Annotated in this window: 53 protein-coding genes and 2 pseudogenes (1 of these 55 cut by a window edge); 14 read left to right on the forward strand and 41 right to left on the reverse strand. The window is 64.6% G+C overall.

Annotated features, from left to right (window positions below; translation table 11 throughout):
- The 4 genes from CZ338_RS10430 to rimP all read right to left on the reverse strand — a co-directional run.
- Positions 1–682 (reverse strand): translation initiation factor IF-2 N-terminal domain-containing protein (locus CZ338_RS10430; RefSeq protein WP_204211921.1); only part of this gene is annotated, 682 nt, incomplete at its 3' end.
- 97 nt (positions 683–779) lie between these two features.
- Positions 780–1,115 carry a YlxR family protein gene (locus CZ338_RS10435; RefSeq protein ID WP_087118125.1) on the reverse strand — a complete coding sequence of 112 codons (336 nt, stop codon included), beginning with the start codon at positions 1,113–1,115 and terminating at the stop codon, positions 780–782.
- A gap of 160 nt (positions 1,116–1,275) precedes the next feature.
- Entirely contained in the window at positions 1,276–2,322 is a 1,047-nt protein-coding gene (nusA, locus tag CZ338_RS10440) for a transcription termination factor NusA (protein ID WP_087118126.1), read from the reverse strand.
- Positions 2,323–2,422: 100 nt separating this feature from the next.
- Complete coding sequence (gene rimP / locus CZ338_RS10445; protein ID WP_087118127.1) at positions 2,423–2,977, reverse strand: ribosome maturation factor RimP; 555 nt, start codon at positions 2,975–2,977, stop codon at positions 2,423–2,425.
- 50 nt (positions 2,978–3,027) lie between these two features.
- Here rimP and CZ338_RS10450 point away from each other — a divergent pair, with 50 nt between their 5' ends.
- Positions 3,028–3,873: a DUF4439 domain-containing protein gene (locus CZ338_RS10450; protein WP_143341305.1), complete on the forward strand. Its 846-nt coding sequence runs from the start codon at positions 3,028–3,030 to the stop codon at positions 3,871–3,873.
- 59 nt (positions 3,874–3,932) lie between these two features.
- On the opposite strand, the gene CZ338_RS10455 is transcribed toward CZ338_RS10450, so the two are convergent.
- On the reverse strand, positions 3,933–5,711 hold the full coding sequence (locus tag CZ338_RS10455; RefSeq protein ID WP_087118264.1) for a proline--tRNA ligase: 1,779 nt from the start codon (positions 5,709–5,711) through the stop codon (positions 3,933–3,935).
- A 31-nt stretch (positions 5,712–5,742) separates the two neighbouring features.
- On the opposite strand from CZ338_RS10455, the gene yaaA reads away from it, so the two are divergent.
- Positions 5,743–6,537: a peroxide stress protein YaaA gene (gene yaaA / locus CZ338_RS10460; protein ID WP_087118129.1), complete on the forward strand. Its 795-nt coding sequence runs from the start codon at positions 5,743–5,745 to the stop codon at positions 6,535–6,537.
- A 192-nt stretch (positions 6,538–6,729) separates the two neighbouring features.
- Here the strand turns inward: yaaA and CZ338_RS10465 are convergent, their stop codons facing one another.
- Positions 6,730–7,137, reverse strand: coding sequence for an endonuclease domain-containing protein (locus CZ338_RS10465; RefSeq protein ID WP_162287331.1), 408 nt, complete (start codon positions 7,135–7,137; stop codon positions 6,730–6,732).
- A gap of 40 nt (positions 7,138–7,177) precedes the next feature.
- Positions 7,178–7,504, reverse strand: coding sequence for a hypothetical protein (locus CZ338_RS10930; RefSeq protein WP_162287332.1), 327 nt, complete (start codon positions 7,502–7,504; stop codon positions 7,178–7,180).
- Between the two features lie 196 nt (positions 7,505–7,700).
- Here CZ338_RS10930 and CZ338_RS10470 point away from each other — a divergent pair, with 196 nt between their 5' ends.
- From CZ338_RS10470 to CZ338_RS10485, 4 genes are all read left to right on the forward strand, one after another.
- On the forward strand, positions 7,701–8,426 hold the full coding sequence (locus CZ338_RS10470) for a DUF1648 domain-containing protein (protein WP_162287333.1): 726 nt from the start codon (positions 7,701–7,703) through the stop codon (positions 8,424–8,426).
- Between the two features lie 25 nt (positions 8,427–8,451).
- Positions 8,452–9,108, forward strand: a complete 657-nt coding sequence (locus tag CZ338_RS10475; RefSeq protein WP_087118132.1) for a thermonuclease family protein — start codon at positions 8,452–8,454, stop codon at positions 9,106–9,108.
- A gap of 122 nt (positions 9,109–9,230) precedes the next feature.
- A complete protein-coding gene (locus CZ338_RS10480) occupies positions 9,231–10,352 on the forward strand; it encodes an ATP-binding protein (RefSeq protein ID WP_087118133.1) in 1,122 nt (373 codons plus the stop codon).
- A gap of 63 nt (positions 10,353–10,415) precedes the next feature.
- A complete protein-coding gene (locus CZ338_RS10485) occupies positions 10,416–11,150 on the forward strand; it encodes an NAD-dependent deacylase (protein ID WP_407919381.1) in 735 nt (244 codons plus the stop codon).
- 6 nt (positions 11,151–11,156) lie between these two features.
- Here the strand turns inward: CZ338_RS10485 and CZ338_RS10490 are convergent, their stop codons facing one another.
- Both CZ338_RS10490 and cobA read right to left on the reverse strand, forming a co-directional pair.
- The gene (locus tag CZ338_RS10490; protein WP_087118135.1) at positions 11,157–12,107 is read right to left on the reverse strand and encodes a class I SAM-dependent methyltransferase; all 951 of its coding nucleotides are present in this window, start codon (positions 12,105–12,107) and stop codon (positions 11,157–11,159) included.
- The gene (gene cobA / locus CZ338_RS10495; RefSeq protein WP_087118265.1) at positions 12,091–12,825 is read right to left on the reverse strand and encodes a uroporphyrinogen-III C-methyltransferase; all 735 of its coding nucleotides are present in this window, start codon (positions 12,823–12,825) and stop codon (positions 12,091–12,093) included. The genes CZ338_RS10490 and cobA overlap by 17 nt, the downstream gene beginning before the upstream one ends.
- A 25-nt stretch (positions 12,826–12,850) precedes the next feature.
- On the opposite strand from cobA, the gene CZ338_RS10500 reads away from it, so the two are divergent.
- On the forward strand, positions 12,851–14,053 hold the full coding sequence (locus CZ338_RS10500; protein WP_087118266.1) for a protein adenylyltransferase SelO family protein: 1,203 nt from the start codon (positions 12,851–12,853) through the stop codon (positions 14,051–14,053).
- A 6-nt stretch (positions 14,054–14,059) separates the two neighbouring features.
- Here CZ338_RS10500 and mqo read toward each other — a convergent pair whose 3' ends face one another.
- The gene (mqo, locus tag CZ338_RS10505; RefSeq protein WP_268875434.1) at positions 14,060–15,571 is read right to left on the reverse strand and encodes a malate dehydrogenase (quinone); all 1,512 of its coding nucleotides are present in this window, start codon (positions 15,569–15,571) and stop codon (positions 14,060–14,062) included.
- A 186-nt stretch (positions 15,572–15,757) separates the two neighbouring features.
- Here mqo and CZ338_RS10510 point away from each other — a divergent pair, with 186 nt between their 5' ends.
- The 3 genes from CZ338_RS10510 to CZ338_RS10520 all read left to right on the forward strand — a co-directional run bounded on the left by CZ338_RS10510 (position 15,758) and on the right by CZ338_RS10520 (position 19,419).
- The gene (locus CZ338_RS10510) at positions 15,758–16,798 is read left to right on the forward strand and encodes a serine aminopeptidase domain-containing protein (RefSeq protein WP_087118137.1); all 1,041 of its coding nucleotides are present in this window, start codon (positions 15,758–15,760) and stop codon (positions 16,796–16,798) included.
- 3 nt (positions 16,799–16,801) lie between these two features.
- Positions 16,802–18,235, forward strand: coding sequence for a mycothione reductase (gene mtr, locus CZ338_RS10515; RefSeq protein ID WP_087118138.1), 1,434 nt, complete (start codon positions 16,802–16,804; stop codon positions 18,233–18,235).
- A gap of 77 nt (positions 18,236–18,312) precedes the next feature.
- Positions 18,313–19,419, forward strand: coding sequence for an HNH endonuclease signature motif containing protein (locus CZ338_RS10520; protein WP_087118139.1), 1,107 nt, complete (start codon positions 18,313–18,315; stop codon positions 19,417–19,419).
- A gap of 97 nt (positions 19,420–19,516) precedes the next feature.
- Here CZ338_RS10520 and map read toward each other — a convergent pair whose 3' ends face one another.
- The 5 genes from map to dxr form a co-directional block, all read right to left on the reverse strand.
- Positions 19,517–20,389 (reverse strand): type I methionyl aminopeptidase, encoded by an 873-nt coding sequence (gene map / locus CZ338_RS10525; RefSeq protein ID WP_087118267.1) that lies wholly within the window; start codon positions 20,387–20,389, stop codon positions 19,517–19,519.
- Positions 20,390–20,453: 64 nt separating this feature from the next.
- Positions 20,454–22,289, reverse strand: coding sequence for a penicillin-binding transpeptidase domain-containing protein (locus CZ338_RS10530; protein WP_087118140.1), 1,836 nt, complete (start codon positions 22,287–22,289; stop codon positions 20,454–20,456).
- Positions 22,290–22,351: 62 nt separating this feature from the next.
- A complete protein-coding gene (gene ispG, locus CZ338_RS10535) occupies positions 22,352–23,515 on the reverse strand; it encodes a flavodoxin-dependent (E)-4-hydroxy-3-methylbut-2-enyl-diphosphate synthase (RefSeq protein ID WP_087118141.1) in 1,164 nt (387 codons plus the stop codon).
- Between the two features lie 59 nt (positions 23,516–23,574).
- Entirely contained in the window at positions 23,575–24,810 is a 1,236-nt protein-coding gene (locus tag CZ338_RS10540; protein ID WP_087118142.1) for a M50 family metallopeptidase, read from the reverse strand.
- Between the two features lie 21 nt (positions 24,811–24,831).
- A complete protein-coding gene (gene dxr, locus CZ338_RS10545) occupies positions 24,832–26,025 on the reverse strand; it encodes a 1-deoxy-D-xylulose-5-phosphate reductoisomerase (RefSeq protein WP_087118268.1) in 1,194 nt (397 codons plus the stop codon).
- A 253-nt stretch (positions 26,026–26,278) separates the two neighbouring features.
- Here dxr and CZ338_RS10550 point away from each other — a divergent pair, with 253 nt between their 5' ends.
- Positions 26,279–26,833: a DUF2631 domain-containing protein gene (locus tag CZ338_RS10550; RefSeq protein WP_235839535.1), complete on the forward strand. Its 555-nt coding sequence runs from the start codon at positions 26,279–26,281 to the stop codon at positions 26,831–26,833.
- 67 nt (positions 26,834–26,900) lie between these two features.
- On the opposite strand, the gene rlmN is transcribed toward CZ338_RS10550, so the two are convergent.
- From rlmN to frr, 3 genes are read right to left on the reverse strand one after another with little or no spacing between them, the layout of a single operon-like run.
- Entirely contained in the window at positions 26,901–28,010 is a 1,110-nt protein-coding gene (gene rlmN, locus CZ338_RS10555; protein WP_087118144.1) for a 23S rRNA (adenine(2503)-C(2))-methyltransferase RlmN, read from the reverse strand.
- Between the two features lie 51 nt (positions 28,011–28,061).
- Entirely contained in the window at positions 28,062–28,907 is an 846-nt protein-coding gene (locus tag CZ338_RS10560; protein WP_087118269.1) for a phosphatidate cytidylyltransferase, read from the reverse strand.
- Positions 28,908–28,961: 54 nt separating this feature from the next.
- On the reverse strand, positions 28,962–29,519 hold the full coding sequence (gene frr, locus CZ338_RS10565) for a ribosome recycling factor (RefSeq protein WP_087118145.1): 558 nt from the start codon (positions 29,517–29,519) through the stop codon (positions 28,962–28,964).
- 96 nt (positions 29,520–29,615) lie between these two features.
- On the opposite strand from frr, the gene CZ338_RS10570 reads away from it, so the two are divergent.
- Positions 29,616–30,728 carry an amidase family protein gene (locus CZ338_RS10570; RefSeq protein ID WP_087118146.1) on the forward strand — a complete coding sequence of 371 codons (1,113 nt, stop codon included), beginning with the start codon at positions 29,616–29,618 and terminating at the stop codon, positions 30,726–30,728.
- Here CZ338_RS10570 and CZ338_RS10575 read toward each other — a convergent pair.
- The 4 genes from CZ338_RS10575 to rpsB all read right to left on the reverse strand — a co-directional run bounded on the left by CZ338_RS10575 (position 30,725) and on the right by rpsB (position 34,488).
- Positions 30,725–31,660 carry a DMT family transporter gene (locus tag CZ338_RS10575; RefSeq protein ID WP_087118147.1) on the reverse strand — a complete coding sequence of 312 codons (936 nt, stop codon included), beginning with the start codon at positions 31,658–31,660 and terminating at the stop codon, positions 30,725–30,727. The genes CZ338_RS10570 and CZ338_RS10575 overlap by 4 nt on opposite strands.
- 3 nt (positions 31,661–31,663) lie before the next feature.
- Positions 31,664–32,347: a UMP kinase gene (pyrH, locus tag CZ338_RS10580; protein ID WP_216628938.1), complete on the reverse strand. Its 684-nt coding sequence runs from the start codon at positions 32,345–32,347 to the stop codon at positions 31,664–31,666.
- A gap of 196 nt (positions 32,348–32,543) precedes the next feature.
- The gene (gene tsf, locus CZ338_RS10585) at positions 32,544–33,362 is read right to left on the reverse strand and encodes a translation elongation factor Ts (protein ID WP_087118149.1); all 819 of its coding nucleotides are present in this window, start codon (positions 33,360–33,362) and stop codon (positions 32,544–32,546) included.
- Between the two features lie 208 nt (positions 33,363–33,570).
- On the reverse strand, positions 33,571–34,488 hold the full coding sequence (gene rpsB, locus CZ338_RS10590) for a 30S ribosomal protein S2 (RefSeq protein WP_087118150.1): 918 nt from the start codon (positions 34,486–34,488) through the stop codon (positions 33,571–33,573).
- Between the two features lie 559 nt (positions 34,489–35,047).
- Here rpsB and CZ338_RS11190 point away from each other — a divergent pair.
- Positions 35,048–35,446, forward strand: a complete 399-nt coding sequence (locus CZ338_RS11190) for a M23 family metallopeptidase (protein ID WP_235839536.1) — start codon at positions 35,048–35,050, stop codon at positions 35,444–35,446.
- Here the strand turns inward: CZ338_RS11190 and CZ338_RS10600 are convergent.
- The 12 genes from CZ338_RS10600 to rpsP all read right to left on the reverse strand — a co-directional run bounded on the left by CZ338_RS10600 (position 35,409) and on the right by rpsP (position 45,002).
- Complete coding sequence (locus CZ338_RS10600) at positions 35,409–36,311, reverse strand: tyrosine recombinase XerC (RefSeq protein ID WP_087118152.1); 903 nt, start codon at positions 36,309–36,311, stop codon at positions 35,409–35,411. The two genes, CZ338_RS11190 and CZ338_RS10600, sit on opposite strands and share 38 nt — an antisense overlap.
- A 133-nt stretch (positions 36,312–36,444) precedes the next feature.
- Positions 36,445–37,611, reverse strand: a complete 1,167-nt coding sequence (gene dprA, locus CZ338_RS10605; RefSeq protein ID WP_087118153.1) for a DNA-processing protein DprA — start codon at positions 37,609–37,611, stop codon at positions 36,445–36,447.
- Positions 37,611–39,149 carry a YifB family Mg chelatase-like AAA ATPase gene (locus CZ338_RS10610; protein ID WP_087118154.1) on the reverse strand — a complete coding sequence of 513 codons (1,539 nt, stop codon included), beginning with the start codon at positions 39,147–39,149 and terminating at the stop codon, positions 37,611–37,613. Before CZ338_RS10610 ends, dprA begins: the two co-directional genes overlap by 1 nt.
- The gene (locus CZ338_RS10615) at positions 39,136–39,519 is read right to left on the reverse strand and encodes a YraN family protein (protein WP_087118155.1); all 384 of its coding nucleotides are present in this window, start codon (positions 39,517–39,519) and stop codon (positions 39,136–39,138) included. The genes CZ338_RS10610 and CZ338_RS10615 overlap by 14 nt, the downstream gene beginning before the upstream one ends.
- Positions 39,520–39,601: 82 nt before the next feature.
- A complete protein-coding gene (locus CZ338_RS10620; RefSeq protein ID WP_087118156.1) occupies positions 39,602–39,907 on the reverse strand; it encodes a DUF2469 domain-containing protein in 306 nt (101 codons plus the stop codon).
- A complete protein-coding gene (locus CZ338_RS10625; protein WP_087118157.1) occupies positions 39,897–40,550 on the reverse strand; it encodes a ribonuclease HII in 654 nt (217 codons plus the stop codon). The genes CZ338_RS10620 and CZ338_RS10625 overlap by 11 nt, the downstream gene beginning before the upstream one ends.
- Positions 40,551–40,560: 10 nt before the next feature.
- Positions 40,561–41,334: a signal peptidase I gene (gene lepB / locus CZ338_RS10630; protein WP_087118158.1), complete on the reverse strand. Its 774-nt coding sequence runs from the start codon at positions 41,332–41,334 to the stop codon at positions 40,561–40,563.
- 88 nt (positions 41,335–41,422) lie between these two features.
- Positions 41,423–41,770 (reverse strand): 50S ribosomal protein L19, encoded by a 348-nt coding sequence (gene rplS / locus CZ338_RS10635; protein WP_087118159.1) that lies wholly within the window; start codon positions 41,768–41,770, stop codon positions 41,423–41,425.
- A 132-nt stretch (positions 41,771–41,902) separates the two neighbouring features.
- Entirely contained in the window at positions 41,903–43,084 is a 1,182-nt protein-coding gene (trmD, locus tag CZ338_RS10640; protein WP_087118160.1) for a tRNA (guanosine(37)-N1)-methyltransferase TrmD, read from the reverse strand.
- A gap of 5 nt (positions 43,085–43,089) precedes the next feature.
- Entirely contained in the window at positions 43,090–43,590 is a 501-nt protein-coding gene (gene rimM, locus CZ338_RS10645; protein WP_087118161.1) for a ribosome maturation factor RimM, read from the reverse strand.
- A 21-nt stretch (positions 43,591–43,611) separates the two neighbouring features.
- Entirely contained in the window at positions 43,612–44,391 is a 780-nt protein-coding gene (locus tag CZ338_RS10650) for an SDR family oxidoreductase (protein ID WP_087118162.1), read from the reverse strand.
- A gap of 92 nt (positions 44,392–44,483) precedes the next feature.
- On the reverse strand, positions 44,484–45,002 hold the full coding sequence (gene rpsP / locus CZ338_RS10655; protein ID WP_087118163.1) for a 30S ribosomal protein S16: 519 nt from the start codon (positions 45,000–45,002) through the stop codon (positions 44,484–44,486).
- Between the two features lie 389 nt (positions 45,003–45,391).
- Here rpsP and CZ338_RS10660 point away from each other — a divergent pair, with 389 nt between their 5' ends.
- Positions 45,392–47,662, forward strand: coding sequence for an acyltransferase family protein (locus CZ338_RS10660; RefSeq protein WP_087118164.1), 2,271 nt, complete (start codon positions 45,392–45,394; stop codon positions 47,660–47,662).
- Between the two features lie 38 nt (positions 47,663–47,700).
- Here the strand turns inward: CZ338_RS10660 and ffh are convergent, their stop codons facing one another.
- The 7 genes and pseudogenes from ffh to CZ338_RS10695 form a co-directional block, all read right to left on the reverse strand.
- On the reverse strand, positions 47,701–49,335 hold the full coding sequence (ffh, locus tag CZ338_RS10665) for a signal recognition particle protein (RefSeq protein WP_087118165.1): 1,635 nt from the start codon (positions 49,333–49,335) through the stop codon (positions 47,701–47,703).
- Between the two features lie 105 nt (positions 49,336–49,440).
- The gene (locus tag CZ338_RS10670) at positions 49,441–49,785 is read right to left on the reverse strand and encodes a P-II family nitrogen regulator (RefSeq protein ID WP_087118166.1); all 345 of its coding nucleotides are present in this window, start codon (positions 49,783–49,785) and stop codon (positions 49,441–49,443) included.
- A gap of 190 nt (positions 49,786–49,975) precedes the next feature.
- Positions 49,976–50,209: pseudogene (locus CZ338_RS11195) on the reverse strand (ammonium transporter); the annotation flags it as partial.
- 102 nt (positions 50,210–50,311) lie between these two features.
- A complete protein-coding gene (gene ftsY / locus CZ338_RS10680; protein ID WP_407919377.1) occupies positions 50,312–52,096 on the reverse strand; it encodes a signal recognition particle-docking protein FtsY in 1,785 nt (594 codons plus the stop codon).
- Positions 52,097–52,126: 30 nt separating this feature from the next.
- A pseudogene (gene smc / locus CZ338_RS10685) lies at positions 52,127–55,677 on the reverse strand (chromosome segregation protein SMC).
- 29 nt (positions 55,678–55,706) lie between these two features.
- Positions 55,707–55,991, reverse strand: coding sequence for an acylphosphatase (locus tag CZ338_RS10690; RefSeq protein ID WP_087118271.1), 285 nt, complete (start codon positions 55,989–55,991; stop codon positions 55,707–55,709).
- Positions 55,992–56,026: 35 nt separating this feature from the next.
- Positions 56,027–56,731, reverse strand: the 3' portion of a protein-coding gene (locus CZ338_RS10695) for an alanine/glycine:cation symporter family protein (RefSeq protein WP_087118168.1). Its footprint extends 846 nt past the window's final position; 705 of the gene's 1,551 nt are visible here — the last part of the coding sequence; its start codon lies beyond the right edge, outside the window — the gene reads right to left on this strand; the stop codon is at positions 56,027–56,029.

Genomic DNA, 56,731 nt, shown 5'->3' on the forward strand with positions numbered 1-56,731 from the left:
CACCACCGCGGCCGCCGGGACGCGGCTGCGGGCGCGGGCCGCCCTGGTTCGAGGAGAACGGGTTGTTGGCCACACGCGGGCGACCGCCCGGCTTGGGCATAGGACGCGGCATAGCGGAGCCACCCTCTGCACCCGGCTTGGGCCCTGGCTTCGCGGCAGGCTTCGGACCTGGCGCGGCGGGCTTCGGCGCGCGTCCGTCGGCCGCGTCCGCACCCGGCTTCGGGGCAGCCTTCGGCGCGGGCTTCGGGCCCGGCTTTGCTGCGGCACCCGGCTTTGGCGCCGGGCTTGCAGTGCCGGCAGCACCCGGTTTCGGCGCATCCTTGGCAGCTGCCGGTTTGGGCGCGGGTTTCGCACTAGGCTGTTTCGCACCAGGCTTCGGTGCGTTTGCCTTGGGGGCCTCGTCCTTCGTAGCGTCCTTTGCCGCTGGTTTCGCGGCAGGTTTCGGGGCCGCCGGTTTCTTCGGCGCAGGCTTCTTGGCCCCTGCAGCGGGCTTGTCGCCCTTTGCGCCGTCGCCGGCACCGCGCTCTTCGTAGAGCGCCTTCATCTTCTTCACCACCGGCGGTTCGATGGTGGAAGAAGCGGTTTTAACGAACTCGCCTTCCTCTTTCAGGGTGGCGAGCAATTCCTTACTTGTTACGCCGAGCTGTTTAGCCAGTTCGTGAACGCGTAGCTTTCCGGGCACTTGTCTCCTCGTGGTTGGGCTAGAGGCAACAGTCCGCGGCTACGCGGATGACCTCTAGACGATGGTCATGACGTTCATCGCTGATGCATTTTCTGCTTCATGGTTGAAGACTCATCAGTTCTTTAGTCCTTTTCACTACTTGCTTTCGGTTCGCCGGCGAGGATTCACTCTCACCGGCGATGTACTCACGTACATTGCTGGCATCCACATTCGCGGACACCCGGAGGGCCCGCCCGAAGGCGCGGCGGGACTCCGCCAGCTCAAACGCTTCGAGGGTGGGGGTGATCCACGCGCCGCGGCCAGGAAGTCCCCTTCCCGGGTCCGCGATGATCCGCGTGGGATCGTCGGGGTCGACGACGACGCGCAGAAGCTGAGTGTCCGGCCGCGCCTCGCGCGTGGCTATGCACGTCCGGGTTCGTGTCGGGTTACTCATTTTCGCTTATCGACGTCTCCCACCCCGCCACCTCGGCAGAATTGAAGCCAAGGATCAACCATACGCCATTGGCGCGCGGATTTGTAACTTGTTGTTCACTTAGGCAGCGCGCGGCGTGGGGCCGAGCTGTCAACGCATATTCAACGCGCGAGTGGACGGTTTATTCCGGACGGTCCGCGTCGGAGTGAATGTCGATCTTCCAGCCGGTCAGTCGCGCCGCCAAGCGGGCGTTCTGCCCTTCGCGGCCGATGGCCAGGGAGAGCTGGTAGTCCGGAACTGTCACACGCGCGGTCTGGTCCTCGAGGCTGAGGATCTCCACCTTGACCACCTTCGACGGCGCCAGGGAGTTACCCACGTAGACGGCGGGGTCGTCGGAGTAGTCGACAATATCGATCTTCTCCCCGTTGAGCCCCTCCATGATGTTGGTCACGCGGGCACCCCTGGGGCCGATGCACGCGCCCTTGGCGTTGATGCCCTTCACGGTTCCCTTCACCGCCACCTTGGAGCGGTGGCCAGCCTCGCGGGCGATGCCGACGATCTCCACGGAACCGTCTTCAACTTCGGGCACCTCGAGGGCGAAAAGGCCGCGGACCAGCTCCGGGTGCGTGCGTGACAGGTTGACAGTGGTGTTCCGGTCCCCCGTGGTCACGCCAACCACGTACGCCTTGATGCGGTCGCCGTGCTCGAGCTTCTCGCCCGGGATCTGCTCCGCCGGAAGCAGGATGCCGTCCTGCGGGTTGGCTTCGGTACCGAGCTGGACCACCACGATGCCGCGGGCGTTCGCGTTCGCGTCGCGCTGTACGATGCCGGAGACGACCTTGCCCTCCAGACCGGAGTACTCGTCGAAAGCGCGGGTCGCTTCCGCGGAGCGCATGCGCTTGATGATGGCTTCGCGCACCGCAAGCGCACCCACACGCGAGAAATTCACCGGGGTGTCGTCATACTCGGAGATGACGTTGCCGTCCTCATCGAATTCGCTCACCAACACTGCGACCTGTCCAGTCTCAGTGTCAATGTCCACACGCGCCTTCGAATCGACCACGTCCGCCGAGTTAGCCTGTGCCCCACCGCGGCCGAGAGGGCCACTTTCTTCGCGTGATTCGCGGTACGCACTCAGCAAAGCGGTGGCGATGGTGGTCAACAGATCGTCGACCGGGATGCCCGCTTCCTTCTCGATCCCTTCAAGCGCAGCAATGTCGATATTCACTTGTCGTCCTTACTTACGTGCTCGGTGATGCTCGGTGTACTGGTTGCTTCGCAGCGATTTTGCAGTGTTTCTCGGTGATTCTCAGTGTTTATCAGGGCGTCTACTCCTCTGCGGAGTCCGCGAGAGCTTCAACGCCGCTGAAGTCTGTCTCCGCCAGCTCGAGCTCTTTTGCTGGCGGAGCGTTGAACTCAATTTCTACCACCGCGCCGGACACGGACGAAATGGGAGCGAGTTCCACTGCGGGCTCGCCGCTCTTCTTCTCGGCCGGAACGATGAGCGCAACGATGTCTTCGGCCTCGCTCAGTGCGCCGACGCGGTACTTCTTTTCCCCTACAGTGACCAGGCGGCCGCGGTTGCGTCGCCAATGGCGGGGTTCCGTCAACGGGAGGTCCACTCCGGGAGTGGTCACCTCGAGGGTGTAGCCGGCGCCGAAGTTGACGTCGCCGCGGTCCTCGGCGGCGTCGAAAAGCTCGGAAAGCTCGTTGGAGACTTCCTCCAACTGGTCGAGTGTGGGCGCTTCATCGCCTGCTACTGCGACGACCACCTGTGATTTCTTGCCCGCCTTGACCGTTTTCACAGCCTCAATGTCCAGCCCCCGTGCGTCGGTGACAGGACGGATCAGGTTCTCGAGTTCTGCGCTTTCCGGAAATGCCATGGCCACCACCATACGGGTTGGGCGTGCGGCGGGCGGTACAGTCTCCCACTGTGACATCCTCCAGCCGTATCTTCGCCGCCTGCCTCACCGCAGCCCTCGCCGCGCCGTTGGCTGCCTGCTCTCCCCTCGACGTCTTCGGGCCGCGCGCCAACGGGGAGATCATGTCGCTGGCGCAGCACGCCTCCGCCGACAGGGTCTTTGGCGACGGCAAGTGGAGCGAGATGCGTGCTTTCCACGCCGAGCAACTCAAGGACGAAGCACGACGACTGTGCGGAACGAACGATGCCGGCGAGGTACCATCCTCGTGCGATGTCACTTATGGCGATACCGACCTGCCCGCAGCGGGCGAGGCGGAAGAGCTGCTGACGCTCACGGTCGAGGCCGCTGACAAGGTGCCGGACGAATCAGTCGACCTCGTTATCGCCCAAGCCATCGACGCGCTCGCTCTCGAGCCTGTGACACTGGATCCCGTCGCCGACCAAGACAATGCCGACTCTGATTCCGCCGTCACCGACGAGGACGACCTCGAGGCTGTCCGCGCAATGCTGGCCGAGGAGAACGCGTTCTCGTACGGGCTCGATATCGCACTCGCCCACGCCGACACCGACCTGCGGGACCGCATCGCCGCACTGAAAAAAGCCTCGGACCAGCGTGTGCGGGCCCTCGGTGCGCTCATCAGCGAGGAACACCCCGACTGGGACTCCCCCGCCCCCGGCTACGAATTCACGCCCGGCAACACCGAGCCTGCGAATCCGGCCGAGGCTGCTGCGTTGGTCAAGCAACTCGAGGCTAGCGTCAACGAGAAGTGGCGTCGAACAGCCGCCAACGCCCAGTCCACTGAGTGGCGCGAAGACGCGATCCGCCTTGCCGCGCACGCGCAGCGCGGACCCGCGTGACGGGCCTAGCCGGCGTGCAAGCCAGTTGAGCCGCGACCGGCGACCAGCCTTTCAGCCAGCTAGCTGTTGACCAGCTCCTGGACCTTCTCCACGATCTGGTCTGCGGGCACCTCGAGGGTCTCGCCGCCGCGGATGCGCAGCTCAATGATGCTGTCGGCGAAGGCGCGGCCCAGGATCACGATGAAGGGCATGCCCAGCAGCTCAGCATCCTTGAACTTGACGCCGGGGGAGACTTTGGGGCGGTCGTCGACAAGCACGTCGATTCCCGCGGCCTCGAACTCGCCGACGAGCTTCTCCCCTGCCTCCATCGCGGCGGCGTCCTTGTTGGCCACGGCGAGGTGCACCTGGTACGGCGCGATCTCCTTCGGCCACACAAGCCCCTTGTCGTCGTGGGTCTGCTCCGCGATCACGGCGAGCATGCGCGTGATGCCGATGCCGTAGGACCCCATCGTGGGCACGGCGCGCTTGCCGTTCTCATCGAGGATCTGCACGTCGAACGCTTCGGTGTACTTGCGGCCCAGCTGGAAGATGTGGCCCAGCTCAATACCGCGCGCGAGCTGCACCGTGCCGTTGCCGGACGGCGACGGGTCGCCCTCCTTGATCTCGGCGGCCTCGATGAACTCGTCCACCTCGAAGTCACGGCCGGCCACGAGCCCGACAACATGCTTCTGCTTCTCATCCGCGCCCGTGATCCACGAGGAGCCAGACACCACACGCGGATCCGCGTACAGCTTCACGCCGTTCGCCGCCAAGCCCCGCGGGCCGACGTAGCCCTTGACCAGGAACGGGTTCTTCGCAAAGTCCTCCTCGCTGGCCAGCTCGAACGTCGCCGGTTCCAGAGATGCCTCAAGGCGCTTCTCGTCCAGCTCACGGTCGCCCGGGATGAGCACGCCAGCCAGCTGCGGCCCGACTGGCTCGCCGTCCTCGCCCACCTGGCGGGGGTCGTTGATCTTCACCACCATGCACTTGAGGGTGTCGGAGGCTTGGGCCGGTCGGCCGTCGATAAGCACGCCCTCACTCTGAGCCCACTCGACGAGTGCCTCGATGGTCTCCGAAGCCGGCGTGTCGTGGACGACTGCCTCCGGCTGGCCCTCAATCGCGCGCTCCGCGGGCGGAACAGTGACCACAGCCTCAACGTTGGCCGCGAAATCGCCCGCAGTGGACACGACGAACGTGTCCTCGCCGTTCTCGCTGTACGCGAGGAATTCCTCCGACGCGGAACCGCCCATCGCGCCTGACGTCGCCTTGCAGATCTCGTATTTCAACCCCACACGGTCGAAGATCGCCTGGTACGCACCGCGGTGCTTGGCGTACGACTCGTCGAGCCCCTCATCCGACATGTCGAACGAGTAGCTGTCCTTCATCACGAACTCGCGGCCGCGCAGCACACCCGCACGCGGACGCGCCTCGTCGCGGTACTTCGTCTGGATCTGGTACAGCGTGACCGGGAAGTCCTTGTACGAGGAGTACAGATCCTTCACCGCCGCAGTGAACATCTCCTCGTGCGTCGGCCCCAGCAGCATGTCGGCGCCCTTGCGGTCCTTCAGACGGAACAGGTCGTCGCCGTATTCCGTCCACCGGTTCGTCGCCTCGTACGGCTCGCGCGGCAGCAGCGCCGGGAACAGCAACTCCTGCGCGCCGATCGCGTTCATCTCTTCGCGCACGATCTCCTCGATGTTGCGCAGCGCGCGCAAGCCCAGCGGCAGCCACGAGTACACGCCCGGCGCTGCGCGGCGGATATACCCGGCGCGCACCAGCAGCTTGTGGCTGGGCACCTCAGCATCGGCGGGATCTTCGCGCAACGTGCGCAGGAACAGCGTGGACAACCGTGTGATCATGCCGGTGAGTTTACCCGGTAGCTTTGACGGCATGCTGATCGTGCTCCCACCCTCCGAAACCAAGGCTCCCGGCGGGGAAATGGACGGCATCGACGTGTCGTTTCCTTCCCTCGACCCGATCCGCGCCGACATCATGGACGACCTCGCCGCGCTCGACGTGGACGAGATGATGGACGCGCTCAAGCTCCCAGCGAGCAAGCGCGAAGAAGCGGCCGAGAACCGTGGGTTGCGCTCGGCCCCCGTCATGCCCGCCATCCACCGCTACACCGGCGTGCTGTACGACGCCCTGAATGCCGCGACCCTTTCAGACGACGCTATCGGCCACCTCGCCATCGGGTCCGCGCTGTTCGGGGTGGTGCTCGGCACCGACACCATCCCCCGGTACCGGCTCTCCGGCGGGTCAAAGCTCCCGGTTCGCGGCGGCGGCACCCCGTCAAAGACGGGGGCGAAGGGCACAGCACCGACCATGAAGGCCCGCTGGGGTTCCGCCATCACCGACGCACTCTTGGCCGCCGCGGCTGACCCCGCCCTCGGCGGCGGACTGATCGTGGACATGCGCTCCGGCGCGTATCAACAGCTCGGACCAGTGCCCGGCGCGGTCACCGTCCGCGTCGAGTCGGTGCAGGACGACGGGTCCCGGAAGGTGGTCAGCCACTTCAACAAGCACTACAAGGGCGAGCTGGCGAGAGTACTGGCCAGCGCACCCGACGCGGACTCGGTGAGAGGCATCGAGGGGGTCGCCGCAATCGCCGAGGCTGCCGGCATGACCGCGGAACTGCCCGGGGAGGACAGCAAGGACCCGAATCAGCTCACCCTGGTAGTGTAGGAGGGGCCGGGGGCGCGGGCGGTGTCGATAAGCGTGCTCGTGCGCGCTGAGGGAGGTTTGCCTTTTGTGGTTTGCTTTTTGCACGTCGAGAGCCGCAAAACCCCAGTTCGCCGAAGCCGGAAATTCGCAAAAGGCAAACCACAAAAGGCAAACCTGCTATTCGATCGCCGTTACACGCCGGATCCTTGATCATTACGAAACAGCAAGTGCGCGCCTGATCCGCTCCACGAATCCCTGCGGATCGCGACGGAGCGCCTGCGGCGACACACGACGCACCAGATAACCACGGTCCTGCAACTGGTTCTCCCGTGCGCGTCCCGAGCGCAATGTCTCATCTACCGGCTTGTAGGTGACCCCGTCGTATTTTTCCTGTCCGTCCACTTCGACGATCACCCGTCCGACGAGCAGGTCAACGCGAAACCTCCCGATCTGCACCTGCGCGCGTACCTCAAGGCCCGCCTCGATAAGAAGCCCCCGGGCATAGCTTTCGTAAGGCGACTCAGAGCAATCGATTGCATGACGGACTACCTCTGGAACCGTCCCGACTCCCTTCCGTCCGTGCATACGCTGAACTTCCAGCTGCAACTGATTCCGTGTCACTACACCGTGTCCCAAAAGCCAGTCCACGGCCACGAGCCCTTCAAGAAAACCGTAACGTGCTGCGATGTCGCAGGGCAGTGCGCACATAGGTCGTCATGTGCATGCCGTAGACTTCCGCGAAGTTGTCGGCGAGGAAGCCGTCGCGGTAATAAACAACCCCTTGCGGCCATTTCGATTTCGGCGGCAAAGCTCCCGAGGGGAGCATGAGTTCGACCTTTTCCCCCTTGCGAGGTACCACCCACATCCCAAGCAGTCGTGCAGCTGACCGACCGCACACTACCGCTCGTGGCGCACCGGCCGCTACTGCGGCGACGGTGATCCACTTCTGTTCATAAGCTTCCAACGCTGAATAGAGATCGCGCGGCAAAGCGCACCTCGAAGACAGCTCGACGAGTTCCCCTCAATGATTTGGCGTCCTTGTTCGCGATTTCCAGAAGCTGCCGCCCGAGTGGACACTAACGCCCCGATAAGCTCTCTTGCTTTGTCTGTGTTCATTTTCTCCCCCGCACCCATTCTTGCACCGTCGCGGTCAGGTGTCTCGTGGTGTCCACTACAGTGGACATGTGAATTCACGTGCCTTGTACAGCGTGGCGCTCGGCGTGGCGCTGCTGACGTTCGCTGTCATCGTGCTGCGCTACGACGCGGTGCCCGAGCAGATCCCCACGCACATCGGCCCGGCCGGCGAGGTCGACAGCTGGGTGCCCAAGTCCCTTCCCGCCGCGACGTTCGGCGCGTGGTACTCGCTGCTGCTTCTGGCGCTCATCTTCGCGGCGCTTCCGCGTCCGGGCATCGCTTATCGACGAATCCCCGTCTCCCCCACCTCCGAAATCCCATTTTCGGACTCCGCCGCCGACAAAGCCGCAGCTCTATTGCGCGTGTCGGACCGTTCACTGGCATGGATTGCGGTGGCGCTCGTCGTGCCGATGTGCCTGCTCGAGCTGACCTTTGTCTTCCCCGAGTATGCGTCGTACCGCACGGCCTCGCTAGTCGTCCTGGGTGTCGGCCTCGTTGCAGCGGTGATCTACACTTTCGTGCTACTTTCCCGCTGGCCGAAGCAGATGGAGGCGATGCCCACCGACGAGGAGGAACGCACCCGCCAGAAGCATTTCGGTGCAGGTTCCGGGATGGGCTTTTACAACGCGCCCGACGACCCGATGGTCACGTGGGTGTCTCCGTTCAACCAGGGCAAAGTGGACCTGAACTGGGCACATGCGCCGGTGAAGCGGTACGTGCTCGTGGTCGTGGTGTTGCTCGTCGCGGTGTGCGTCGTTCCGTTCCTCGCTCTCTAAGCGCGGGCATCTGGAGGCAGTAGCGATGAAGAAGTGGATCGCAGGCATCGCCGCGGTGATTCTCGTGGGTGCTGGTGCTGCGGCAGCCGTGGTCGCGGGGAGCGGCACGACGGTCGAGTGCGTCGTCGACGGCGATACCGTCGACGTGTCCACCTGGTCGGGAACCAAGCGGGTGAGGTTGCTCAATATCAACGCCCCTGAGCTCGCCCACGACGGTGCCCCTGAAGAGTGCCTCGCTCAGGAAGCCAAGGACCGTCTTGAGGAGCTCCTGCCCGAAGGCACAAAAGTGACGCTCGAATACGACGCGGACCGACAGGACCGGTACGGCCGCGAGCTCGCCGGAGTGTTCAAAGGCACCGACTTCGTCAACGAGCGGATGGTCCGCGACGGATTCGCCCACGCCGTCCTGTTCGAACCGAACCGGAAATTTTACGAACGGATCCTCGCTGCCGAGGCCGGCCCGCGGGCGGATCAAAAAGGGGTTTTCGGCGTCGATCCGGGATGTCTCGTCGAGGCCGCGCCCGCCCCTGGCGAAGCCCAGGACCAGCCCGCGCCAGCCGACGCCCCCGACACCTACACCGGCTGCCGCGCCTACGGCGGGAATTATTCGCTGAACAACGTGGACAAAAACGGCCGGCGGTACGCCAAGATCGACTGCGACACCAAAGAACAGATCGGCTAGTTGAAACAGGAAGACGTTCACACGCATTCCGTGAGCGGGCACACTGTGAACCACACGGCAATTTATCGGTTTATCGGTCGAGGCGAATTTATCGGTTTATCGGTTGCGCTACACTGACCAGCATGGACAATCCCTTCCGCCCAACCTTCGGAGCCAGCCCCCTCGTCTGGGCAGGACGCACCACAGTGCTCACCGACTTCGACCGTGCACTATCTGGGACTGCTGGAAACCCTGACCGCTCTCTTTTGATCTCGGGATCGCGTGGCATCGGAAAAACTGTGCTCCTCACGGAACTCGAAGACATTGCGACGCAGCACGGCTGGGTCGTGCTGCGTGCCTCAGCCCGGGAGCAGATTGCTGAATCACTCATGCAATCTGTGATCCCTGAAGCGATCCGCCGTCTGTCTCCTCCACCGCAGCGTCGCATCACTGGGGTTTCTGTGGCTGGCATCGGGTCGGTGAGAACCGATGTGGAGACCACCGACTCAGTTCCCAGGCTCACCACTCAGTTGCGCGAACTCCTTTCACATCTCCGTGCTACAGGCGTGCTCATCACCATCGACGAAGTGCAGGACGCCTCCCCCGAGGATCTGACCCAGGTCGCCGTGACGTACCAGGATCTAGTGCGCGACGATTTGCCTGTCGCCGTCGCTATGGCCGGGCTCACCCACGGAATCAACACTCTCCTTGATCTTCCAGGGGCGACGTTCCTACGGCGCGCCCGTCACTACGAACTCGGACCTCTCACGTTGGAAGACGCCCGCACGGCTCTTTCTGATACAGCCCGCGACGGTGGCAGGCCGTTCGAAGACGCTGAGCGCGCGGCTCAGTTCAGCAAAGGTTACCCCTACCTCGTTCAGCTTCTGGGGTTCCTATCTTGGGAAGCTGCCGACGCTTTCGGCACTGACAGTATCGACGCCCACTCAGTGTCGGACGCAATTCCGCGCACCCTCGAACGGCTGGGGGTTCAGGTACACCAGCCAGCTTTGCGGGATGTGCCTGCCCGACAGATGGAATACCTTCGGGCGATGGCTGCTATCGAGGCCGAAACCGGTTCGAACGAAGTCTCTTCGTCCTCGCTCTCAGAGGAGCTCGGCCGTCCCTCGACGGCGCTTTCCGACATTCGCGCCCGCCTCATCGAACGCGATCTGATTTCTCCCGCCGGGTGGGGCCTCGTTGAATTTTCTCAGCCGTATCTCGGACATTATCTGCTGGACCGCGGACGTCCGCAGCGAATAAGTTGACGTTCCGCAACTCGTTGCTCCCATTTTTCAGCGCCGAAGCACGCACCCAGCCGAACGCATAGCCTGGGAACCATGAGCATCACTCGCGCCCAGGAGATTCTCGCCAACGCCTCGCACATCGAGGTCTTCACCGGTGCCGGCATGAGCGCTGACAGCGGTATCGCCACGTACCGCGATGCGCAGACGGGGCTGTGGGAGAACGTGGACCCGCAAGATATGGCGTCAACAGACGCGTGGCACGACGACCCGGCGACGATGTTCGCGTGGTACCTGTGGCGCGCCCGGCTCGCGCAGCAAGCAGAGCCTAACGCGGGCCACATCGCCATCGCGCGCTCACCGAAGACGACGGTGACCACGCAGAACATCGACGACCTGCACGAGCGGGCGGGCAGCGAGGACGTCGTTCATCTGCACGGTTCGCTTTTCAGCTTCCGCTGCTCGCTTTGCGACGCCCCCTTTACCCACCCCATCCCCTTCCCCCAGGAGCCGGTCGCAGAGATCACTCCTCCCTCCTGCACTGTGTGCGGCGGCCCGGTCCGTCCGGGAGTGGTGTGGTTCGGCGAAGCGCTCCCCACAGACGAGTGGGCGGAGGCCGAGCGCCGCATGAGCACGGCCGACGCGCTATTGATCGTGGGCACCTCAGGCGTGGTCTACCCCGCCGCCGGGCTGCCGCTCATGGCGCACGCGCGCGAGATCCCCATCGTCGAAGTCACCCCCATGCGCACCGATCTGTCTCATTTGGCCGAGGTGGTCGTCGAGGACACCGCGGCCAGCGCCCTCCCGAAACTGCTGGGCTAGAACGGGTCAGCGGGTCGCCCGCACGACCGTGAACGTCCTGTCGCGCGCCACCTGCTCCACTGAACTGAAGCGTCGCTCTACTTCCCCGCGGTAGCGCAGGTGAGAATTGTGCACCAAGTAGAGCGTGCCGCTGGGGGTGAGGAGGCGCACGGCGGCGTCGAGAAGCTGCTGCACGAGCGTGGCGTCCACCGTGGTCCCGTCGTGGAACGGCGGGTTGAGCGCGATGGTGTCGAAGGACGCATCGGCAAATTGCGATCCGGCATCGTCCCACGTCGCCTCCATGCCGATGGCGCGGGCGGAGAGCACCGCGTCCGCGTCGGAATCGGTGGCCACCCCTCCCAGACCGCGGGTGACCGAACCGTTTCCGCAGCCAAGGTCGAGCAACCGCCCTGGTTCCGCCGGCAGGCACGAGCGCAGGAGCTCCCCGCCGCGGTCGGGCTTCGCACCGGAGAACACGCCGCCGATAGCGACGAGACCATCGCCGCGCACCGGCTCGTAGGCCACCCCGCGCGGACCGGACGCCACGAGACAACGGAACTTGCCGCGGCCGAGCGAGGCCGATACGTCATCGAAGGACTCCCCCAGCACTGCATTCATTCCGCGCGACAAGTGCTTATTGTTCGCGCCGAGGACCACCCGCACGTCCGTGTACCCGGCACCTGCGATCGAGCGCGCCAGATAGTCCAGACGGGCCAACGACTTCGGCATCTCCCCGACAGCAACGGCCGCGCCAGAAGATCCGGCTAAGAACGAGTCCAGGCGCACATCGCCAGCCACCACAGCTCCGAGTGCGGCTGCCTCTTGGCTGCGCGCAAAGTCCGAATCCAGGAACACCACCGGCCCGCCGGCGGCAAGGGCGGTACGCGTGAGGTCCAGGGTGGGGTCGTGGCAGATGAGGGTGGTTGCAGAGGCGCGGACAAGCGCCGTGTCCGCGATGAGGCTATCCAGCGTGCGCAAGACCTGCGACCTCCCCAATGATGTAGACGGCGGGGTTGCTCACGTTTTCGCGGTCCATGAGGTCGGCCAGGTCGGCGAGGCTCGTCCGGAAGGACCGCTGCCGCGCGGTCTCCCCGTCCTGGATGATCGACGCCGGTGTCGTGGCCGGCAGGACCCGCTGCAGCGCAGCCGTGATTCCGTGGACCTGGCGCACACCCATGATCACCACGATTGTGCCGCCAACCTTCGCGAGTGCCTCCCAGTCGACGAGCGAGCGCGGATCCTCCGGTGCGAGGTGCCCCGACACGACAGTGAAGGAATGCGTCACGCCGCGCTGCGTCACGGGGATCCCGACAGCCGCGGGAACCGACACCGCACTGGTCACGCCCGGCACGACCTCGCACGGCACGCCCGCCTCCGCGCACGCCGCGAGCTCCTCGAAGCCGCGGCCGAACACGTACGGGTCCCCGCCCTTGAGCCGCACGACGCGCTTGCCGTCGCGGGCGTGGGCGACCAGGAGCTCGTTGATCCGCTCCTGCGCCACCTGCTTCGCGTACGGCAGCTTCGCTACATCGACGATCTCCTTGCCGTCCGTGTCCAAGAATTGATCCAGCTGATCCGTCGGCCCCAGGTGGTCCGTGAGGATCACATCCGCGGCCTCCAGCGCGCGGAGCCCGCGAACGGTGATCAGGTCCCACGCGCCGGGGCCGCCGCCGACAAGAGTCACACTTCCGTTCATGGTCACCAAGTCTAGGGTGGTGGCCATGCCGCATCCGAACCTCGCCCACACCTTCGCCGACACGCTGCCGTCCATGGCGGTCGAAGCGCGCGGCGCCGACTTCCCCGACCCGCAGCTCGTGGTGCTCAACGAGCCGCTCGCCGAATCCCTCGGCCTCGATTGCGGGTGGCTGCGCAGCGATGACGGCCTCCGCTGGCTCACGGGCACACACGGCGGGCACGCAACCGCGTACGCAGGACACCAGTTCGGCCAGTTCGTGCCCTTGCTTGGAGACGGCCGCGCCCTCCTCCTCGGCGACCTCCCCGGCCCGGACGGCCGCGCAGAAATCCAGCTGAAGGGATCGGGCCCCACCCCGTTCTCCAAGCCGGGCTCGGACGGCCGCGGAGCACTTGGCCCGATGCTGCGCGAGTACCTGGTCAGCGAGTTCATGCACGCCGTCGGCGTGCCCACGACCCGGTCGTTGGCCGTGCTCACCACCGGCGAGACTGTACTACGGCAGCAGGGTCCGGTGCCCGGCGGCGTGGTCGTGCGCGTGGCAAGCAGCCACTTGCGCGTCGGGTCGGTGCAGTACGCCGCGACGCAATCGCCGGAACTGGTCTCCGCCGTGATCGGGGCCGCCGGGTTCGACACCCCAGAGGACCTACTGAGCACCGTGATGGAGCGCCAGCTGGACCTCGTGGCGCAATGGATGCGCCTCGGCTTCGTCCACGGCGTGATGAACACCGACAACACCGCACTGTCCGGTCAGACCATCGACTACGGGCCATGCGCTTTCACCGAGTGCTTCCGCGGCGACGCCTGCTACTCGTCCATCGACACCGGACACCGCTACGCGTTCGGCAATCAGCCCGACATCATGGCGTGGAACCTCACCCGCCTCGCGGAAGCTCTGCTGCCCGAGAGCAACGCCGACGCCATGCGCGAAGTCCTGTCGGAGATCGAGCCTGTGTGGAACCGCGCGTGGTCCACCCACATCCCGGACCCCGAAGAGCTCGGGCGGGCAGACGACATCACCACCCACAACCGCGAACACCACAGCGGTCCGGTGTTCGTGCCACGCAACCAGATGCTCGACGCGGCGATCACGACTGCGGAGCAGAGCGGGGATCTGGATGCCTACCGGGAACTTCTCGCCGCTGTGACGGACCCCTACAACGCAAAAGCGGGCCCGGCCTGGATGGCCGAGCCCGAGGGGGATGCCCCCTACGTTACGTTCTGCGGAACGTAGCGCTTTTTACTGCTCCAGCTTGAGCACGCGCTGCGTGTACTCCCACTGCTGGTCGTACAGGTCGCGGTGGCGCTTGAGAGACTTGCCGTACGTCGGAATCATGTCGTAGAGCTTCGGGCCCCACTCGATCATGCGCTCGCCGAAGCAACGCTCCAGAAGCTCCAGCATCGCTGCCGGGGCGATGGATGCGCCAGGCGACGCGCCGAGAATACCCGCGATGGAACCGTCCTGGTCGTTGACCAGCGCGGTGCCGAACTCCAGGGAGCCGAAGTGCGGCGGCGCAGCCGGTTTGATGATCTGGACGCGCTGGCCCGCGATGACGGCTTCCCAGTCCTTGTTCTCTGCGGACGGCATGTAGTCGCGCAGGTCGTCGACACGGCTGTCGAAGGACTTGAACACCTCCTCGACCAGGTACTTCACCAGGTCGAAGTTGGTTGCCGCGACGCCCAGGTAGGACGGAATATTGTCCGGGCGGATCGACTTGAACAGGTCCAGGTAGGAGCCTTCCTTCAGGAACTTCGGAGTCCAGCCGCCGAACGGGCCGAAGAGGAGGGACTGCTTGCCGTCCACGACACGCAGGTCCAGGTGCGGCACGGACATCGGCGGAGCACCGACCTTGGCCTTGCCGTAGACCTTCGCCTGGTGCTTCTCCACCAGCTCCGGGTTGGTGGAGCGCAGCCATGCACCCGAGATGGGGAAGCCTGCGTAACCGCGGACCTCCGGCACGCTCGCGGAACGCAGCAGATCGAGGGCGTAGCCACCGGCGCCGACGAAGACGAAGCGAGCGCGAGTCACCAGGGTGTCGCCGGTGTGCAGGTTCTTCACCTTGACGTGCCAGAACTTGCCCTTCTTCTTCAGGCTCTGCACCTCGTGGCCGTAACGGATCTCGGTGCCGGCCTGCTTGGCGTGGTCGAAGAACTGGTTGGACAGCGCACCGTAGTTGACATCGGTGCCGGCGTCGGTCCAGGAGATAGCCACGTGCTCGCGGTCGAAGTCACGGCCGGCGGCCATGAGCGGGAGCTTCTCAGCGAACTCGTCCCGGTTATCGGTGAACTGCATGTCCGGGAACATGTAGTTGCCGCTCAGAGCCTCGTAACGGCGGCGGAGGTAATCGATCTGCTCGTCGCCCTGCGCGAAGGAGACGTGCGGGACTGGGTTAATGAACTCGGTCGGGTCGGTGAGCACGCCTTCTTCGATCTGGTGGGACCAGAACTGGCGCGAAACCTGGAACTTCTCGTTGATGTTCTGCGCCTTGGAGACATCGATGCGGCCGTTCTTCTCCGGCGTGTAGTTCAGCTCGCACAGAGCGGAGTGACCGGTACCGGCGTTGTTCCACGGGTAGGAGGACTCGAGCGCAGGGCCGTCGAGACGCTCGTACACCAGCTGCGTCCACTCCGGCTCCAGCTGACGGATCATGGCACCCAGGGTGGCGCTCATAATGCCGGCGCCGATCAGGAGGACATCAACCTCGTCTCCGTTCCCTGTGCCTGCTTTTTGCTGCGAATACGGTGTTGACACTTTCAATGACCTCTTCGATCCGATAATCGGGTAATGCTGATGAAGCTTACTCTAATCATTCCACGGCATTTGTCGTTGTCATTAAACGCTAGGAATACCCCCAAAAACCACAATCCTCACTCAGGCGGTACCGCGCATTCCCGTGCGGGCTCCACCCCCTCAAGGCCACCCCTAAGATGGAGGACCATGAAATCCACAAAAGACAACGCCAGCACTCCCCTCCCCATCGACGACCTTGAATGGACCACCGACCAGCTCGGCGAAAGTTACCGGCGAGCCACCATCCCCCTCGGTCCGGATCCGGACGGTGAGGGAGAAAACGTGGCTGTGCTAGTCAAAGCCGGCGACGACGCGCCCACCGGCAAACCCGCGCTGCTCTGGGTACACGGAATGTCGGACTATTTCTTCCAGACGCACGTGGCCGAGCACTTCACCGCGCAGGGCTACCCGTTCTACGCCGTGGACCTGCACAAGTGCGGCCGCGCCCACCGCGACGGCCAGCGCTGGCACCACACCAACGACATGGCCACCTACTACGACGAGCTGACCAAAGTCACCAACCTCATCGCCGCTAAACACGGCGCGGTGATCCCTCTGCCGCACTCCACAGGCGGGCTCATTGTCCCGTTGTGGCTCGACCACATCCGCCGGAACGATCCCGAGACCCACGCGCAGGTCGCCGGGATGATTCTCAACAGCCCGTGGGTGGACATGCAGGTGGCGGAGTGGCAGGTGAAGGTGCTGCGGCCCGTCGTCAAGCTTGCTGCGAAAATCGCGCCCAACCTGAAGTTGCCTATCTCCGGCGAGTCCACGTACGGCGAGTCCATATATAAAGGGCTGCACGGAAGCTGGGATTTCGACACCGAGAAAAAGCGGCTCGGCGGCCACGACAAGTACGTGGGATGGCTCAACGCTATCCTTGAGGGGCAAAGCACGCTTCACGATGCCACCACCGACGCCGCCGTGCCCACCCTCACCCTGTGCTCCACCCACTCATACTTGGGCAAGCCGTACTCCCCCGCCGCCGACACGGCCGACACTGTCCTGGACGTCGAACAGATCCAGCACTGGGCACCGCAGCTCAGCTCCGCCGCCAACGAGACCCGCCCGATCCCCGGCGCTCTGCACGACGTATTCCTGTCCCAGCCGCACGCACGCCACCTCGCCTTCGCCGCAGCTGACGAGTGGCTGGCATCGTTCGCGACCACCCCAACCGCAGAAAGCTAGACCATGCACTTCGACTACATCATCATCGGCTCCGGCTCCGGGAACTCGTTTCCCACCCCGGAATTCGACGACGCCAGCATCGCCATCATCGAGGAAGCCCCCCGCTTCGGCGGCACGTGCCTGAACTCCGGCTGCATCCCCACCAAGATGTACGTGGTCGCGGCTGACACTGCGCACTCCGCCGCGACGTCGGAGCGCCTGGGCATCCACACCACCTTCGAAGGCGCCGACTGGCCCGCCATCGTCGACCGCGTCTTCGGGCACCGCGTGGACATCATCTCGCGTGGCGGCGAAGAGTACCGCCGCGGGGACGAGTGCCCCAACATCACTCTTTTCCGCGGCCACGCGCAGTTCACCGGCCCCAAAACTCTGTCGACGACTCTGGACGGCGAGGACGTGGAGATCACCGGCGACACCATCATCATCGCCGCCGGTTCGCGCCCCTTCATCCCTCCGGTCATCGCCGAATCCGGCGTGCCGTACCTCACCAACGAAGATGTCATGCGCCTGCCGGAGCAGCCCGAATCCATCACGATCCTCGGCGGCGGTTTCATCGCCATGGAATTCGCCCACGTCTTCCAGTCGCTGGGCACCCACGTGCGCATCGTCAACCGCTCCCCGCTCATGCGCCACCTCGACGCCGACATTCACGACCGCTTCAACGCGCTTGTCGCGCCCCGCTACGAAACGCACATCGGGCGCATGGTGTCCAGCGCGTCCCACGACGACAACAGCGTCACGCTCACCCTTGACGACGGCACCTCCCTCACCTCCTCCGCCCTCCTCGTCGCCACCGGGCGTGTCCCCAACGGCGACCGCATGAACCTCGCTGCCGCTGGTGTGGACATGCACGACAACGGGCGTATCGTCGTCGACGATTACGGTCGCACCACCGCCGACGGAATCTGGGCGCTCGGCGACGTCTCCTCCCCCTACATGCTCAAGCATGTCGCCAACGCCGAGCTACGAGCTGTCCGCCACAACGTCCTCCAGGCCGCTGGCGCACGCGATGCCTCCGGTGCCCCCGGTGCCACCAGCACATCCGACATGGTGCCCATGCCGCACGACCACGTCCCGTCCGCCGTGTTCACGTACCCGCAGCTCGCCACCGTGGGTCTGACGGAGGAGCAAGCTCGCGAGGCCGGCTACGACGTCACCACCAAGATCCAGAACTACGGCGATGTCGCATACGGGTGGGCGCTGGAGGACCAAGGGAGCGTCGTCAAGCTGATTGCCGACAAAAAGACCGCGAGGTTGCTCGGCGCGCACTACATGGGACCGCAGGCGTCCACATTGATCCAGCAAATGGTCACTGTGTTGGCGTTCAACCTCGATCTGCGCGACGTCGCCCGCCGTCAGTACTGGACGCACCCTGCGCTTGCTGAGGTCACCGAGAACGCCATCCTCGGCCTCGACCTCGACTTCCCTGACTACTGAAGGACACCCAGGGCGTAGTGTCTACTCCAGTAGACACCCCCTTTCCACCGGGGACGGCGGTGTTTAGGTTGAAAACCATGAACCCTTTCACCGCAGTGCTCGGGTCGCTGAAGAACCCGATTGACTTCCTGGAGTACTTCGACTCCCAGGAAGCCATCGACGCGGGTCTCGACACTGCCACGGTCAAGAAATGGGAAACGGTCCACAACACCTATTTCGGCCCCACGAAGTGGACCCGGAAGCAAAAACAAGCCAGAGAAGCAGCCCAAAGGAGCGGGTTCACCAGCGACCAGCTCTATCTCATCGAATTCCGCATCAAGCACATCACCGTCGAGCGCGAAAAATGGGCCCTGCGTTTCCGCTTACTCAGCATCCGGGGCAATTTCACCACGCTGAAATGCAAAGCCGATGACATCGTGCCTGAAAAGAAGGCTCCCGCTCCGCGAAAAACCATGGCCTTCGGCAGGTCTCGGGGCAGAATGCGCCCAATGCGCGTCATGGCCCCTGAGCGTGACATGGCGGCTCTCGAATTCGCGCTAAACCGACACGTTTCCGCGGATCGGCCCGCGGGTCCGCAGATGGTGGATGCCCTGCTTGAGATTCTCGGCCTCCGAAATGGGGAAAGCAACGAACCTGCTGTCCCTCCCCATTCCACTGTCTCCCCCGCTATTCCACGGCCGATGATTCTCATCCCGTATCCGTCTTACATCGACATACTGAATGGTGACGGGGATGAAACTGTTCTGGGTCTCACCGACGGCACGACGATGACGGGCGCAGAGTTTCTCGCTGAACATTACGGCGAGGAGCTCGAAGTGGCCACGTTCCATCCCCAGCACGGCGCCGTCAATCTCTACCACACCAAACGATTCGCCAACCAGAAACAGCGTGACCTGGCAAGAGCAACGTCAACCACGTGCCCCGTTCCAGACTGTCGCCAAACCTCGGATAATTGCGAAATCCACCACGTCGAAGCGTGGTCGCGGGGCGGCCCCACGAACATGGCGAATTTGGCACCGCTGTGCAGGTATCACAACCGGACTAACGACGACGACCCGGACCGGAACCATCGCGGACGAATCAAGAACATTCGGGGTTCACCGGTGTGGTGCTCCCCGCGGGGATTCCCGGTGGCCAATAAGGTTCACCCGTTCGGTGCTATGACCCTCCTGTTCGGACGCTGACAGCGAGGGCGGTGTTCCGCGCCCGAAAGTTGTTCAAGACTGCGCTCACCCCTCGAGCACCTGTGCTCACTCCTGCCCGCGTTGGAGCCCCAGGGTGTTAACGCTGCGAATCGGGAATAGTGAGAATCTCGTTCCCGTCGTCGGTGATCACGATGGTGTGCTCGAACTGGGCGGTGTATTCGCCGTCGCGGTTCTGCACAGTCCATCCGTCGTCCCAGATGTCGTAGTCGAGAGAGCCAATGTTGATCATCGGTTCAATCGTGAGAGTCATGCCGGGTTCGAGGACGTCGGTGTAAGCGTCGGAATCGTAGTGCAGCACCACGAGCCCGTTGTGGAAGGTCGTGCCCACGCCGTGCCCGGTGAAGTCGGTGACTACGTTGTATCCGAACCGCTTGGCGTAGGACTCGATGACGCGGCCGATGACGTTGATCTGGCGGCCGGGCTTGGCTGCGCGGATACCGCGCATGGTGGCTTCCTTGGTGCGCTCAACGAGCAGACGGTTCTCCTCGGCGACATCGCCGGCGAGGAAGGTCGCGTTGGTGTCGCCGTGGACGCCGTTCTTGTAGGCGGTGACGTCGATGTTGCAGATGTCGCCGTCTGTGATCACGGTGGTGTCGGGGATTCCGTGGCAGACGATCTCGTTGAGCGAGACACAGCAGGACTTGGTGTAACCGCGGTACCCGAGAGTGGACGGGTACGCCCCGTGGTCCAGCATGTACTCGTGGGCGATGCGGTCAATCTCGTCGGTGGTCACACCGGGGGCGACCGCGGCACCGGCGGCTTCGAGAGCGTTGGCGGCGATTCGGGAGGCTTCGCGCATCTTCTCGATGGTCTCCGCCGTCTGGATCAGCGGCTCACCGACGTTCTCCTGGACTTCGTCCTTCCAAGCGTACTCGGGGCGCTCGATAGTCTCGGGAACCGTGCGAATCGGCGTGGGTTTTCCGGGGGTCAGTTTTCCGCGAGTATTCATGCGCACCATGCTAGTCCTCGTCCCCTCGCCGCCGAATCCGGCTCCGGGCACCTGCAGAGTGCGTCTAAGGCTGCTGCGGCTTCGGCGCACCGGCTTCGTCGATGTTGCGCAGCATCGCGTCGGTGACCGCGACGGCGGCTTCGGACCCGCCGCCGAGGACGATGAGGGTGGCAAAGGCGATGTCGTCGTCGCGGTAGCCGGTGAACCAGGAGTGGGACCCGCCGTTGATCTCGGCCTCGCCGGTCTTGCCGCGAATGTCGCCGCCGGCGCTCATGCCGGAGGCTGTTCCACCGGGGCTGGTGACGGCCTTCATCATGCCCTGCAGTTGCTCGATTGCGCGCGGATCAGGCGCCGGCGCTTTCTCGCTCGGGGTGGTGTCGCGTCCAGCGATGAGGTACGGCAGCGGAGTGGATCCATGGGCTGCGGTGGCGGAGACGAGGGCCATGCCGAACGGCGATGCAAGGTCGAGGCCCTGGCCGTAGCCGGCTTCGGTGCGGTCGAGCGGTTCTTCGCCTTCGGGGATGGATCCGGTCAGCGAGTCGAGTCCAGCGATGTCGTAGTCGACGCCGAGGCCGAATTGCTTGCCCACAGCTTTCAGTTCGCCGGGAGCGAGTTTGGTCGAGATGTCGGCGAACGTCGTGTTGCAGGAACGTGCGAACGCCGTCTGCAGCGGGACGCTGCCCAGCCCGAAGCCGGCGTAGTTGGTCACGGTGCGCCCGTAGATGTCCATGGTTCTCGGGCACGGCACGATGGATTCAGAAGAAAGGCCTTGCTTATCGACGCCCGCGAACGACGTCAGAATCTTGAACGTCGAGCCGGGCGGGTACTGCCCCATCATGGCGGTGTTGCCGTCTTCGTCCGCTGCTTTCGTCTGGGCGACGGCGAGAATCTCTCCAGTCGACGGACGGATGGCCACGATCATGGCTTTCTGCCCGTTGATGGGTTCGAGCGCTTTTTCGGCGGCAGTTTGCACCTTGTGGGAAAGGCTCACGGTGATGGAGGGCGAAGGTGCTGCCTCGTGGAGCTCAACATCTTCGAGCTCGTTGCCGTTCTCGTTGACGATCGCGACCTTCCATCCGGCGTCGCCCTCGAGATCTGCGCGGACTTCTTCGCCGATGCGCGCCATGATGTCGGGGGCGAAGCTGGCGTCGTCGGCAACCATCGCTGCTTCCTCGTTGAGTCGCACGCCACTCAGCCCGCCGACCGCCCCTTCGATGGCCTCGCGCGAGGTGAGCGGAACCATCGCGACGGAATACACCCCGGAAGCATTCTTCAGCTGCTTTTCCAAGTCCCCCGCACCGCGCGTGGGTACCGCCGGGTCCTGATCGTGGGCCACGGCCAACGCGTTAGAAATTGCCGCGGCGGTGTCCGCCGTGACCCCCACAGCGCTGGTATCCACCAGTAAGCGGTACGCCACGCCGGGACTGAGCAGCGCCACCCCGTCCGACGACACAACGCTCGCCTGCTCTGCCGGCACCGGCCGAAGTTCCAAGTGCTGATTCGCCCCCAGCCGCGGGTGCAGGATCGACGGTTGCCAGCGCACTGTCCAATCGTCGTTTTGCTGTGTGAGAGTCATGGAGGCGTCGTAACGCACATGCCTCTCGCGCGGCAGCTGCCAGTCGAGCGTGTAGTGCGCTGTGGCGAGATTCTCCCGCTGGTCGACGTTGTTAAGCGTCGCAGTGACCCCCTCCGCCTGCAGTCCGCCGACAGAGGTCTCCAGGGAGTCGGAGGCTTTCGCGGAGTCGTCGACAAGCTCTGCCATTTTGCCGTAGTCGAAGCTTTCCAGCGCTTCCAAGAACGAGCTCGCGACGGGCTCCGCGGGGTTCGGCTTCGGCGTGCACGCGACGGCACCCAGCGCGATAGCCAGGACCGCGAAGAGCGCCGAAAGCCGAGTTTTCATGGGCGTAAAAATAGCAGCACCGGGCGGTTGCCCGACGCTGCCACACGTAGAACCCGCGAGTTCTACTTTGTAACCTTGACCTCCGCGCGTGCTCCCTCGATCTCCTCGAGGCCTTCCTCCTCGGCGATGCGCTCGGCGTGCGCGATGAGGGTCTCCACGATCTTCGACTCCGGCACGGTCTCCACGACCTCGCCCTTGACGAAGATCTGGCCCTTGCCGTTGCCGGACGCAACACCTAGGTCCGCGTCGCGTGCCTCGCCCGGGCCGTTGACGACGCAGCCCATCACCGCGACGCGCAGCGGGTACTCCATGCCCTCGAGGCCGGCGGTGACCTCCTCGGCGAGCTTGTACACGTCGACTTGCGCACGGCCGCACGACGGGCACGAGACGATCTCGAGCTTGCGCGGACGCAGGTTGAGCGACTGGAGGATCTGGTCGCCGACCTTGATCTCCTCCACTGGGTCGGCGGACAGGGACACACGGATGGTGTCACCGATGCCTTCCGAAAGCAGTGCGCCGAAGGCCACCGAGGACTTGATGGTGCCCATGAACTTCGGGCCCGCCTCGGTCACGCCCAGGTGCAGCGGGTAGTCCGTCTTCTCGGCGAGCTGGCGGTAAGCCTCCACCATCAGCACGGGGTCGGAGTGCTTCACGGAGATGGCGATGTCGCCGAATCCGTGCTCCTCGAAGAGACCCGCCTCCCAGATCGCGGATTCGACGAGCGCCTCCGGGGTGGCTTTGCCATATTTCTCCAGCAGGCGCTTGTCCAGCGAGCCACCGTTGACGCCGATGCGGATCGGGATGCCCGCGTCACCAGCCGCCTTCGCCACCTCTTTGACGCGGCCGTCGAATTCCTTGATGTTGCCGGGATTGACGCGGACGGCGGCGCAGCCAGCGTCGATAGCCGCGAAGATGTATTTCGGCTGGAAGTGGATGTCCGCGATGACCGGGATCGGCGACTTCTTCGCGATCGCCGGCAGCGCCTCCGCATCCACCGTCTTCGGGCACGCGACACGCACGATGTCGCAACCCGTCGCCGTCAGCTGCGCGATTTGCTGCAGCGTGGCGTTGATGTCGTGCGTCTTCGTCGTGGTCATCGACTGCACAGAAATCGGGTGGTCGGAGCCGACCCCCACGTCACCGACGAAAAGCTGGCGGGTCTTGCGACGCGGAGCGAGCGTCGGCGGCGGCCCTTCCGGAATGCCCAAACCGATAGGTTGATTCATAGCGCCTAGATTATCACCGCGCTCGCACGCTTATCGACGTCCACCGCGCCCCCCAACCCCTACCCGAACAACCGGACAGGGTTGGTCACATCCGCGATGATCACCAAGACACCGACACCGAGGAGCAGCGCCGCCATGGTGTAGGTCAGCGGCATGAGCTTCTCGTAATTCACCGGCCCGCCCGGCGGCAGACCGCGGAGACGGCGGATCCGGTCGCGGACGGCTTCGTAGAGGACGACGGCGATGTGTCCGCCGTCGAGAGGCGGCAGCGGCACGAGGTTGAACAGCGCGAGGAAGAAGTTCAGCGAGGCCAGCAGAGAGAAGAAGATGCTCCACTGGTTCTGCTCCACCAGCTCGCCGCCAGCGCGTGACGCACCGACCACACTGATCGGGCCCTCCACGTCGCGTTCGCCTCCGAAAATCGCGCTGACCACCCCGGGGATCTTGCCCGGGAACGCGATGAGGCCCTCAACACTCGCCGAGATCATCTCGCCGGACAAGCGCCCCGCCGCGGGAACAGCTTCGACGGGGCCGAAGCGCTTCATCGCGTCAACGACCGGCGCGCTGCCCATGCCCACCGCGCCTGCGGTGTACGGCTGACCGTCCGCACCGAGGCGGGTGACCTCGTCGACGTGCACCGGGATCTCAACGAACTCGGGCTGATTGTTCCCACCACCGGGCCCACCGCGCTCCACACCGAGCACGATGGTCTCCCCCGGACGCTCGAGAACGTAGTCGCGCAGCTCCACGAACGACTGCAGCTCCCCACCGTCGACGGTGAGGACACGGTCACCCGGGCGCACACCGGCGGCGGCTGCGGGACCGTCGCCGGAGCACTCGGCAAGCGATGTCTCGTCGATCTGGTCCGAGGTGCACGACAGCTCCCCGACGGTCGGCGTGCGGTCCGCGTACGGGTTCGGGATCCCCGCCGACACCGCCAGCAGGTAGATCACCATGAAGCCCAGCAGCAGGTTCATCACGATGCCGCCGCACATCACCGCCACCCGCTGCCACCAGGGCTTGCGGTACATCGCGCGCGGTTCTTCCTCCGGTGTCAGCGGGTCCATCGCGGTCATGCCGGCGATATCGCAGAACCCGCCGAACGGTAGCGCGGCAATGCCGTACTCGGTCTCGCCCCTCTTGGCAGACACCAGCGTCGGGCCGAAGCCGAGAAAGAAGCGGCGCACCCGCATCCCGAACGCCTTCGCAGTGAGCATGTGCCCGGCCTCGTGCAGCGCAATCGACAACGCGATGCACAGCGCGAACAGCACGATGCCTAAAACAAAAGCTCCCATGGGGTGTGGAGGTCTTCCTGGCTAGGAGGTGGCGTCGATAAGCGAATTCGCACGCTTTCTTGCCTGCGTCTCCACCTCGACGATTTCGTCGAACGACGACGGTACCACCGCGAAATCCGACGCCGAATCCAGCACCTCACCCACGATGTCCACGATCTGCGGGAACTTGATGCGCCCCGCAAGGAACGCCGCCGCCGCTTCCTCGTTCGCCGCGTTGTACACCGCCGGGAACGTGCCTCGCGCCGCCGCGACCTCGCGCGCGAGCTTCACCGCAGGGAAGGAGTGTTCGTCGAGGGGCTCGAAACGCCAGTCCATCGCGTCGCGGAAATCCAGCGCGGGCTGAGCGCCGCCGACACGCCCCGGCCACGCCAGCGCGTGCGCGATCGGCATCTTCATCGACGGCGGGGACGCCTGCGCGATCGTGGCGCCGTCCACGAACGTCACCATCGAGTGCACGATCGACTGCGGGTGCACCACCACATCGATGATGTCCGGGGAAATGCCGAACAGCAGCGTCGCCTCAATCAGCTCAAGGCCTTTATTCACCATCGTCGCGGAATTCAGCGTGTTCATCTGTCCCATCGACCATGTGGGGTGCGCGGCGGCCTGCTCAGGGGTGACGTCCCACATTTGTTCGCGCGTCCAGCCCCGGAACGGCCCGCCCGAGGCAGTGAGCACGTAACGGTCGACGTCCTCGGCACGCCCCGCACGGAGGCACTGCGCCATCGCGGAGTGCTCGGAGTCGACGGGCACGATCTGGCCGCCGCGCGCGGTGACCAGGTCGCCGCCGGCTACCAGCGACTCCTTGTTCGCCAGGGCCAGCACGGCGCCCTTGTCCAACGCCGCCAACGTCGATGCGAGACCGAGCGAACCGACCAGCGCGTTGAGCACCACATCCGCATCCGTGTCGCGCACCAGCTTTTCCGCAGCATCCGCACCCGCGCGCACAGGTTCGCCGAGAGCTTCCGCAACGACATCAGCGGCATCCCGCTTTGCGACGCCCACCTGCTCCCCCTTCAGCCCCCACCCCCTCGCCTGCTCGATGACAACCTGAGGATCCGACCCGCCAGCAGCGATACCGACAACCGTGAACTGATCCGGTGCCCCAGCGATCACCTCCAACGCCTGCGTGCCGATCGACCCAGTGGAACCCAAAATGAGAACTTTTCGCACGAGCCCATTCTCCCACACCCAGCTCGTCTCCCACCGCCGCATCATCGTGGCAACCCCGCATCCCTCACCGTGTCCGCCACGAACAGCCCGGCTCCCCCGCCCCCGTCAAACGAGGATGCGGGGTCAAACAAACGTTGTCCCCGGGGGTACCCCGCCGAGCACACAGCGGCCCCGTAGAGGACTCATCGAGGACTCGTGGAAACTCAGTGCCGAATTTCGGGGGGATGAATCGCGGGCGGCGGCGCAGGTGTGCCAATATAATGGGCAAGAACTGATTTCACGCAAGGAGTGTGCTGTGAGCGCTAAGGACGATGCACCCCAGGTGTACAACGGTGTTTCCGAAGCCGATGTCCCCTCGGCCAAGCTCGGTTGGAGCGAGCTGAGCCCGAAGACCATTCAGATCGCGGGCTGGATTTCCGTGCTGTTCCTGATCGGGTACAACTTCGGTAACCACCGTGGCCACGTCGAGACCATTTGGCTGATCTCCCTCGCGGTGCTGATCGCCCTCGGCCTGATCCTGTTCGCGCTGCGTCCGGAGCTGTCCCAGGTGCGCACCGTCACCGCCCACAACAAGCCGCAGGGTCACGTGGAGCCGAACTGGACGCACGAGCAGCACACCCTCACCGGCCGCTACGCTGAGCTGTCCGACAGCCAGCTGCGCGCCCTCAACATCGACCCGGCCACCGTGCGCACCACCCACGCAGCCGGTGCACACCAGGAGCACGGCGCCCACGAGCTGCAGGGTGCTCACACCGACACCCGCACCCGCGCCCACGGCGAGGACATCGCGGCACCGGAGATCCCGAACCGCCACGAGACTCTCCGGGTGACGGAGACGGATCCGCGGTAGCGGGGGCGTCGATAAGCGAAACGCTCCGGGGACCAACTGGTCTCCCGGAGCGTTTTTTATTGCCGTCTTAGGCGCCCGCCTGCTTTTCGTCTGCGGCGAGCTGGCCACACGCCGCCGCGATTTCCTGGCCCTTCGTGTCGCGCACCGTGCACGTGACGCCCTGAGCGATAACGCGGCGGACGAACTCGTCTTGGCGCTCCCGCGGCGACGCATCCCACTTTGACCCGGGCGTCGGGTTCAACGGGATGAGGTTGACGTGGACGAGAGGTCCGAGCGCGTCATGCAACTTGCGCCCCAGCATGTCCGCGCGGAAATCGTGGTCGTTGATATCGCGGATAAGAGCGTACTCGATCGACACGCGGCGGCCAGTCTGGTCGGCGTAGTAGCGGGCGGCGCTAAGAACGTCCTCGACGCTGAACCGGTTGTTCATCGGGACGAGGGTGTCGCGCAGCTCGTCGTCCGGGGTGTGCAGAGAAACCGCGAGGGTGACGTTGAGACCCTCGTCGGCGAGCTTGCGGATCGCTGGTGCGAGCCCCACCGTCGACACCGTCACGTTCCGCTGCGAAATGCCGAAGCCCTGGGGTGCCGGCGAAACGATCTGGCGCACCGCGGAGACGACGCGGTTGTAATTGGCCAGCGGCTCGCCCATGCCCATGAACACGACGTTGGTCAGACGGCCGCCCTCGGCCTCCATCATCGCGGCGGCCTCGCGGACCTGATCGACGATCTCCGCTGTGGAGAGGTTTCGGTCCAAACCGCCCTGGCCGGTCGCGCAGAACGGGCACGCCATGCCGCAGCCAGCCTGCGACGAAATGCACAGCGTCGCGCGGCCCGGGTAGCGCATGAGCACGGACTCGAGCAGGATGCCGTCGTGAAGACGCCACAGAGTCTTGGTGGTGTCGCCTTCGTCGGTCTCGACGGTGCGCACCGGGGTGAGCAGGCGCGGGAACAGCGCGTCCTTGACCAGCTCGCGTTGCGCGGCGGGCAGGTCGGTCATCGTCGACGGGTCCGCCTCGAAACGGCCGTAGTAGTGGCGGGCGATCTGGTCGGCACGGAATTTGGGCAGGCCGAGCTCTGCCAGGGCGTCAATACGCTCCTGCGCACTCAGGTCGGCGAAGTGCTTCGGGGGCATCCCGCGCTTGGGCGAGAGCAGCTGGATCTTCGGAAAATCACTCATGGCGTGCCCCATTCTGGCACGCCGCCACGCCGTTTTCTAATCCGGCGCAGGTTAGAGCACTACAACGTTCATCAGAAGCCAGGTGGCTGCAGCGGCGGGAAGGATGCCGTCGATACGGTCCATCATTCCACCGTGGCCCGGCAGCAACCCAGACATGTCCTTGAGGCCGAGCTCGCGCTTGAACTGGCTTTCCACCAGATCGCCGAGCGTTGCGCACACCACGATCCCGAGCCCAAAGACGAGGCCCGCCCACCACGGGCTGCCGAGCAGATAAATGCCGCTGAGCACACCAGCGACGGCACCGAACGTCACTGAGCCGGCGAAGCCTTCCCACGATTTCTTGGGGCTCACCGCCGGTGCCATCGGGTGGGAGCCGAAAAGCACGCCACTGACGTACCCGCCGACATCGGACGCGACGACGCACAAGATGAACGTGACAATGAAGTGGCTGCCGGTGACATTTCCTGTCTCCAGGCGGGAGATCATCGCGGCGAACGATCCGAATAGGCCGATCCACACGAGAATGAAGATGCTCACCGCTGTATCGCGCAGATAATTGCGCGGCGGCGTGTGGCGCCCATTGAAGAACAACCGGGCGAACATGATCGTCAGCGCGCTGATCGTGAACGTGGCCAACAGCCCCGGGTAACCGAACTGCCACGTGGAGATGATCATGCACAGCCCGAGCACGATGACCACGAAACGGTAGACTCCGTAGCCGTTCTCGCGCAGCCGAGTAAGTACCTCCCACATGCCGAGTGCGGCAGCGACGCATACCACCGGGTACCACATCGCGGGGCCAACGTAGGTGGCCACCAGAACGAGCGCGGCGAGCCCGACTCCGACCGCGATCGCTGCAGGCAGGTTACGCCCGGCGGAGTTCTTCGGGCGCGGCATGTGCACGCGCCGAGAGTGCACCGCGTCTAACGGTTCGCGGGAGTCGGCCACGACTTAAACCTCGAGAAGCTCGGCTTCTTTGCGGGAAACCAACTCGTCAATTTCGGCGACGTACTTGGAGGTGGTCTTGTCCAGCTCCTTCTCGGCTGCGGTGACCTCGTCCTCGCCGGCGTCGCCGTCTTTCTGGATCTTCTTCAGGGCGTCCATGCCGGAACGGCGAACGTTGCGGACAGCGATCTTGCCGTCCTCGCCCTTGGACTTTGCCTGCTTGACCAGGTCGCGGCGACGCTCCTCGGTGAGCTGCGGGATGGTGACGCGGATGACGTGACCGTCGTCGGTGGGGTTGACGCCGAGGTCGGAGTTGCGGATCGCGTTCTCGATCTCGCCCATGGTGGACGGGTCGAACGGCTTGATCAGCAGCATGCGCGGCTCGGGCACGGAGACGGTGGCCATCTGGTTGATGGGGGTCGGCGCGCCGTAGAAGTCGGCCATGACACCGTTGAACATGGCCGGGTTGGCGCGTCCGGTGCGGATGGTGACCAGTTCGGAACGGGTGTGCTCCACGGAGCTGGTCATGCGCTCCTCAGCGTCGAGAAGTACGTCGTCGATCATGTTGTCATCCTTTCGCGTTGTCTCCATCCAATCTAGCAGCGCACCGCTTATCGACGAACGCCCCCATCTCCCCCACCTCCTACACTATGAGTCACCATGCACCCGGCTTATTCGTATCTCGCTTCTGCCCCGCTCCCACGTGAGCGCGGAGGCCGCCTCGACGGGTGGGTCATTCCCGTCAAAGACACTGCGGACGTTGCGGGGTGGCCGACATCGTGGGGCAATCCTTCGCGCGCTCGGGTTGCCGGGGTGACTAGCCCGTTCGTTGCGGGTCTCCTGCGTCGTGGCGCTGTGGTCGACCGGAAGACGGTGAGCTCGGAATTGGGTGCGACGGTGTACGCGGAACGCCCGGGTGTCTCAGTGCTGGAATCCCCGGCGTATCCGGGGTGCACGCCGGGCGGGTCGTCGACAGGTGCCGCTGTCGTCGTGGCGGAGCGGCTGCACCGAGCGGCGCACGGAAGCGACGCGGGCGGCTCCTTGCGTGTTCCCGCCGCCGCCTGCGAGGTCGTGGGGTTCAAGCCGTCGGGCGCGCCAGAGTCGGGTTCGGTGGAAGGGTTCATCACGGCGACTGTCGACGATCAGGTGGCGCTCTGGGGTGCTGCTCCGCGCAGGCTGGAGAACCTGACTGTCGGAGTGCTCACGGAGCCGCTGTTCACTCCGGGTACGCGTGTGGCTGCGGACCGCATCGCCGCCGTGGAGCGTGCGGCCGCGGCTTTGTCGTCTGCCTGCACGGTCCGCGAACTCCTTCCCTATCCGGGTGCAGCGGGCACGTACCGGCATTTTTCAGCGAGGATCGCGCATTCCTTTGCCCACGTGGATCCGCTCGACAACGAGTACATCGCCTGGCTCCGCGAGGTCGGCCGCAGCGTCTCAAACGCTGCCTTAGCCGAGGCCCGCCGGCACATCGCGGCGCTGCCGTCTCTGCTCCGGGCGGCATGGGATGTGGACGCTGTTCTCACCCCCATGCTGGCGACCGATCCCCCGCCTCTGGGCTTCTTCCCCTCCTTGTCGCCCGCCGACAGTTTCGAGGCCCAGACTGAGTGGACGCCGTGGGGGTCCTTGTTCAACCTGACCGGCGCACCTGCAATCGCGGTGGGACCGTTGCAGATCGGCGGCGTCACCGTCGACGACGCGACGGTTTTAGAGTTGGCAAGGGTGATTGAGCCCGTCGCAGAGAACTGGCGCAGACAGCGCGGGGCCTCAGCCTAGAGCACCCGCACCATCACCGCGCCGAGGAAGACCAGCACGAGTCCGATAACGCGGGTGGGCCGCAGGACGCTGCGCGGGGTGCCGAAGAGACCGAAGCGCTCGATGAGCTGCCCGGCAAGAATCGTGCCGGCGAGGATGCCCACGACGGTGGCTCCGGTACCGATGACCGGTGACAGTGTCGCCGCCCCAATGACGAAGATGGCGCCGAAAACGCCGCCGAGCCACATCCACCAGGGGCCGGGCTCGATACCGGACAACAGGGCAGTGCGAGAGTCTTTCAGAACCATGCTGAGCAGGAACAAAAGAGTCACGCCAACACCGAGATTGACGGCACCGGCCTGGATGGAGCTGCCGAGGACTTTGCCCAGGTATCCGTTCGCGGCTGTCTGGCTCGCCGAGCACATCCCCATGAACACACCGAACGCGCGCCACCCCCAGGCTGTAGCCGCTTGGGCGTCACCGCCGCCTTCAGCGGCCGCGGGGTTCCGGCCGACGACGTGAACGAGCACGATGCCGGCCAAGACGATGACCGCGCCGAGCACCCGCAGGAAGCTGACGCGTGTCTCCTCCGCACCGAAGAGCCCGAAGTTGTCGATGACCAGCGCCATGATCACCTGCCCCAGGATCGGCAGGACGACTGTCTCGACGCTGCCGATCTTGGGGAACAAGATCACGTTTCCGGTGAGGAAGATGACGCCCATGAGGCCGCCGATCCATACCCACCAGGGCTCGCCGGCGGCTTTGCCGAGGTCAATAGCCGGCCCCGTCGTCACCGCCAGACCCACGGCCAGAATCACGGCGCAGAGCAGCGCCACGAAAAAAGAGATGAACGCTGCGGGAATCGGTGCACCGATACTCGCGCGTAGGCGGCTGTTCACTGCGGTTTGCGCAGGAATAACAGCCCCTGCGCCCATGGCAGCCAGAGTCAGCATTTCCTACTGAACCAGCGTGCCGATCTTCTCGCCGGACACCGCCCGGGCGATATTGCCCTCCTTCAGCAGGTTGAACACCAGAATCGGCATCTTGTTATCCATGCACAGGCTGAACGCGGTGGCGTCAGCGACCTTGAGACCCTTCTCGATGGCCTCGCGCGGGCTGATCTCGCTGTAGAGCTCAGCATCCGGGTTGGTGCGGGGATCGTCGGAGTACACGCCGTCGACGGCCTTGGCCATGAGCAGTACCTCGCAGCCGATCTCCAAGGCGCGCTGCGCCGCGGTGGTGTCGGTGGAGAAGTACGGCATGCCCATGCCGGCACCGAAGATGACCACGCGGCCCTTTTCCAGGTGGCGGGCAGCGCGCAGCGGCAGATACGGCTCAGCGATCTGCGCCATGTTGATCGCCGTCTGCACACGGCAATCCACACCCAACTGCTGCAGGAAGTCCTGGAGCGCCAGGCAGTTCATCACGGTGCCGAGCATGCCCATGTAGTCCGAACGGGCACGGTCCATCCCGCGCTGCGACAGCTGCGCGCCGCGGAAGAAGTTTCCGCCGCCGATGACTACAGCCACCTCGGTTCCTTGACTGGCCACCTCGGCGATCTGCTTCGCCACATTCTCCACCACATCCGGGTCGATGCCGACATTTCCACCGCCGAACATCTCGCCGCCCAACTTCAACATCACGCGCTTGTACCCGCGGCGGTTAGTGGACTCCGTCTCGTTGCTGTTGACAGTCCCGTGATCGGTCACCGAAAACTCCTTAACGTGGGGGCGAAAATTCACCAACCGATTCTAGCGCCAAGCGGGGTGGGCAAAGGAAAAGGATCCCGGCGCACCGTCGATAAGCGGCGGACCGGGATCCTTCGAAGCTGAAAGCTTACTTCTGGCCGACCTCAAAGCGGACGAAGTCAGTGACCTCGATGCCGTTCTCCTCGGCGTACTGGCGGACAGTCTTCTTGGAGTCCGCGAGGGACGGCTGCTCGAGCAGAGCAACGTCCTTGAAGAAGCCGCCCAGACGACCCTCGACGATCTTCTCGATGGCAGCCTCCGGCTTGCCCTCGCCGCGGGTGATCTCTTCCTGGACTGCGCGCTCCTTCTCCACGACCTCAGCCGGGATGTCGTCCTTGGACAGGTAACGAGCCTTCATCGCAGCGATCTGCAGAGCGACTTGGTGAGCAGCCTCGGCGCTGTCACCGGTGTACGCGACGAGCACGCCAACTGCCGGCGGCAGGTCCGCAGCCTTCTGGTGCAGGTAGACCTCGACCTTGTCGCCCTCGATGGTGGCGGCGCGGCGCAGCTCGAGCTTCTCGCCGATCTTGGCGGACAGAGCCTGCAGAGCATCGGAAGCGGTCTGGCCGTTGACGTCTGCGTTCGCCAGCTCCTCCGGGGAGTTCGCCTTCACGGCGGCAGCGCCAGCAGCGATCTCGTCGGCCAGCTGCTTGAACTCGTCGTTCTTGGCCACGAAGTCGGTCTCGGAGTTGATTTCCACGATGGTGCTGCCCGACACTGCGACCAGGCCCTCGAGAGCGTTGCGCTCAGCGCGCTTGCCCACGTCCTTCGCACCCTTGATGCGCAGGATCTCGACAGCCTTCTCGAAATCGCCAGCCGACTCGTCCAGAGCCTTCTTGCAGTCGAGCATGCCGGAACCGGTGGTCTCGCGCAGCTTCTTCACGTCTGCAGCGGTGTAGTTCGCCATAGTTGGGCGACCCTCCTCATTGTGGGACTAAAAGTATGTGTAAAGGTCATCTGACAGCGTAGTGGACATACCGCTGCGCGGCATGCCCAGCTGCCGTATCGCACGCACAACCCCCGCGCCTACAAGCGTCCTGGATGAAATTAGGACGTCGTGCAGGACGCGGGGGTCGGTGCTTCATGTCGGCGCCAGTGCGGCGCGACCCTGGTTCTTAGACCGGGTCGACGTCGTTGTTGGCGGAGTCGACGTTCTCGACAGCCTCGGCGGCAGCGGCATCAGCCGGAGCGGCGTCGGTCTTCTCGGCTGCCTCAGCTGCCGGGGTCTCCGGCTGAGCTGCCTTCTCGGCCGGTGCGTCGGCTGCCGGAGCGTCCGTAGCCTCGGCGGCCTCTGCCACCGGTGCATCGCCTGCTTCCTCGCGGGCCTTGGCCAGCTGACGCTCCTCGCGCTGCTGCTTACCGGCGATGACAGCCTCGCCCACGATGTGGGTGAGCAGCTTGACGGAGCGGATCGCATCGTCATTGCCCGGGATCGGGTAATCGACGACATCCGGGTCGCAGTTGGTGTCCAGAATGGCAACGACCGGGATACGCAGCTTCTGCGCCTCGGCGACGGCGATGTGCTCCTTGTTCGTGTCCACGATCCACAGTGCAGACGGGGTCTTGGACATGTCGGAGATGCCGCCCAGCACGCGCTCGAGCTTGGTGCGCTCGCGGGTGAGCATGAGGACTTCCTTCTTGCCGCGGCCAGCGTAGCCGTCCTCGGCAGCGTCCATGGCCTGCAGCTCCTTCATGCGGGCGAGGCGCTTGGACACGGTCTGGAAGTTGGTCAGCATACCGCCGAGCCAGCGGTGGTTGACGTACGGCATGCCCACGCGGTCGGCCTCTTCCTGGACCGGCTCCTGGGCCTGCTTCTTGGTGCCGACGAACAGGATGGTGCCGCCGTGAGCGACGGTCTCCTTGACGAATTCGTATGCCTCATCGATGTAGGTCAGCGTCTGCTGCAGGTCGATGATGTAGATGCCGTTACGGTCGGTGAAGATGAAGCGGCGCATCTTCGGGTTCCAACGACGTGTCTGGTGGCCGAAGTGCACACCAGCGTCGAGGAGTTCACGCATGGTTACGACTGCCATGGGAATGTCTCCTTGGGAGTGAAAGTTGTTCGGTTTCTTGCAGTTTGTGCGGGTTTTGCCCGCACCCTAGCGGCGAGCCACATCCACGCCTCCGCCACTCGAGCTGGAGGACCGTTGCGGATCGCAGCACCCTGCCACGCTTGTGACCAGGCATTTTCGCCGCGCGTAGTCAGCGCGCCCCAGTGGACACACTGCTAACCGCAAAGTCTACATCGTCGCTGCGTGCGCGCCAATTCGCGGCGCGCCAAACTGTGGACAACCGAATGTTATCCACAGGGCATTTCGCTTATCGACGCGCCGTGGTCCCCCTCCCCCTCACAATGACCCCATGACCACTCCCAATTCTCTCCCTCGACCAGAGTTCGCATGCGCCTCTCCCTCTCCCTCTCCCGCTGCCGCCCCCGTCCCCGTACGCTGTTCGGGTCCACCGTGTGTACCCGTCTCCCCTCCCCGGCGGCTGCTGATTTCCTCGCTCGCGGCGTTGGCCGTAATTATCGCCTCTCCCTTGCCGGCGCACGCCTACGTCGACCCGACGACCGGTTCATCCTCAGCAACGAACGTGACGCGGCGCGCTGACATCCCCGACAAGAACTGGCTGCCAGGCCACCGCGGCGTGGATCTGGCAGCGCGGACGGGGCAGGACATCCTTGCGGCGGAGGACGGCGTTGTCGCGTTCACCGGTGTGGTTGCTGGCGTACCGGTGGTGTCGGTGGACCACCCCGACGGCATCCGCACCACCTATCAACCGGTGCACGCAACGGTGCGGGCAGGAGACACGGTGAAAGAGGGCGAACCGATCGGCCGCATGGCTACTCCATCTAGCGACCACGCCGGACTGCACTGGGGTGCGCGCACGGGCAAGGACACCTATATCAATCCGCTGGCCCTGCTTGAGGCTCCTCAGATACGCCTCAAACCTGTTATGCGCGCGGATGTGCCTGGTCGTAGACGCTCTTGAGGCGCTGGGCGGAGACGTGGGTGTAGATCTGCGTCGTCTGCAGCGACGCGTGCCCCAGAAGTTCCTGTACGACGCGCAGGTCCGCTCCCCCTTCAAGCATGTGGGTCGCTGCGCTGTGCCGCAGCGCGTGCGGGCTCAGGTCGCTGTCGCCCGTGCGCTGAGCGGCCCGTTCGACGACGCGGCGGACTTGGCGCTGGTCGATGCGCCCGCCCCGCGAGCCGAGGAAAAGTGCGGCTGCATCCTCCGTGCCGGGGGCGAGCAGTTCGGCGCGTCGGGTAAGCCAGGCGTCGATAGCTGATGCTGCGTTCTCGCCGAAGGGCACGACGCGCTGCTTGTTGCCTTTGCCGGTGACGCGTGCGAGGCGCCGGGAGGTGTCGACATCTGCTGTGTCGAGTCCTGTCAGCTCAGCCACGCGCATCCCCGTGGCGTAGAGGAGTTCGAGCATGGCGCGGTCGCGGGCGGCCTCCGGAGACGCTGCGTCGGCGTTGATCTCGGCTTCCACGAGCTTCCCGGCGCGGTCAGGAGTAACCACGTCCGGGAGATGCCGGTTCACCTGCGGGGTGGCAAGTCGAGCCGCGACATCGGAGTCGAGGTAGCCGCGGTCGTAGGCCCACGTTGAGAAGGCCCGGACGGCGGCGGTGCGGCGCGCCATGGTGGAGCGGGCGAGGCCCGACCGGAGGGCATCGGCAAGCCATGCCCGCAGCGTGGGAAGCGTGAATTCGGCAAAGGTAGCGGCGAAAGGCACGAGAGTGCGCAGGTCGCTGCGGTAGCCCTTCACAGTTGCAGGCGAGCGGCCTTTGACCAGCAGGGCGTGGTCGGCGAAGTCGTCGATCGCCGCCTCGATTTGAGTGATCTGCTCTGCCATTGCCGCCTGCCTTGTCGTGCCCGCCCCGCCGCTGTGAGATTGCACAGAAAACTGCCACGGAGAAACCGTTGGCGGGGCTTCTCCGCGGCAGTATAGTTCGGCGGCGGTTGAGCGCGGGAGCTACACGCTGCACCTACACCCGGTGCCAGAACTGGCCTTCGCGGACGACAAGTCCTTTGCCGGAAAGGTCGATAAGCAGGTGCACAGTCAGACCGACAGTGAAACCGCACGCCTTAGCGATGTCGTTGGCGTCGAGGCCGCCGGTGTCGGTGAGCGGGAGGGCGTCGTAGACGCGCAGTTCGTTGCGGGAGAGCTGTTGGACAGCGTCGGCGGCGAAGTCGATCTCCCTCTGCCCGTCCACGTCTGATGTTCCCACGGGGCTGAGCTGTTCGTGGGCGTCGTCGGCGCTGAGCACCATCGACGCGCGGCCGTCGCGGATGGCCAAGTTCGTGCCCAGGGAACCCGGCCCGAGGATCGGCCCCGGAACGGCCATTGCCTGCCGGTTGAATACCTCGACCCACTTCAATGTGTTCAACGCTCCGGAACGGAACGCGGCTTCCACGACAATGGTCCCCTGCGTGAGCGCCGCGACAAGTCGGTTACGTGTGAGGAACCGGTGGCGGTCTGGTGTGACGCCCGGCGGGTACTCGGTGACCACAGCGCCGCCTTCGGAGGCGATGCGGGTGAACAGGGGCTCGTTGCGCCGCGGGTAGACCTGCCCCGCACCGCACGCGGCGACGACCATGGTGGCACCGCTGGCATCGAGGGCGGTGGTGTGCGCGACAGTGTCGATGCCGAGTGCACCCCCTGAAACGATGGTGTGCTGGTGCCGCACTAACCCCTTGCACAGGTCAGCTGTGGCGTGATGCCCGTACGACGATGCTGCGCGGGTGCCCACCATGCCGACGGCGCTGGCGGTCAGCTGTGCGAGGTTCGTGTTGCCCCGCACCCACAGGGCATGCGGCGGGTGGGCGTCGGGCGGCAGTTTGTCGTCGTTTTTCCGCGCTCGAGCCAGCGCAGACACGAACGATTCGCTGATAGCATCGCGCGGCCACTCCCGGGATTCGGGTGTGAGCAGCACGTATCCGGCAGCCTCGGCAGCGGCGAGATCCTCCGCCGGCTGGTCCCAGGTGTAGCGGCTCTCGGTGGCGGGACCGAGGTCGCCTAGCCAGCTGGCTCGGGTGCGGATGCCGCGGGCGAGCTCGTCGGCGTCACGCCCGGCGGCGAGCAGAGCTTGGATGTGCCTGTTAGGGCCTTCGACGACGCGGTTGAGATAGGCCCAGGATTCAAGGGAGCTCATCACGCCATCACCCCCGCCTGCTGTGCGGAGCGGAGGTCCATCGCATCCATCACCTCGGCGAGTCTCGGCTGCGCCACGCCGCCCAGGTCCGCCACAGTCCATGCGAGACGCAGCAACCGGTCGACTCCGCGTTGGGTGATTGTCCCGTCAGCCAGAGCTGAACTGATCACGCCCATTCCGTCTTCGGTAGCCGGGAAATCGCGGCGCAGGACCGGCCCGGGAACGCGCCCATTGGTGAGAACGGGAAGGCCGGTGCGCGACCAGCGGTGTGCAGCCCGGTCGCGGGCGGCGAGGACTCGTTGTGCGATGGCCTCCGAGGGTTCGTTGTCGGAGGATGAGATGACGGTGCCCACGGAAGACGTCGATAAGCTGATGTCCACACGGTCCCGCAGCGGCCCCGAGAGATTACGCAGATAGTTAGCCCGCTCACTCGGCGAGCACGAGCATTTCGCGGCGTTCTCCACGCCGCACCGGCACGGATTGGCGGCCATGACGAGCTGGAAGTCCGCCGGATACACCACCTCCCGGCGCGCCCTGGTCAACCGGACCTCGCCCTTTTCCAACGGGACGCGCAAAGCATCGAGGGTGTGGGCGTCGATCTCGCTGACTTCGTCGAGGAACAACACACCGTGGTGGGCGTGGCTCACTGCGCCTGGGCGCGGGATGCCAGACCCGCCGCCGATCAGCGCGGCCCGGCCCAACGACGGGTGTGGTGCGACAAACGGGGCACGCACGATCACCTCGCCGGTCGAGTTCCCGGAGATGGAGTGAATCGCGGTGGCCTCCACCACCTGCTCAGGTGTCAGGTCGGGCAAGATCGACGGGAGGCGCTCCGCCAGCATCGACTTCCCTGAGCCGGGTGAGCCGATCATGAGGACATGGTGGGCGCCGGCAGCGGCGATCTCCATGGCGCGGCGCTCATGCTCCTGCCCGACGATGTCGCGGAAGTCCGGCGTGTGCACTGGTTGAGCAGTGTGGTTGACCGTATCCAACCCGGGCAGTTCGCGCTCCCCGATCACCCACTGCCACGCTTCAGTCAGACTCCGCGCGATCTTCACCGCCGGGTGGCCGATCAACGCAGCTTCCGTTGCATTGCCCTCAGGAATGAGGATCGCGTCGACGCTGTCTCCGCTTTCGGCGCCGCCATCGAGGGCTTCGAGAATGATCTGGAGGATGCCGTCCACCCGCCTGAGTTGGCCGGCGAGACCGAGTTCCCCCACGATCAGGCTGCGGGCGAGGCGACGCTCCGCGCGCGGGTCCATGCTGGCTAGAACTGCCAAAGCGACAGCGAGGTCGAATTGGGAGCCGGCTTTAGGCAGGTTCGCCGGTGAAAGTGACACCATCACTTTCGTGCGCGGCCACCGCAGTGTGGAATTGGCCACGGCTGTGCGGATGCGGTCGCGTGACTCGCCGACGGCTTTGTCGCCCAGCCCCACGATGTGCATTCCGGGCAGACCGGGCCCCACGTTCGCTTCGACGGTGACGCGGTGCGCGCCGATCCCTTCAACGGTCGCGGAATAGGTGCTAGCAAGCGCCATCGTCGACCCCCTGGTACATGCGGCAGGAGACGTTCACGCCGTCGAAAAGCACTTCCACGACGTCGAACCGCACCTCTGTGTAGTTGTCCGCCTGCTCGTTCAACCATTGCGCCGCGGCCGCACGGATCCGCCGCAGCTTCGTTGGGGTCACTGCCTCCGCCGCACCGAAACTTGTGCCACGCCGTGTTTTCACCTCCGCGAACACAATGGTGCCGCCCGGTGCCCGCGCGATCACGTCGATCTCCCCGTCGCGTGCGCGGTATCTCAGCTGCACGATCTCGTACCCGAGTTCCTCGTACCAGGCGGCGGCGCTGGATTCGCCGTACGCGCCCAGCATGTATTGGTCGTAGCGTGCCTGCTTCAGGCTCATGAAAAATCCCCTCTATCTACTAAATGCGTGCACTTAGTTAGACGAGGGGACGGGGCGGAAGGATCCGTCGATAAGCGAAAAATTACTCGGGGATGACCATCTCGGGCTTGTCCAGCTCCTCGATGTTGACGTCTTTGTACGTGATCACCCGGACATAACGCACGAACCGCACCGCGCGGTACATGTCCCACACCCACGCGTCCGACATGCGGACCTCGTAGTAGACATCCTTGCCCTCAGTGTGCGGGATGAGCTCGACGGCGTTGGCGAGGTAGAAGCGGCGGTCCGTCTCCACAACGTAGGAGAACTGGCTGACCACATCGCGGTATTCGCGGTAGAGGGACAGTTCGACCTCGGCCTCGTAATTGTCCAGATCCTCAGCGCTCATCGTTGGTGCTCCTCATGTACGTCTCGTGTGCTGCTGCAACGTTGGCATAAGTGTAGCGATGCTCGGGGCTTGCTCCGTGGCGGCGCACCGCGTCCATGTGGGAGCGCGTGGAATAGCCTTTGTGCTTATCGACGCCGTACCCCGGGTACTCCTCCCCCATTTCCATGACCAGCCGGTCCCTGCTCACTTTGGCCAACACGCTCGCGGCGGCAATGCAACGGGCGGTGTAGTCCCCGCCGATGACCGGGAGCTGGGGTGCGGTGAGGCCGGGGACTCGGAAGGCATCCACAAGCACGTAACCGGGCGTGAGACCGAGCGCTGCGACAGCGCGCCGCGCCCCGTCGAGATTGGCGTTCTGGATCCCGCGTCTATCAATCTCCCCCGCGGGGATGTGAATGACGGAGTGCGCGAGCGCGGTGTCGACGACCGCTTCGTACAACTCTTCCCGGCGTTTCGGGCTGAGCTGCTTCGAATCAGTCAACCCTTCGAGCGCAGCGATGGGCCGACTCGGGAGTACACACGCGGCGATGGTGATGGGGCCGAAGCAGGCGCCGCGACCCGCTTCGTCAATGCCCGCCACGGGCCCGAGCCCGGCTTTGTCCAGCGCGACCTCGTAGGTGCGCAGTTGCTTCAGCCTGCGCATGCGTTGTGCCCTACTGCTGCTGCTGGATCTCGCGGTCTTTGACCGGCCCAATGCGCGTCAGCGGCAGGATGATGAAGGAGACTTTGCCGCGGATGTTGTCCTCCGGGATCGTGCCTTGAAATTCATCGCCCATGTGGTACCGGGAGTCGGCGGAGTTGGTGCGGTTGTCACCCATGACAAAGACGTTGCCGTCCGGAACGGTGATCGGGCCGAAGAACTTGCCGCCGCACTCTGCGGAACCGTCCTCTCCGATGACCGGGTTCGCGGGTGGCTCGAGAATATAAGACTGGTCGATCGGCTGCCCGTCCACCATTACTGCCGGATCGCCAGCCTGGCACGACACCGTTTGGCCGCCCGTGGCTACGACGCGTTTCACCAAATCGTTCTCGTCCGGTGCCACCAAACCCACGTACGACCCCAGCTGCTGCAACCCGGCGACGAAGGAATTGTCGGAACGGTTAGAGACGTAACCGGTGTTCCATGACGGGGTGCCTTCAAACACCACTACGTCACCGGGCTCCGGGTCGGAGAAGTAGTAGCCGACCTTCTGCACGAAGATGCGGTCGCCGTTGCAGCCCTCGCAACCGTGGAGCGTCGGCTCCATTGAGGCCGAAGGAATGAGGTACACACGGCCCACGAACGTCTGCAGCACGAAAATCAGCGCGAGCGTGAGCAGAACCACCAGCGGAATCTCGATGTACCAGGGCGTGGTCTTTTCTTCCTGCTCCTGGCGAGGGCGCGGGCGGCGCACTGGGCGGGGACGGGGCTGTGCGTTATCAGTCACGGCAAATCACCTTATCAGCGTGAAAACGAAACGCCCCCTCCCGTTCGCTTTTAACAAGCTGTCAACGGGAGGGGGCGCGGGGACCGTCTTAACGGCGCTCCTTGATGCGGGCTGCCTTACCGCGCAGATCGCGCATGTAGTACAGCTTCGCGCGGCGGACACGGCCGCGACGCAGGACATCGATGTGGTCGATGTTTGGGGAGTGCACCGGGAAGGTACGTTCCACGCCAATGCCGAAGGAGATCTTGCGGACGGTGAAGGTCTCGCGGATGCCGGAGCCCTGGCGGCGGACAACGAAGCCCTCGAAGAGCTGGGTACGGGTGACGTTGCCCTCGATGACCTTGACGTGCACGCCAAGCGTGTCGCCGGGGCGGAAGTCCGGGATATCGTCGCGCAGCTGGCCTGCGTCGACCTTGTCGATAATGCCGTTGGACATGGCAGTATTCCTTTTCAGATTTGGACAGAGGACCCTAGCGGCGCAGCACCCTACGGTGCGCGCTCAACTGGTTCATGTCGGCTACATGACCCAGACATTCTTGCATAAGGGCCGGTGGGTTCCAAAATCCGCTTATCCGCGTTCCCGTGTAGCCGCCGTAGTCCCGTACCAGTAGTCCACCCCGGGGAGCGCCTTCACGACGGCAGCCGTCGCCTGCTGCGGCGTCAACGTGGTGCGGCCTTCCACGACGACGCGGTACACAGGGTCGAGCAACGGCCGGTCCTCGGCGGCGAGGTACTGGTTGACCACGACGTTGTCAGGCTCGCAACGGGTGTCCATGATCTCCACGTCGACGGTCTGCGCAAAATACCCGGCGCGGCGGAGCTTCTTTGCCACCTTGTTCTGGTTCCTCTCCCACTCCACCGCGTTCATGATCACGGCGATGTCGGTGGACACATCGCGCGAATCGAGGGTGAAGAGGTCGTCTTTGTCGAGGGCCCCCTCCGCACGAGCACGGTCGATGAGCTCTGGTCGCACGCGTTGAGTGCGGACCAGCGACTGGTCGCGCCGCCACCGGGCGATCTTGCCGTGGTCGCCCGAGAGCAACACCTCCGGCGCATCGATCCCGCGCCACTGCCGCGGTTTTGTGTACGAGGGTCCCTCGAGCAAGCCGTCGGAGAAGCTGTCTTCCTCGTGGCTTTCGGTGTTGCCCAACACCCCAGGAATAAGGCGGGTCACTGCTTCCGCGATAACAAGAACAGCCACTTCCCCGCCGATGAGCACGTAGTCGCCGATAGACACTTCCCGCACGCGATAGTTCTTCGCCGCGTCCTCGAAGACACGTTGGTCGATGCCCTCATAGCGCCCGCAGGCGAAAACAATGTGCTCCTCACGCGACCACGCCCGAGCATCCGCCTGCGTGAACGGTGTTCCGGCCGGCGTTGGGACGAGTAGAAGCGGCTTTCCAGCTTCCGCTGAATCGGCCTCGTTTCCGGTGTAGGGGCGCGGCGCGACCTCTGCGACGTCATCGTGGCGGAGCCTGTCGTTGCGGTGGGCGGCGGCGGTGACCAGTTCAGTTCCAGTGCGACCCGCGGCGACATCGTCGAGCGCGGCACCCCACACCTCCGGGAGCATGACCATGCCCGGTCCTCCACCGAGCGGCGGCGCATCCACGGATTTGTGGTTGCCCGTTGCCCAGTCACGCAGGTCGTGCACTCCAACGGAGAGGATGTCTTGCTCTATCGCCTTTCCAAGCAGAGCGTGGCGCAGCGGTTCGAGGTACTCAGGAAAAATGGTGACGATGTCGAGTCTCATTGCGGTCACAGCTCCAACAGACCCTCTGGCGGAGTGGCAACGAGATAGCCTTCTTCCAGATCGATCTCCGGCACGATATCCATGACAAAGGGAATGAGGACCTCTTTGCCGCCGTAGTCCACTTCGAGGATTTTCCGGTTCGGCATGGTCATGACACCGGTGACATCGCCGGCGTGTGCACCGTCGATAAGCACGCGCAAGCCGATGAGTTCGTGGTCGTAGTACTCGTCCGAATCCTCGTCGCGCTCGAGTGGCTCGGCGAAAAACTGCATCCCGCGCAACGAGTCAGCTGCCGTGCGGTCCGGAATCTCCTCGAAGGTGATCAGCAGGCGCCGTTGGTGCGGGCGCACAGACGCGATAGTCAGGTCCTGTTCCTTGCCTGTCTGGCGGCCGCGCAACACTTGGCCTTCGGCAAAGAAGACATCCTCATCGTCCGCGAGAGGCTCTACGACGACCTCACCGCGCACCCCATGAGATTTGACTACCCTGCCAATCCGGATTTCCATGCGGTTCAGGCTACCAACCTGTCACCAGGTCGAGTCGCCGCGGGTGATCGCGTCGTACCCGCCGTCGACGAAGATGACCTGGCCGCACAGGTGGGTGTTTTCCTCGCTGGTGAGCCACGCAAGCATCTTCGCCGCCTGCTCCGGCTCGAGCCAACCGTTGAGCGGCATGGGAACCTGCTCCAACTGGGCCAAGCCTTCCTCGCTGTTACGCAGCTGCTCCGTCATCGGGGACACGACCACAGCCGGGGCGATGGCGTTGAGCGCGATGCCTGCGCCCGCCCACTTGTCCGTCGGCGCGTTGCGGCGCACCCAACGCGCAACCGCCTGCTTGGACGCGGAGTAGTTCGCGTACCCCTCCCGCGGTCCGGCTTCCGCGAGCGCGGTGCCGCGTGCGACTGCTCGCTCCTCATCGTTATCCAGCAACGCGTTGAGCAACTCCACGTCGGTCGGCTGCAGCGACGCCATGGACGCGGTGACCACAGCGCGGGGATTATCAGACGCGGCGAGCAGGTCGTACACGCCTTCCAGCGTGGCCACGGCACCGAAGTAGTTCACCTGCACCGTTTTGGCGATCGGTGCCTGCATACCCGCGTTGGCAATGACCGCGTTGAGCTGGCCGCCAGAGAGCTCGCGCGCCCTCACCGCCAGCTCTTCACGGCCTTCCGGTGTGGTCAGGTCGCAGTTGATGTCGGCGCCTTGAATGTCTGCGGTGATCACCGTCTCGCCGCGTCCGCGCAAAAGCTCGGCTGTGGCCTTGCCAATGCCGCCGGTTCCGCCGGTGATCAGGTAAGTTCGGGACATGAGAAAACCTCCCTAGACGTTGGAAAACAACAGGAATCTGTTGCTTTCAGTTTACGCCTGGGGAGGCCTGAAAACGCGGTTTTGAGGTCCGCTTAGTTCTCCTCGGAAGCCTCTGCGTCTTCCGCCGGAGCCTCAGAGTCCTCGGACTCCGCAGCCTCTGCCTCAGCGGCAGCCTTGGCCTCTGCCTCAGCCTCGGCAGCTGCCTTAGCCTCAGCCTCTTCCTTAGCCTTCTTGCGCTTCTCGGTGATGGCCTCGGCGGTCGGGCCGTTGGATGCTTCCTCGAGCGCCTGGTTGAACAGGTCGAGCTTGGACGGCTTCTCCTCGGCCACCTTGAGGGTGCCCTCGGCGCCGTCGAGGCCCTTGTGCTTCTGCCAGTCGCCGGTCACCTTCAGCAGGGCCAGCACCGGTTCGGTCGGCTGAGCACCGACGCCGAGCCAGTACTGCGCACGCTCAGAGTCGATCTGAATGAGCGACGGCTCTTCCTTCGGGTGGTAGATGCCGATGTTCTCGATGACGCGGCCGTCGCGACGGGTGCGTGCGTCAGCAACGACAACGCGGTACTGGGCGTTGCGGATCTTGCCCAGACGCTGCAGCTTGATCTTTACAGCCATATTGAAAAGTCCTTCTCGGTCACTGGGCAGTTCAGACACCCGCTGCTTATCAGCGGGCCGGTTCAACCCTTCATGTTCATACTGCGTGTGACTGTGGCCGGTCGGTGCGAATCCCACTTTGCGGTAAGGTTTCTGCCGGTTCCGGCGCTAACGCAGGTTGTGTCTCGGCGTGCTCTATCCTCAGGGCGCGCGTTGACCCCGAATACCCTACCCCCGCCGATACCGCCACACCAAAACAACGGGCGGGTTAACAAGAAACGCTTTACTCGGCGGTAAGGTCTGCACAGGAAGACCCAGAAAACTCCCGAATCACGCGGCTACCGGCAACGATTTTTCCACGGGCTGCGCCTACCTTTACTTCTTACCCCGACGCAACGGATTTTCACGCAATGACGACCACGCTCACCCCCCAGCACCACAAGGTCTCAAAACCGGCGCCCAAACAGGCGTACCGGAACGATCTCGACGGATTGCGCGGTGTGGCCATCGGCTTGGTCGTGCTGTTCCACGTCTTTGTGGGCCGGGTGTCGGGCGGCGTGGACGTGTTCCTTTTGCTCTCGGGCTATTTCTTCATGGGCTCGCAACTCAGGTACGCGATGCGCCCTAACCCGTCGCTGAATCCGTGGTGGCCGTTCTGGCGCACCGCCCGGCGTCTCCTCCCCGCCCTGGCTGTGGTTCTGGCGGCTGTGTACGCGGGGATCAAGTGGCTGACCCCGGAAATCATGAGCAACGACCTGGCCAAGCAGTTCACGGCTGCGGTTTTGTACTACCAGAACTACGAACTGGCGTCGCAGAACCTCGATTACGCGGCGGCAGGCGCCGAGACCTCGCCGCTGCAGCACCTGTGGTCCATGAGCGTGCAGGGGCAGTTCTATGTTTTCGCCATCACCTTCGGAGTGATTGTGGCGTTCTTGGCCAGCCGCCGCGGGGTGGCCAATGAGAAGCTGCGTCGGGGCATCATCATCGTCTTGGCTGTTGTGACGGTGGCCTCGTTCGCATACGCATCGCGACACGGTCTCGTGGGTACGCCGAAGAACTACTACGAATTTCCTTCCCGCCTGTGGGAGCTAGGTTTTGGTGCGCTACTGGCCATGCTGCCTATCACCAACCTGATCCCGGAGAGACTACGTGGGTGGGCAGCAGGTCTAGGTGTGACAGCGATTGCTCTGACGGGCGTCATCATTTCCACCTCGCTCGCTTTCCCCGGTCCTGCCGCTCTCATTCCGTTGCTCGGCGCAGCTTTGGTGGTCATGGCGGGCCCCGACCAGCCGGTCGCTCGCGTCCTGTCATCAGGCCCGATCTTGTGGCTTGGTAAGGTCGCGTACTCCCTCTACCTGTGGCACTGGCCGCTGCTCATCCTGTTCACGGTGAAGTCCGGCCGCCCCACTCCGACTGTTGCGCTCGGTGTGCTCGTCATCGCTCTTTCGCTGTGCCTCGCTCACTTGACCTACACCCTGGTGGAGGATCCGCTGCGCCAGCACGGTAAGCGGCCGAAAGCGAACGACGAACCGGTGAAGAACGCCCGAGCGAGCCTTCAGACCTTCGAAGGCCGCGGCCGTGCCGTCGGCGGTGCGATCATCGGTGCTTTACTCATCGGGCTACTCTCCGTCCAGCCGATCTACGCCCGCCAGGTCAACAACGCGGACTTCGAACTCGCCTCGAGCAAATACCCGGGTGCGATGGCGCATTTCGGCGCCGAGGTGCCGGAAGAAGAGCCTCAACCGGACCCCGCATTGATCGCCGACATCTTTCCCCCAACAGTCGCGAAAAACTGCATTATCTTCATGGACCAACCGGCAGACATGATGCCGGGGCCGGAATGCGTGTGGGGCGACACCAAGGCAGAAACCACCGTGGTGATCTTCGGTGGCTCCCACTCGGAACCGTGGCTCATACCGCTTGACCAGTTGGGCCGCGAGCACGGCTTCAAGGTCATTCCTTTGGTGCGTCAGGCATGCCCCCTGATCTTGGACGACTTGGACACCGTCAGTCCAGAGTGCGCCGAGTGGTCGCGTCTGGCATTCGACCGCATCATCGAACTTCAACCGGACCTGACTGTTTCGACTGCCACCCGCCCCGAGGGTCGTGCCGGCGAGGGCAGCCCCGGCCCCGATATGGTCCCGTATTCCTACGCCACCGTGTGGGAGGAACTTCAGGCCAACGACATCCCGTTCCTGGGTCTCCGCGACAATCCGTGGGTGTTCAGCCGCGAGGGTGAGCACATGGACCCGAACGAGTGCCTCATCGCCGGAAACGATGTCGAGTCCTGCTCGACGTTGCGCCACACCGTCTACGGTGACACCGACCCGGCTGCTGAGTTCCTCTTCCCGGAGAACAAACAGTGGGGATTGAACACAGCTGACTGGTACTGCAACGAGGAGACGTGCCCGCCGATCATCGGCAACGTGTACGTCTACCGGGACCAGAACCACATCTCTAACGCCTATGCCGCGACCACTGCCCCGTTGATTTGGGCAAAGCTCCAGGAAATCTTCACTGCGCTCGGTGTCGAAGTCGACGGCCTCAACGAGTCCCCCGAATTGGATCCGGAGCGCGGTGCCTTCGCGGTCGGGCATGTGGAACGGGCGGGCGCGGGAGACGTCGGCAAGCCGAGCGTTGAAGCGAACCCGGACATCCTCCCGGAGCTCGGCGAGCAATAAAAAACCTCCCGCGATCTGCGGGAAGAGCCGGCAGCGTCCTACTTGCCTTTGCCCATGCGCTTCATTGCTTCGCCGAAGTCAAGGTTGTTCAAATCGATGCCGTCCATGCCCGGCGGCAGCTGCTCCTGCATCTTCCGCAGCTGGGCGGGATCGAGCTGATCCATACCCGGCATTCCGCCCATTCCGGGCATTCCACCCATTCCCGGCATTTTCGGGCTTCCGCCCTTCTTCGCCGGCTTGCGCTTGCCGTTCTTGCCCTTGCGGCCCTTCGGCTTCTTCTTCGTGGCGGAACGGCCCATGCCCGGCATGCCGCCCATACCCGGCATGCCGGACAGGCCGAACTGGCTGGCCATCTTGCCCATCATCTTCTTGGCTTCAAAGAAGCGCTCCACAAGCTGGTTCACTTCGGCGACGGTGACACCGGAGCCGTTGGCGATGCGCTTGCGGCGGGAGGCGTTGAGGATCTTCGGGTCCTCGCGCTCTTGCGGCGTCATGCCGCGGATGATGGCCTGGATACGGTCGAGTTGCTTCTCGTCGACCATGTCGGCCATCTCGTTCATCTGCTTGCCGCCCGGCATCATCTTCAGCAGGTTGCCAATAGGCCCCATGCGGCGGATCATGAGCAGCTGGTCGAGGAAGTCCTCGAGCGTGAGCTCCCCGGAGCCCAGCTTCATGGCGGCTTCTTCCGCTTTCTGCTGGTCCATCGTCGCTTCCGCCTGCTCGATGAGGGAGAGCAGGTCGCCCATGCCGAGAATGCGGCTGGACATGCGGTCCGGGTGGAAGATGTCGAAGTCCTCGAGCTTCTCGCCCGTGGACGCGTACAGGATCGGCTTGCCCGTGACCTCACGGATGGACAGGGCGGCACCACCGCGGGCGTCGCCGTCGAGCTTGGTCAGGACAACACCGGTGAAGTCGACACCGTCGGCGAAGGCCTGCGCGGTGGCGACGGCATCCTGGCCGATCATGGCATCGATGACGAAGAGGACTTCGTCGGGGTTGACGGCATCGCGGATGTTGCGCGCCTGCGTCATCAGCGTCTCGTCAATACCCAGGCGGCCTGCGGTATCGATGATGACCACGTCAGCGTGGGTGCGGCGAGCCTCCTCGATCGAGGCTTTGGCCACCTCGACCGGGTCGCCGTGGGATGTGCCCATCTCGTGGTCACTCGAGTCCAGCGAGGTGCCCGGGTCCGGAGCGAACGTGGGCACGCCAGCACGCTTGCCGACGATCTCCAGCTGCTGCACCGCCCCCGGACGCTGCAAATCGCAGGCCACCAGCATCGGGGTGTGACCCTGCTTGGTCAGGTGGAGCGCGAGCTTACCTGCCAGAGTCGTCTTACCTGCACCCTGTAGACCGGCGAGCATGATGACGGTCGGCGGGTTCTTGGCTAGGTTGAGCCGGCGGGTCTCGCCGCCGAGGATGTTGGTGAGCTCCTCGTCGACGATTTTAATGACCTGCTGCGCCGGGTTGAGCGCCTCGGACACATCGGCCCCAAGCGCGCGCTCCTTCACCCGCTTGATAAAGGCGCGGACAACAGGCAAGGAGACATCGGCCTCAAGCAGGGCGATGCGGATCTCACGGGCAGTGGCGTTGATGTCCTCTTCCGTGAGTTTGCCCTTGCCGCGCAGACCTTTGAGCGCTGTTTGCAAGCGGTCGGACAATGACTCGAACACGAGTGGCACGCTCCTTGGAGAACGGTAGAGGGTTAAGACAGAAACTTCCCTATACCCTAGCGCGCCGGAGCGTGCCGTCGATAAGCGAAGTGCTTTTAAGGCACGCTAATTGACGATCGCGTCCTCGTCCGTCTCCCCCGCGCGCACTCGAATGACGCGTTCGACAGGTGTTACCCAGATCTTTCCGTCGCCGATTTCTCCGGTGTACGCCGACCCCAGGATCGCGTCGACTGCCGCCTTCTCCTGGGAGTCCGTGACCACGACTTCGAGTTTGAGTTTGGCCACATAGGGCGAGGAGTACTGGGCCCCACGGTAAAACTCAACTCCGGCTCGTTGGCGTCCTCGGCCCTGGGCTTCCGTAATCGTGATTCCCTGGATGCCTGCCCCTTCAAGGGCGACCACCACATCTTCCAGTGTGAACGGTTTGATGACTGCTGTGATGAGCTTCATCGTTCAATCTCCTTGTCCTTGACGGGAGCCGCCTTTTTCTGGGCAGTGACCGCTGTGCGGGAGTGCGGTTCATGGTGCTCCCGCGATTCGTTCAAACCGAGCTCCGCAGCTGCCCGGTTGCCCATCGGTAGTCCACCGGGGCGCATGCCGGGCCCACCGAAGTCGTAACCGGTCTCGCGGTGCATCGAGCCACCGTTCCCCAAATACCTGCCACCAAGTGGACACCCACGACGTCGAGCGAGTCATCGTAGTTGAAGGTGTACTTCAGCCCCACGCCGAAGCAGGCGAGGATGCCACCAATGAAGCCGAGCGCCAGGGAGGAGACTGGGTTGATGTCTCCCGCGGCGGGTGTAATTGCCACGAGGCCGGCCACTAGACCCGAGGAGGCACCGAGCGGAGTCGCGTACCCGTCGCGCAGACGCTCAAACCCCGAAAAAACCAAAAATGCGACATAGGTCACTCCTATGCCGCATTTTAAATTCAGTTGGTTATGCCTATGAAGCTGCGGTGAAATCAGCCGTTTTCGCTATCCGAGCAGGGCGTCCACGAATCCTTCGACCTCGAACGGTGCGAGATCGTCGGCTCCCTCGCCGAGTCCGACGAGCTTCACCGGCACGCCGAGCTCCTCCTGGACCTGGAAGACGATGCCACCCTTGGCGGTGCCGTCCAGCTTGGTCAGGACCACGCCGGTGATCTCGACGACATCCTTGAACACGCGCGCCTGCATGAGACCGTTCTGGCCGACGGTGGCGTCGAGCACCAGGAGCACCTCGTCCACCTGCGACTTCTTCTCCACTACTCGCTTGACTTTGCCCAGCTGGTCCATGAGGCCGGTGGAGGTGTGTAGACGTCCGGCGGTGTCGATGAGCACCACGTCGGCCTGCTGCTCCACACCGGTCTTCACTGCGTCGAAGGCGACGGACGCGGGATCCGCGCCTTCCTTGCCTCGGACGGTGGAGGCGCCCACCCGGCGGCCCCATGTCTCCAGCTGGTCGGCGGCCGCCGCACGGAAGGTATCGGCCGCACCGAGCACCACGCTGTGCCCCATGGAGATGAGCACACGCGCGAGCTTGCCCGTTGTCGTGGTCTTGCCGGTGCCGTTGACGCCGACGACGAGGATGACCGCCGGCTTGCCGTTGTTCGGCATCGCCTTGATGGAACGGTCCAGCTCCGGCTTGCCCGCCTCAATGAGGGTCTCGCGCAGCATTGCTCGCGCCTCTTCCTCGCTGGACACGCCGCGTTCCGCGATCTTCTCGCGCAGCGATTCGGTGACCTTCATGGTCAACTCCGCGCCGAGGTCCGCCATGATGAGCGTGTCCTCGATCTCCTCCCACGCATCCTCGTCGAGGTCGCCTGCGGAGAGAATGCCAAGCAGGCCCTGACCGATCGCGTTCTGGGAACGGGACAGACGGCCACGCAGCTTCCCGATACGCCCCGCCGCCGGTTCAATATCGTCCAACTGCGACTCAGGCACCGGCTCCGTCTCAATGACGCTCGCCTCGGTCTCCTCCGCTTCCGCGGAGACTCCTGCTCCGGCGGCTGCCGCACCAGCTGCTCCAGCAGCAGCACCCGCGCCCGGCGCCGGCGTCTGCTCGCGTGCTTCTTCAGCAGCATCGGCCGTGGAGCGCGCGGCCTCACCGGCCTCCTGGGCCTCAGCCTCAGCAGCCTCAGCAGCCTTTGCATCCGCGGCACCTGCGTCATCAAGCTCGGACTGTTCGGCCGGCTCAACGGGCTCCTGCTCAACCGCCTCGGCTGGTTCCGCGGATTCCACAGGTTCAGTGTTTTCCACAGGCTCCGCGGGCTGAGCCGACTCAACCGGCTCGACCGACTCAACCGGCTCAATCTCCGCCGGGTCCGGCTCAATGAGTTCAGTCTCGGACTCGGCGACCTTCCCTGGGTCGACCTCGTCGTGCGGCTTGGGGGCGATGCGCTCGTTGTCAGCGGCGGCAGCATCGGCCCTTCCAGCAGCGCCGGTTGCTCCGGCAGCCCCCACGACGCCAACCGCGCCCGCAGCCGGACCAGGGGTGGAGGGGCGGTCGGTGTTCAAGGGCTCGTCGATACGCACGGGCTCTTTCTCAGCCGTCGGAGCGCCGGCGGGCGCGAAATTGAATCCGCCTTTGGCCTGGTAGTTGCCGGATTTCTCCTGTTGGGTGAGCTCCTTTTGCTGTTCCGGCTCCTTCTTTTCAAAGGAGACCGTCTTGGACTTCTTGCGGTTGTTGCCAACGACGACAACGATGCCCACGATGATGAGCAGCGCCACGACGACGGCGATAACGACCCACAGAACAGTTGAATTCATCATGCTCCCCATAGTGCCACCTAATCGCGGCACGGGAAGGAGCTATTCGGCCGGCCCGCGCGGAGCCGGATTCATGCGCTGCGAGATGACGCGTGTGACGCCGTCGCCGCGCATGGTCACGCCGTAGAGCACGTTGGCAACGTCCATCGTGGGTTTCTGGTGCGTGATCACAATGAGCTGCGAGTCTTCGCGGAGTTCCTCGAGGAGGGCGATGAGGCGGCGGAGGTTGACATCGTCCAGCGCGGCCTCGACCTCGTCGAGCACGTAGAACGGGCTGGGTCGCGCGCGGAAGATGGCCACGAGCATGGCGAGAGCGGTGAGCGATTTCTCGCCGCCGGACAGAAGCGACAGACGCTTGACCTTCTTGCCGGGCGGACGCGCCTCAATCTCAATGCCGGTGGTGAGCATGTCCGCAGGATCGGTGAGCATGAGCCGCGCCTCGCCGCCCGGGAACAGCGTCTGGAACACGCGCGGGAATTCGCGTTCAACATCGTGCCACGCGTCGGTGAACAATTGCAGGATCTGCTTATCGACGTCCTCGATCACCCCCGCCAGGTCCTTCCTCGCCTGCACCACGTCGGCGAGTTGGGTGGACAGGAAGCTGTAGCGTTCCTCGAGGGCCTTGTACTCTTCCAGTGCCAGCGGGTTGACCTTGCCCAGGGCCGCGAGGTCCTTCTCCGCCTTCTTGAGGCGCTTCTTTTCTTCCGCCTCATCGAAGTCATCTGCCGGCGTGTAGTCCGCGAGGAGGTCGTCGATGGCGATGCCCAGCTGCTCGACGATCTTCGTTTCCGCCTCATCGATGCGCACCTGGGCCTGCTCGCGGGCGATGTCCGCGGCATGCGAGGTATCGCCGAGGCGGTTGAGCTGTTGCCGCAACGCGCTGACTTTGTCCCGGGCCTGCGACTGGCGCGCGGCGAGCTGCTTCACGTCGGCGGCAAGCGTGTCGCGGCGTTGCGTAGCGCGTTCGAGCGATTCCGCGATGCGGGCCGCCAAGTCGCGCGCGTGTACCGCGACTGCCTGGGCGAGCTCTGCCTGAGCGCGTTTGCGAGCCATGGCCGCGTCGTGCCGTGCCTTCGCCTGACGTTCGTGCTCAGCTTGGCGGCGTAGTGCCGCTCCCTTTCCCGCCACGTTGTCCACTGCCTGCTGGGCCGAACGTGCGGCAAGCGTCGCTTCCATTTCTTCTGAGCGTGCCTGGTTCAACGCCGCGTTCGCTTCGTCGCGCGCGGTGGCGTCGGCTTCCTCATCGGAATCGGGACGTTCCACGCGGGACAAGCGGTCACGGGTCTCCGCCAGCGCTTTTTCGCGTCCGCTAAGGCGGATGTCCGCCTCATTCGCCTGCTTCGCGGCACTGGCGTGTTGCTTGGTGGCTTGCTCCGCTTGCTTGACCAGGCGCTGGTGGTCGCGCTTCCACGATTCCGCCTGCGCATCGTGCTCCTTGAGTGCTGCCTTCGCGGACGCCGCCGCCACGCGTGCCTCCTCCGCAGCGATCTTCGCCCCCTCGAAAGTGCCGGAGAGCTCGTCGAGCTGCCGCTGAGCGTCCTCGAGCTCCAGCGCGGCGGCCTCAATTTGGGCGGCGACCTCCACACTGGACGCACCACCGGAGCCCGCGGCGAGCCAGCCCTCACCCACGACAATTCCGTCGGGCGTCACAGCCCGCAGACGGGGATCGTCGCCTACCGCCCGGCGCGCGGCCGATTCGTTGTCGGCGAGCACAACGTCCACAAGCAGACGGGTGATGGGACCGACCACTGTGTCCTCGAGGGTGACGTGGTCGAGCAACCACGTTGTCCCGGCCGGCGGCGCGCCGTCGAGGCGCCACGCGCGCCCGCCAGCAGACGTATCCACCACGACCGCGCGGGAGGCATCGCGCAGCTCGCCTGCGATCGATTCCGCGTCGATCTCCCCGGCGAGGGCCTCGGCGTGCGCACCGAGAGCCGCCGCCAAGGCTTTCTCCACACCCTTCTCCGGCTTCATGCGGTCCGCAACAGGGGAAAACGTCGGGCCTAAGACATCAGCGGCGGCGGCGACGGGAGCGGTCTCGCTCAGCGTGGCGATGNGCGGTCCGCAACAGGGGAAAACGTCGGGCCTAAGACATCAGCGGCGGCGGCGACGGGAGCGGTCTCGCTCAGCGTGGCGATGCGCGCGGAGAGCGAATACACCGTCTTCTCCCGCGCCTTCTGCTCGGAGCGGAGCTGCTCAAGCCTCTGCTCGGCGGCATCCGCTTCCGCGGCGGCCCGGACATGGGCATTTACGAGTGGCTCGCGCCCGCGGGCGATCTCCGCGACCTTCTCGGCGGCGGTCTGCGCTTCTGCGTCCGCTTCCTGCGAACGCGCGCGGGTCTCCTCGGCGGCGGCGGCAAGCCGCTCGATCTCCTGCTTCGCGGAGTTCACCGCGGCTACCTGGCTCTCCTCCTGCGCGAGCAACCGCACAACACCTTCGCGGCGGTCGGCGATCGCGCGCACTTGCGCCATGTGCTCGGCCTCGGCGGCGCGAGCTTTTTCTGCCAGCTCCTCCACGCGCGCGGCAATGTCTTTCCGGCGCGCTTCAGTCTTGCCAAATTCGGCGTATGCGTCTGCGTGCTGCTGCTCGGCGCGTTCGGCCCTGCGAATCAGTTCATCCGGATCTTGGCCGCGGTACTCGGTGATGTCCCCGACGTGGGACGCGCGCTCAGTGGCGATGCGCAGCGTGGCGGACGTGCGCTCGGCTAGGGAGGACAGCCCGAACCACAGCTGCTGGGCCCGCTCGGAGTGCGCGGCCGCCGTGGTGTGCAGTTCCTCAATCTCAGATTGGTGTGATTCGGCTTCGGCCAGCTGTTCCGTCACAGTTTCCACTTGCTGGGCATGGAGGTGAGCAGCCCGTGCGGCGCTATCAAGCGACACCCTGAGAGTGACCACCTTGTGCCCGGCGAGACGCAGACGTGCATCGCGGACATCCGCCTGCACGGTCGCGGCGCGTTGCGCGGCCTCGGCCTGGCGCGCGAGCGGTTTGAGCTGCTTGCCCAGCTCCTCGGTGAGGTCTGTGAGGCGGTCGAGGTTCGCCTGCATTCCAGTGAGTTTGCGCTGCGCCTTCTCGCGGCGGCGGCGGTGCTTGAGCACACCGGCGGCTTCCTCGATGAACGCGCGGCGGTCCTCCGGGCGGGATTCGAGGATCTCGTTGAGCTTTCCCTGGCCGACAATGATGTGCATTTCGCGGCCGATGCCCGAATCGGACAGCAGCTCCTGAATATCCATCAAGCGCGCCTTGGAGCCGTTGATCTCGTATTCGCTGGCACCGTCGCGGAACATGCGGCGTGTTATGGCCACTTCCGAGTACTCGATCGGAAGCCTGCCGTCCGTGTTGTCGAAGGTCAGCGTCACTTCCGCACGGCCAAGCTGCTTGCGTTCCCCCGCGCCCGCGAAGATGACATCCTCCATCTTCCCGCCGCGCAGGTTCTTCGCGCCCTGCTCCCCCATCACCCAGGCGAGCGCATCCACCACATTCGATTTGCCTGAGCCGTTCGGTCCGACGACCGCGCAGATCCCGGGCTCGAATTTCATCGTCGTCGCAGACGCGAAGGACTTGAATCCTTTGAGCGTCAGCGAAGTCAGGTGCATTGTGGTGATCTTACCGCAGGTAGTCCGGTCTACCGCTCCTCGAAGCCCGAGGCGCCTTTCGGCTCGCTGTACTGCGCAACGACGGTGCGCACCTCGCCGGGGCGGTCCGCGGAGGACGGCTGTTCCTCAAGAAGAGCAAGAAGCTTATCGACGTCCCCCTGATCCCCCTCCGCCACCACTTCCACCCGGCCGTACTGCAGGTTCTTCGCGTAACCGGCCAACCCCAATTCGAGGGCGCGGCTGCGCGTCCACCAGCGGAAGCCGACGCCCTGGACGTGGCCGGAAACGAATGCTGTCATGCGTGTGGTGCTCATGTCGCCCACACTAGCCAGCATTCGCCGTACGGTTTTTAAATGCGGGTCAGCCCGCCCTCGTCGGTGTCCTCGGTGGCGCCATCGCGGCGTGCCTCATCGACCGTGACACGGTCCTCGGCGCTGCGGCGCGTGACAGGATCGGAACCGTCCCAGAACTCGATGTTCTTGATCTCTGGCAGCATGTCGCGGTGGAAGACCGGGTCAATGCCCTGGGAACGCTGCTCGTTGAAGTTCTTCAGCAGCTTGAAGGCGATGCCGCCGAGCGGGACGATCGCGATGAGGTTGATGAAGACCATGGTGGCCGCCATCGTGTCGCCGAGCGCCCACACGAGCGGCAGGGAACCGAAGGCACCGAAGATGACGAATCCGATGACGCCGAGGCGGAATGCGGTGAGCACGGACTTCTTCTTGGTCAGGTACTCGATATTCGCCTGCGCGAGGTAGTAGTTACCAATCACGGAAGAGAACGCCAGGAAGAACAGGATGAAAGTGACAAAGTGCGTGCCCCACGCACCGACGGAGTCCGCGAGAGAGGACTGGGTCAGCGCAGCGCCTTGGACCTCTTCGCCGTAGGTCGGCGCCGGGCCAAGAAGAATGATGAAGGCCGTGATGGAGCAGACGATGAGGGTGTCGAAGTAGACGCCGAGTGTCTGCACGAGCCCCTGCTTCACGGGGTGGGACACGGTAGCGGTGGCCGCTGCGTTCGGGGCGGAACCCTGGCCAGCCTCGTTGGAGAATAA

Source organism: Corynebacterium urinipleomorphum (assembly GCF_900155535.1).
In the GTDB taxonomy this organism is placed as follows: Bacteria; Actinomycetota; Actinomycetes; order Mycobacteriales; family Mycobacteriaceae; genus Corynebacterium; species Corynebacterium urinipleomorphum.

Excerpts from the sequence above, each read along its gene's own strand:
- CZ338_RS10435 (WP_087118125.1), bottom strand. The coding sequence starts at position 1,115 with ATGAGTAACCCGACACGAACCCGGACGTGCATAGCCACGCGCGAGGCG.
- rimP (WP_087118127.1), bottom strand. The coding sequence starts at position 2,977 with ATGGCATTTCCGGAAAGCGCAGAACTCGAGAACCTGATCCGTCCTGTC.
- CZ338_RS10455 (WP_087118264.1), bottom strand. The coding sequence starts at position 5,711 with ATGATCACACGGTTGTCCACGCTGTTCCTGCGCACGTTGCGCGAAGAT.
- yaaA (WP_087118129.1), top strand. The coding sequence starts at position 5,743 with ATGCTGATCGTGCTCCCACCCTCCGAAACCAAGGCTCCCGGCGGGGAA.
- CZ338_RS10475 (WP_087118132.1), top strand. The coding sequence starts at position 8,452 with ATGAAGAAGTGGATCGCAGGCATCGCCGCGGTGATTCTCGTGGGTGCT.
- CZ338_RS10480 (WP_087118133.1), top strand. The coding sequence starts at position 9,231 with ATGGACAATCCCTTCCGCCCAACCTTCGGAGCCAGCCCCCTCGTCTGG.
- cobA (WP_087118265.1), bottom strand. The coding sequence starts at position 12,825 with ATGAACGGAAGTGTGACTCTTGTCGGCGGCGGCCCCGGCGCGTGGGAC.
- CZ338_RS10500 (WP_087118266.1), top strand. The coding sequence starts at position 12,851 with ATGCCGCATCCGAACCTCGCCCACACCTTCGCCGACACGCTGCCGTCC.
- CZ338_RS10510 (WP_087118137.1), top strand. The coding sequence starts at position 15,758 with ATGAAATCCACAAAAGACAACGCCAGCACTCCCCTCCCCATCGACGAC.
- mtr (WP_087118138.1), top strand. The coding sequence starts at position 16,802 with ATGCACTTCGACTACATCATCATCGGCTCCGGCTCCGGGAACTCGTTT.
- CZ338_RS10520 (WP_087118139.1), top strand. The coding sequence starts at position 18,313 with ATGAACCCTTTCACCGCAGTGCTCGGGTCGCTGAAGAACCCGATTGAC.
- map (WP_087118267.1), bottom strand. The coding sequence starts at position 20,389 with ATGAATACTCGCGGAAAACTGACCCCCGGAAAACCCACGCCGATTCGC.
- CZ338_RS10530 (WP_087118140.1), bottom strand. The coding sequence starts at position 22,289 with ATGAAAACTCGGCTTTCGGCGCTCTTCGCGGTCCTGGCTATCGCGCTG.
- ispG (WP_087118141.1), bottom strand. The coding sequence starts at position 23,515 with ATGAATCAACCTATCGGTTTGGGCATTCCGGAAGGGCCGCCGCCGACG.
- CZ338_RS10540 (WP_087118142.1), bottom strand. The coding sequence starts at position 24,810 with ATGGGAGCTTTTGTTTTAGGCATCGTGCTGTTCGCGCTGTGCATCGCG.
- dxr (WP_087118268.1), bottom strand. The coding sequence starts at position 26,025 with ATGCGGCGGTGGGAGACGAGCTGGGTGTGGGAGAATGGGCTCGTGCGA.
- rlmN (WP_087118144.1), bottom strand. The coding sequence starts at position 28,010 with ATGAGTGATTTTCCGAAGATCCAGCTGCTCTCGCCCAAGCGCGGGATG.
- CZ338_RS10560 (WP_087118269.1), bottom strand. The coding sequence starts at position 28,907 with ATGCCGCGCCCGAAGAACTCCGCCGGGCGTAACCTGCCTGCAGCGATC.
- frr (WP_087118145.1), bottom strand. The coding sequence starts at position 29,519 with ATGATCGACGACGTACTTCTCGACGCTGAGGAGCGCATGACCAGCTCC.
- CZ338_RS10570 (WP_087118146.1), top strand. The coding sequence starts at position 29,616 with ATGCACCCGGCTTATTCGTATCTCGCTTCTGCCCCGCTCCCACGTGAG.
- CZ338_RS10575 (WP_087118147.1), bottom strand. The coding sequence starts at position 31,660 with ATGCTGACTCTGGCTGCCATGGGCGCAGGGGCTGTTATTCCTGCGCAA.
- pyrH (WP_216628938.1), bottom strand. The coding sequence starts at position 32,347 with ATGTTGAAGTTGGGCGGCGAGATGTTCGGCGGTGGAAATGTCGGCATC.
- tsf (WP_087118149.1), bottom strand. The coding sequence starts at position 33,362 with ATGGCGAACTACACCGCTGCAGACGTGAAGAAGCTGCGCGAGACCACC.
- rpsB (WP_087118150.1), bottom strand. The coding sequence starts at position 34,488 with ATGGCAGTCGTAACCATGCGTGAACTCCTCGACGCTGGTGTGCACTTC.
- CZ338_RS10600 (WP_087118152.1), bottom strand. The coding sequence starts at position 36,311 with ATGGCAGAGCAGATCACTCAAATCGAGGCGGCGATCGACGACTTCGCC.
- dprA (WP_087118153.1), bottom strand. The coding sequence starts at position 37,611 with ATGAGCTCCCTTGAATCCTGGGCCTATCTCAACCGCGTCGTCGAAGGC.
- CZ338_RS10610 (WP_087118154.1), bottom strand. The coding sequence starts at position 39,149 with ATGGCGCTTGCTAGCACCTATTCCGCGACCGTTGAAGGGATCGGCGCG.
- CZ338_RS10615 (WP_087118155.1), bottom strand. The coding sequence starts at position 39,519 with ATGAGCCTGAAGCAGGCACGCTACGACCAATACATGCTGGGCGCGTAC.
- CZ338_RS10620 (WP_087118156.1), bottom strand. The coding sequence starts at position 39,907 with ATGAGCGCTGAGGATCTGGACAATTACGAGGCCGAGGTCGAACTGTCC.
- CZ338_RS10625 (WP_087118157.1), bottom strand. The coding sequence starts at position 40,550 with ATGCGCAGGCTGAAGCAACTGCGCACCTACGAGGTCGCGCTGGACAAA.
- rplS (WP_087118159.1), bottom strand. The coding sequence starts at position 41,770 with ATGTCCAACGGCATTATCGACAAGGTCGACGCAGGCCAGCTGCGCGAC.
- trmD (WP_087118160.1), bottom strand. The coding sequence starts at position 43,084 with ATGAGACTCGACATCGTCACCATTTTTCCTGAGTACCTCGAACCGCTG.
- rimM (WP_087118161.1), bottom strand. The coding sequence starts at position 43,590 with ATGGAAATCCGGATTGGCAGGGTAGTCAAATCTCATGGGGTGCGCGGT.
- CZ338_RS10650 (WP_087118162.1), bottom strand. The coding sequence starts at position 44,391 with ATGTCCCGAACTTACCTGATCACCGGCGGAACCGGCGGCATTGGCAAG.
- rpsP (WP_087118163.1), bottom strand. The coding sequence starts at position 45,002 with ATGGCTGTAAAGATCAAGCTGCAGCGTCTGGGCAAGATCCGCAACGCC.
- CZ338_RS10660 (WP_087118164.1), top strand. The coding sequence starts at position 45,392 with ATGACGACCACGCTCACCCCCCAGCACCACAAGGTCTCAAAACCGGCG.
- CZ338_RS10670 (WP_087118166.1), bottom strand. The coding sequence starts at position 49,785 with ATGAAGCTCATCACAGCAGTCATCAAACCGTTCACACTGGAAGATGTG.
- ftsY (WP_407919377.1), bottom strand. The coding sequence starts at position 52,096 with ATGGGGAGCATGATGAATTCAACTGTTCTGTGGGTCGTTATCGCCGTC.
- CZ338_RS10690 (WP_087118271.1), bottom strand. The coding sequence starts at position 55,991 with ATGAGCACCACACGCATGACAGCATTCGTTTCCGGCCACGTCCAGGGC.